We start from the raw sequence: 56,022 nt of genomic DNA on the forward strand, positions 1-56,022 counted from the left end.
GGGGTGGTTCTGCGCAGTCGGCGCGAGCCTGTGACCTGCACTTTCAGGATGAAAAAGGCTCACTCTTTGTCTGAGCTGGAAGCAACCCTGCGACGTCTTGTTGATTCGTCGTCCGTGGCAGTGACTTCAGGAGACCGCCTCGCTGGAAAGGTCGGAGCGGCGATCACCCGGGACGACGAGCGCCATAAGGAAAAGCAACAGGAACCGCCGCGCCGGAAACCACGACTCGCCCCTCTTCCTCAGATGAAGAGGGCATCCGTCGGTGTGGCTCCTCTGAGCGTTTTCCATGCTCTGGGAAGGGCGATCTCTCTGGACAGGCAGGGATCGGCCCGAGGACTCGCCGAGCACTGGGGCTGCCTGAAGTACGCGCTGGCACTGGACGGGAGCCAGAAGCAGGACCACATGACACTGTCAGCGGAGGGGCGGTCCACCCAGCGCCAGCACAAGACAGTCCAGGCCCACGAACTCGGCATCGGTTTCGGGGTCGCGGCTGTCGAGCACATCCTTCGGGAGCGCTATCGAGACCACCGTGTCTCCATCGTCCCCGCGGAAGTCGCCCTGCGTGCAGGATGGCCGCTGACGGGCCTGCGGTACCGTCCTCGTTTCTTCGCCGAGGTGTGGCGGCCGGGGGAGCGGGCCAAGGTCTTCCCCGTCGTCTGCAAGGGGCACCACGGTCGTCAGAGTTCTTCGTATCCGCAACTGGCCTCCGCTTCGGCCCACGTGGAGGCGGTGCACATCGGCCCGTGGAACGAGACCCCAGCCCTGGTTCTGAGCACGGAACTGAGCATGAAGGGGTCGATCGTCGTACACGCGCTTGCCGCAGGCGGCGATGGGGGAGTCCTTCCGGCAGGGGAGGAGGAGTTGAACTCCTCGTCGCGTGACCTCTCCATGCCCCCTCAGATCACCAAACCTGCCGAGGGCGGTGCCCGCGAGGAAGGTCTGCCCGGCTTTCACGTGCTCCCTCAGCACACCGGGTGGTTCCGGACGGTCCTGGCCCGTACGGACGCCGCCGGACTGGTGGCTTTCACCGGTGACAGCAGTGCCACCGCGCCCCACCTCACCAAGCATCAGGGGCGTGAGTACTACACGCGGCAGTCGCATGCCGCCATCAGTAGTGTCCGAAACATAGAACACACGCTTCTCGATATCCCTTGTGTGGGAACCGAACACGTGTTCCGCCTCAACGGTGAACGCGTCGAGGCCTTCTCCGGACTCGCCGAAGACCTGTTCAACGCCCTTGCACAGGGCCGCGTGGACAAGTACCGGCGCGAAGTCGATGCCCAGTACGCGCGCCATCCCTATGCGCGGTGGGACCGGTCCTGGGAGGGTGCGGTCTCTGTGCGGCCAGACGGGTCCGTGCTGGCGATTCGCCGCCTCAAACCCTAGAGACGCTGTCGGAGAGACAGGAAAACCTGTTGAGGGGCTCTGGCGGAGCAGCGCGGGTCTGGCAGGACGGGATCGCCCTGCAGGGAAGTCTGAGCGCCTTCCGCTCGGGCATTTCAGGGTGAGCAGGTGTGCCGGTGCCACTCAGTCGGCCTTGACCACCCCACCCGCTGCATGACACAGATCTCCACCAAGGCCCCTGCCCGCCACGTGGAAGACGAGAGCGCCCTTGGTGGGGTGGAGGTGGGGTTGAAAGAGGGGCGCCCGTGGGCGCCCCTCAGTGACCGTTCCCGTTGTCTGATGGCCGGGACTCGCGTCCTGGCCGGGGTTTTCGTGTTGCTGAGCGACCTTCCCTGACTTCCAGCGGCTTGGTGCAGCTTGACTGGGGGTCAAGGGGTCGTGGGTTCAAATCCCGCCGTCCCGACAGAGAAGCAGCAGTTCGGCGAGGGGCTCACCTGATGGTGGGCCTCTTTCCGCGTTCCAGGTGGGGGCGGACGGGGGCCGCCCCTGGAGCAGGCCGTGGCTCCGTCACAGAGCGCGGACCGTGAGCACCAGCGGGGTTCGGACGCCGTGCTGCGCGCCGGCCTCGGCCAGGAACGCGGTCAGCCATCCCAGAGCGTCCAAGGACCACTCGGCGAGGGTTCCGTGGACGGTCGCGCGGTGGCGGCCGGGGCCGTTCCACAGGTGGTCGGCGATGCCGGGGACGAGCCCCGCGGCCGCGTCGGCGTCCCCTAGCGCGGGTGCGGTGTCGCACGAGAAGACGCGCTGCTCGAACGTGCGCATCCACGACAGCATCCGGGGCGCCGCGTCGACGATGGAGGGGGCCTGCCCGCCGTCCAGGGTGACCTGGATCCGTCGGGCCAGGTGCGGGTCGGTGCCGGCGAGCCAGTCGGCGTCCTGGAGCAGGCTCAGCACGGCCGGTGCGGCGGTGCGCCCCGCCGCGGCACGGATCGGCGCGGGCACGAGGATCTGCAGTGCGTGCAGGTCCAGGGTGCCGATCCGTGCCGCGACGTCGCCGATGCAGGACAGGAACGGCTGGGTCGGCAACGGCCGGTCGGCCGCCGACCCGGTCAGCGACACCTGGAACCAGAGCCTGCGTGTCAGCGGACCTGGGGTGTTCGCCTCGTCATCCTGGCCGGCGTCGTTCATGCCCCACAGACCGCCGTGGGCGTCGGGCGCGGCATCGGTGAGCCACGCCATCGCCGAGGACCGGGCGAAGAACAGGCTGTAGGCATCGGAGGAAGCGGTGCCCGGATCGCGCCGGGGGTGCACCGCGAGTTCTCCGTGGAGTGCCGCCAGCATCGTGTCCCCGCCCATGCCCGGTACCTCCTTCGGATTCCCTCAGTGCTCGCAGTCGGTGCCGCGGGTGTTGGTGAGTATGCCCGGACGTCGATCACCCCGGCCGGGCCCGCGCCGGCTCCGCGGCGTCGCGTGGGGACGACTTGTTTAATCTACGTCGTAAAGGCAGTCGGGCATGAAGAATCCGGAAGATGGTAGGAGGCCACCGGCAGCCAGACCCGCATGGCGGTCGGTCCGCGCTCGGCCCACTGGTGGTACGGGGAGAGCGTGAACCCGGCGGCGATGGCGCCGCCGTCCCCCGCCTCGGCCCGCCCGCCGTACGGCCAGGTTCCCCCGCGGTCCGTCCCGGCGCCGGCCAGACCGCGGACCAGGACGCGGCCGTCCCGCTCCACGGGCGGCACGGAGGTGTCGACCAGGACACCGTCGAGGTCGACGCCCGTGGGCAGGTCGACCGACTCCGCGCAGTACACGAGTGGGCCCCGCTCCACGGCCACGCAGCCGCGGACGGCGTCGATCCGGGGATCGGGCCAGGTGAAGCGCGGTTCCATCGGAAGGCGGAGGCGGATCTCCTCGCCCGCGGCGAACTCCCGGTCGACGACCGCGAGCCCGGGTTCCACCCGGCGGTGCCTTCCGCCCTCCTCCAGCACCGCGTCCCCGGCCCACGACGGCACCCGCATCCGCAGGACCGCCACTCCCGGCGGCGGGTCCGTGACGCGGACGGTGACGAGTCCGTCGTACGGGTACCCGGTCTCGACCTCCACGCCGAGGACCCGGCCCCCGCCCAGATCCGCGGTGATCCGCGCGGTGGCGTACTGCAGCAGGGTCAGTCCACCCTCCCCGACACCGGCGGCGTAGGCGTGCCACGTGGCGAGGGTGCGGGCGATGTTCGTGGGGCAGCACGACACGTCGAACCACGGTGCCCGGACGCCGCTCTCCGCGCGCGGGCTGACGGCGCCGGGGTCCGGCGCACCCGCCGCCGCGACACGCTGGTGCAGGGGGTTGGCGTAGAAGAACGCCCGGCCGTCGGCGCTCGGCGCGGCCGCCACCACGTTGAAGAACGTCCGCTCGATCAGATCGGCGTAGCGCACGTCGCCGGTGGCCAGGTACAGCCGCCACGACACCATGACCGAGGCGATCCCGGCGCAGCTCTCGCAGTAGGCGCGGTCCGGGGGCAGTTCCCAGTCCTCGCCGAAGCCCTCGTCCTGGTGGCGCGAGCCCATGCCTCCGGTGACGTGGGTGCGCCGGGCCACCGTGTGCTCCCACTGGCCCTCGACGGCCGCCAGGAGTTCCCGGTCGTCGTACTCGGCCGCCACGTCCACGGCCGCCGCCGAGAGGTAGAGGGCGCGGACGGCGTGGCCGCGCCAGGCGTGCGCGGAGCGGACCGGCACGTCGTCCTGGAAGTAGGGGCTGCCCAGGGGGACCCGGTCCCCGCGCAGGGTGCCGTGTCCGCGCCGTTCGAGGAAGATCCGGGCCTGTTCGACGTAGCGCTCCTCGCCGAGCGCGCGGCCCAGCTCCACCAGCGCGGCCTCGATCTCCGGGTGTCCGCACAGGCCCTGTACCCCGTCGGCGCCGAAGGTGTCGCAGACGTGGTCGGCGGCCCGCCGGGCGATCTCCACCAGAGCGTCCGGTCCCGTGGTGCGCAGTCTGGCCACCGCCGCCTGCAGCAGGTGCCCGGTGCAGTACAGCTCGTGCCCCGTTTCGAGGTCGCCGTACCTGGGCGGCCGGCCCGCGTGCCCGTAGCAGGTGTTGAGGTAGCCGTCGTCGTCCTGGGCGCGGCCGACGCGGTCGGTGAGCCGGCGCACGGCCTCGTCCACCTCGGGACGGCCGGTCCTGCCGTACTCCCAGCACAGGGCTTCGAGGAGTTTGTAGACCTCGGAGTCGGAGAAGCACCAGCCGGGCCGGTCCGGGCCCGTCGTGCCCTCGGCGACACGGTCGAAGTTGGCCAGCCAGCCCAGCCGCTCCATCCACTCCTCGCAGTGCCGGAGCGTCGCGGAGGCGTTGGTCTCCTGCCTCCTTCCCCAGAACCCGGGCCCCAGGGTGATCTCGCCGAGGCCGAGCGGGCGGAGCCGGCCACGGGACGGGACGACCGGGCGCCCGCCCGTGGGATCGCTCGGGGCGGCTGCCTCGTGGTCGGTCACACGTGCTCCTCGTGGTCGTGCGGTCGGCCCGGAGGTCCGGTGCCTTCGGCGTGACGGTGTCCGGTGGCGCCGCCCTCCTGCGCGGCGAGCGGCGCCTGGTCGGCCGGGACGGTCCTCACGGCCGTCCCAGAGGACCGCTGGCGAACTCGGTGAGGGTGATGTTGTCGATCACCGGGGCGTACGGGGACCGCAGCAGGAAGTCCGGCCAGGTGTGCGAGGCGTAGGTCCCGCCGTCGAGGCCGGGCCGCTCCTCGGCGGAGAACGTGATGGTGTTCGCCCCCCTCGCCAGTTCCACCGGTACGGTCAGAACCCGGAAGTCGTTCTCGTGGAACGACGGCGGGAACAGGACGGTCCCGGGCTCCGCGCCGTTGACCGAGACGTCGGCGTGCCGTGCGACCGGGTTGGGGTTGTAGTGCGTCGTCGGCGACGTCTCCGGGTTGGAGTACCGGATGCGCATGGCGTGGGTGCCGGCCCCGCGGGCCTGGACGTCGAAGGTGAGCGTGTTCGTGTTCCCCGGTTCGCCGCCGATGCCGGTGACCGCGGTCCCGGTACTGGCCAGGGAGAGCTCCGCGGCCTCCGCGGTGCCGTCGGTCCGGGCCTCCTCGGCCTGGTAGGTCTTTGACGCCAGGTGCCCGCTGGTCGGGGTGATGTCGATGCGGTCGACCAGCAGGGCGGGCCCCGTGCCGGTGAGGGTGACCTTGTTGATCCCGCCGGAGAGGGAGACCGCCACCGAGGTCGGACCGGGTCCGACGCGCAGGATGGCGCGCCCGTTGACGGCGAGGTCGGCCCGGCCGCCCCCGAGGGTGCGCACGTCGATGGTGGCCTCGGCGTCATCGGCCGAGTAGGCCCAGAAGGTCACGGTGTCGTCGGAGCCGAGCTCCACCGCGCCCGCCCCGGACGTGCCGCTCCACCGGAGCCGCGGGTCCCGGTAGACCGGCGTGGCGCCGTCCAGCTGAGCCAGTTCGGCCTGGTAGACGGCGGTGGCCGCGTCCGGGGCGGGCAGGGCCAGGGTGATGCGGTCGATGATCGCGTCGCCCCGGGTGGCACCGGATCCGTCGAGGCTGCGCGCGGCGAGGCTGATGACGTTCTCGCCCGCCTCCAGTTCGACGGTGGTCCCGGTCCGGTCCCAGACCACCCACTTGTACGCGAGCGGCAGGAGGAGCTCCTGCTCGGCCGCGCCGTTGACCCGGAGGAAGACGTTGGTGGGACCCTGCTCCCGGACGAGGTCGTGGGTGTGGAGCGAGTTGGCGAAGACGCTCAGGTCGTAGGCGCCCGCCTCGGGCACGTCGACGGTGAAGTCGAGGACGCCGTCCGACCCGGTCCGCAGTCCGCCGACGTCGTATCCGCCGGAGGTGTGGGACTTCGAGACGTCCGACGGCGACCCCTCCGGGCCGTTGCGGCTGTAGCCGCTGCCGGTGTACTCGGCGTCCTCAGCCTCGAACGAGCCGGTCCACAGGTTCGGCGGGGTCTCCGCGGGAGTGCCGTCGCCGGCCGGGGTGAGGACGACCTCGTACGCCGACGCCTCCCTGAGCTCGGGGAGGGGACCGCCGAAGTCGAGGGCGACGGAGCCGTCCCGGACCGGGAGGACCTGTTCGGTGACGAGTTCGGGCGGGCCCGAGTCGCCGAGCTGCCCGGTCCAGGGGATCTCCCGCACCCACGCGTGGACCTCGGTGCCGAGGACCTCCTCCGGGACGTTCTCGAACTCGATCCGCGCCGCCCCGCCGGCGCCGCCGAACAGCGCGCGGACCCGGGCCTGCTCCTCGTCGAGCGCGGCGAGGCCCTGGAGCGTGTAGTCCGTCCCGGGGGAGGGCGGGGTCACCTCGACGGTGTGCCCCGTCATCCTGCTGTAGGAGTTGTACAGCCACCACTGGCCGTTGGCCCGGTTGGCCTCGACGGAGGAGTCGGAGAGGTTGCCGTTGATGTTCCAGAAGGCGATCATCGCGTCGACCTTCGACTCCTCGATCGCCGACATCCACTGGACCATCTGGCCGGGCACGGAGGTGTGGTAGTTGAACGCGTACTCGTTGATGTTGACCGGAAGGACGGTCCCCTCGTACTCCGTGCCGGAGAAGGCCTCCTCCTCCCACCGGCGGTAGCGCGCGACGGAGGTCCGGACCTGCGCGGGGTGGCTGAGCTCGTGCCAGGTGATGACGTCCGGGACCGTGCCGGCCTTCGCGGTGTGTTCGAGGAAGCCCCTGACCTGGGGGTGGAGGATGCTCGTGTTCGGTCCGGAGATCCGGACACCGCCCAGCCCCTCCCTGATCACCGCGTGTGCCCGGTCCCAGGCGCGGAAGTAGCCGGCGGGGTCGTCGAGCCAGCTGGTGCCGTCGTAGCTCCACTCGCCGGTGCCGAACATGTTCCCCTCGGGCTCGTTGAACGGCTCGATGACGATGTTGTCCAGGTACTCGGGGGCCAGCCGCCGGATCTGGTCGAGCTGGCTCCGGAGCACGCCCATGTAGTGCGAGAGCCGCTCTTCGGGGGTCTCGCCCGGCCACTGGTAGGGGAAGCCGCGGTAGTGGTCCGTGGTGCGGACGTAGACGTCGCCGCCCGTCGCGTCGGCCAGCGGTCCGACGACCTCCAGGGCGTCCGAGCCGGGGTGCTGGGCACCGTCCTGGCCCTTGGTGGCCACGGTGCGCACCCCCATGCCCTCGATGATGTTGGCGGTCGGCAGCCCGGGGCCGTAGAGGCCGTAGAGCGAGCCGGCGGCGCCCCCGTGGAAGGCCCCGGTGTCGGTGCCCAGGTCGATGGAGAGCCATCCGCCCCGGGGCGTGGTGGCCGACGCGGTCACGGGCCGCTCCCCGCCCGTGACGGCTGCTGCCGGGACCGTGCTGTCGGACGGGCGTCCTGGCCTCGGTGGCGGCATCCTCGCTGCTCCTGACTCATCGCTTGCGGTGGGTCCCGTGTCCTCGCCCGGCAGGCGTGCGGGGACGCGTCCCTCCTCGCCCACGTCGTGGGCGTCGAACCGGTCCGGCGGACGGCCTGTCGGACCCCTCGCCGTCCCGGTCGTGTGCCCGGTGCGCGGAGTCCGTGTCCGTGGCGCTCAGTGTTAGCGCTCACATAACGTCGGTCAACCCCGGTTCGGCGACTCTTTACTCATCTGCGACCTTCGGGGGCGGGCGAGTCGGGCCGGGGCGAGGGCATCGAGCCGCCGACCGCCGGGCCCCTGCGTGCCCCGGGCGGCCCCGCCCGGCCACCGGGCACAGGGGCGTGCGGCGTGGCGCGGGACCGGGACCCGCGGGACGGCGGGCCCCGACAGGTACGGGCCGCCCTACTCGGCTTCGCCGTGCGGGGAGCCGGGGGTGCCGGGCTCACCCGTGTCGTCGGCCGTGCCGGTGGCGCTGCCGGCCAGCCACTCGTCCCAGGAGCGCTGCCAGTAGCCCCATCCGTTGTCGACCTCGAGTTCGCGGTCGGTCCCGGTGACGATCAGCGGGTCGCCCATGTAGGAGTTCTCGTAGAACCACTTGGCGTCGGCGGTGGACAGGTTGGGGCAGCCGTGGCTGAGGTTGGCCTCGCCGAGTTGGTCGTTCCACGGGGCGGCGTGGGTGAACTCGCCGCTGTCGGAGAAGCGGACGGCGTACTGGACGTCGAGCTTGTAGCCCTCGGGGCTGTCGACCGGGACGCCCACGGTGGAGGAGTCCATGACCAGGTCCTCGTACTTCTCCATGGTGAGGTGGGTGCCGCTGGTGGTGGTGTACCTCCTGACGTCGGCGCGGCCGATGCTGGTGGGGAAGTCCTTGACCTGCTGTCCGTCGCGTTCGACGGTCATGCGTTTGGTGTCGCTGTCGATGGTGCTGATCTGGGACCGGCCGACGGTGAAGTCGAGCTGGTGGTTCTCGATGCCGTAGACGCCGTCGCTCGCCTGGACGCCGGCCAGGCGCAGGTTCACGGTGACGTCCTGGTGGGGCTGCCAGTACTCCTGGGGGCGGAAGACCACCGTCTGGTCGCCGAACCAGTTCCAGGCCCCCTGCACCGGCTGCTCGGAGACCACCTCCATCGCCGACTCCACGCGCGCCTTGTTCTGTACGGGCAGGTCGAAATCGACGATGACGGGCATGCCCACGCCGACGGTCTGGCCGCTGACGGGAAGGTTCGAACGCAGTTCCAGGCGCCGGCCCGGGGTCGCGGCGAGCGTGGAGAACGCGCTGGTGAACTCGGCCTCCTCGCCGTCGGCGGACTCGGCGGTGGCGGTCACCGTGACATCGGCGCCGGGGGTCAGCGTCCAGTCACTGGTCCACGCGGTCCCGTCGCCGTTGAGGGAGCCGGTCATCTCGTCGGCACCGGAGCCCTCCTGTCCGGCCGTCGCGACCCGCACGTCGATGAGGGTGCCTCCCTCGGCCTCGACGGTGATCGGCAGGTCGGGCCGTACGTCGGTCGCGCCGTCCTCGGGGGAGATCCGGACGGTGACCGGATCGACGGTGTCCTGGGTGTCCTGCGGTTCCTCGCCGCCCGAGGTGTCGGGTCGTGGGGTTGAGCACGCGGTCGCGCCCAGCACGCTCAGGGCGAGCAGACCGAGTGCGAGGCGTCTGTTCGGGGTGGCAGGGGTGGTTTCCGTCATCGTGGATGCTCCGTGTGGGGTTCGGGGCCGCTGCTTCGCGGGGACAGGGACGCCCGGGAGGACGTGGAGGGGCGGGGAGGGCCGGTGGCGGTGCCGCTCGGTCCGGTCGAAGGTCGGGACCGTGGCCGGGGCCCGGTGCGGACAGGAGGCCGTGGTGCGGCGGCTGCGTGCGGAGAACGGGAGGGTGCCCGGGCCGGTCAGATCCGCTGTACGCAGAGGGACAGGAGCAGCCGCGCCCCGCTCCAGGGAACGGCGTCGGCGGCCGGGTGCCGCCACGGGAGCGCGAGTGGAGGGGGCACCCGCGCCAGGGGCGTGCCGGCGCCGAGGCCCAGCAGCACGGCCTCCGCGGTCGCGGAGGTGCGCTGTTCGGCGCCGGCGCTCGGATCCGTCCGACACAGATGGTGCTCTTGCGCGGTGCCGTCGGCAAGGGGAGCGCCGGCTGCCGTCGCCGGTCCGGTGACGGCGGCCCTGTCGGCCTCCGCCACCGCGGCGGTGTCCATCGCGTCCGCGGCGCAGAAGAAGCGGGCGACGAACAGCAGCGGCAGCAGCACGGCCCACGTTCCGAGCCGCCAGAGCTGCCTCGGGATCATCGCCAACACGGCACGAACCCTACCCAAGGAGTCCGGGGACGAACGTCGTCAGGCCGCGCCGCCGTACCGCCGAAGCGTCCTCACGGGGGGTGGAAGCGGTGGGGCGCCGGAGGGCGGGTCCTCTTGCGCCGGGCGGTCACGCGGGATCGGGGACGCGCCCGCCCCAGCTCCCCTCGCCCCGCGTGAGCAGCGCCGTCACCAGGACGCCGAACACGAAGGGGCCGAGGAAGACCGCCGCCATCAGGAGTCCCCGGTCGCCCTCGACGGTGAACAGGTGCCCGTTCAGCAGGCTCTGCGCCGCGGTCTGGAAGGCCAGGTGGAATCCCACGCAGGCCCACACGTCGCGCGTGATCAGCCGGATGCAGCCCAGGACCACGCCCATGCCGAGGAAGAGCGGGAGCCGCTCGGGCACCACGCCCCACCCGGCGTCGGGGATCCACAGTGCCAGGCCGAACACGGTGAAGAGCACGGCCTGGGAGAGCACCGCGAGCCATCCCGGCATGACGGTGTGGAGGTTGCGTTGAAGGTAGCCGCGGAAGACCAGCTCCTCCGGGACGGCCTCGAACAAGAGCACCAGGACCACCAGCGCGGCCATGGTCGCCGCGGTCTCGGCCGGAGGCCGGTTCGCGACGATCCCCACCCACCCCGGAGCCAGGGCCACGGCGAGCCCCAGCAGGCCCGGAACCAGCCAGGACGCCGCACCCACCAGGAACGGCGCCCATCCCCGGCGCGGACCGGTGAGAAGGAGCCCGCTCCAGGGGCGCCGGTCCAGGTGGCGGCGGGCCAGCCACACCATGGGCACGGCCAGCACGAAGACGGTCAGGGCGTTCATCCAGTGCCGGAGGCCGGCCTGGGGCCCCTCGGGGAGGAGGGAGCCGGTCCACGCCATCACCTCCCAGACCAGGAGGGTCGCCGCCATGACGAGGGTGATCCGCAGGAGGAGGTGGGGCCTGCGTCCTTCCGCGGGGGGCGTTTCACTCGGAGGGTTCATGCTCCCAGCCTCCCCGGAGCGCCTCCGTGCCTCCATCGGGTACCTCCCTGGCTTTTCCCGGACTCCCGGACCCGGCGCCGTCCGCGGTCGGCCCGGGCGCCCGGTGACGGGCCCCGACCGGGCCGGTGGTCAGTCGCCGCTCTCCTGCGGACGGGGACGCACCACGGCCACCGGCACCCGGGCGTGGTGCAGCACCGACTGGCTGACCGAGCCCAGCAGCAGCCCGGCGAAGCCGCCGCGCCCCCGCGATCCCACGACGAGGAGGTCGGCGCCCTCGTCCCTGGACAGCAGGGCGTGGGCCGCCTGGTCCTCCACCACCGCGAAGCTCACGGGCACGTCTCCGGTGTGCTCGCCGCGCGCCTCCTCCACCACGGCGCGGACGTACCTGTCGGCGTGCACGGCGAGGTCCTCGCGGTCGGCGGCCTCCCTGGCCGCCCACTCCAGGGCCGCCCGACTCGCCGGCGAGCCGTCCACGCCCACGACGACGCCCGTCGTGTCGCGGTGCGCCGGTGCGTCTCCGCCGTCGCGGGTGCCGTCGGTGTCGTTCATGGCCTGATCCTTAGGGCTGTAGGTGTCTGGGACTGAGGTTCCGGCCTTCCGGGAAAGCATAGGGAGTGTCAACGCCGCCGTTCCCGTGTCGCAGGGCCCTTGGTCCCGAACCCCGGCGCCGCGAAGGGGGCCTTCTCCCCGGCTTCGGGCGACACCCCGGTTCCACGCGAGTGCCTTGCGTGACAACGCGTGAAGCGGGGCACGATGACCTGAGGAAACGACGAAGGGTCGAAGGAGGGGCGATGGGGCGGGAACGCGGTACGGGCGGTGGCGACATCGGGCGTCGCGCCGCCCGGCGCCGATCCGAACTGGGGATGAGTCGGGCCGAGGTGGCCGAGCGCGCCGGGATGGACCCCGGCTACGTGGAGTACCTGGAGGAGCAGCCGGCGCGTTTCAGCCAGGAGTCGCTGTACCACCTGGCGCACGCGTTGCGCACCTCTCCGGAACATCTGCTGGGGGCCGACACCGACACACCGCCCGGCAGCGCCTCCACCGCCGTACCCGACCCGGAGATACGGACGCTGACCGCCGAGGAGTGCCGGGCGCTCCTCGGCCCCGGCGGGGTGGGCCGCGTCGCCTTCGCCGACACCGCCGACACCGCGCCCGTCGTCCTGCCGGTCAACTACGTCCTCAGCGACGACGCGATGGTCTTCCGTACCGTGGCCGACGGCGTCATCGACCGCCACGTGCCCGGTCCGATGGCCTTCGAGGTCGACCGGCTCGACGGCGCCATGAGCGAGGGCTGGAGCGTGCTCGTGGCCGGGCGCGCCCGCCGTGTCGGCGGCGGGGCCGAGCTGGCCGCCCTGCGCGAGCACCACTTCCCGCGCCCGTGGGCGGGCGGTGAGCGTGAGGCCTGGGTCCGCGTCGAACCGGAGCGGATCACCGGGCGCCGCGTCGGCGGGCGCGGTGGGCGTGCGGACGGTGGGCCGGGGCGCCGGTACTGAGCGGATCCCGAACGCCCCACCGGTCCGCGCCGTCCGCACGGGTGCGTCCGCGCCTACTCGACTCCGCCCTCGACCGCCGCGCGGCCGGCCTCGGTCAGGCCGTCGAAGTACACGATCGTGTCCCTGCCGATGTTCTCCACCGCCCCGTCCCCGCCGGAGTACGAGACGCCGGCGAGGTAGCCCTTGCCGTCCACATGGCTCAGGACCGTCTGCACCGTGCTCATGGACCAGCCGGTCTCCCGGGCGAGGTCTCCCACGTTGACCGGAAGATCCCCCTTGCTGGACTTGACGTGCTGCGCGGCCCGGAGGAGTTCTTGTGCGTCGTCTCGGAAAGTCATACCGCTCATCCTCCCGTGTCGCGAAGGTGCGGGCCCCACCGGGACCCACGGCAGCGACACCGTCACCGCGGGTTTGCCGGTCCTCACCGGGGATAGGGGAGTCCCGCCACAAGGCGCACGAAGCCGACCTACGGGAGAAGGCCATGACCCATCTGCTGCGCGGCGCGATGGCCGGGGCCGCCGGGACCACGGCACTCAACACGGTCACCTACCTGGACATGGCGCTGCGGGCCAGACCCGCCAGCACGACTCCGGAGACGACCGTCCAGAGGATGGAGGAGCTGACCGGGGCGCGTCTGTCCGGGGCCGGGCGCGACTCCGAGGAGGACGCCAACCGGCGCTCGGGTATCGGCCCCCTGCTCGGGATCACCACGGGGGTGGTGGCGGGAGCGCTCTACGGCGCCGCGCGCTCCCGCTGGCCGCGGCTGCCGGTCTCCCTGCTCGCGGTCGGAGCCGGCGTCGCGGCCAACGTGGGCAGCACCGCGCCGATGGCCGCGCTCGGGGTCACCGACCCCCGCGAGTGGTCGGCCGCGTCGTGGATCTCCGACCTCGTGCCGCACCTGGCCTTCGGGGTGGTCACCGCGCTGGCCTACGAGTCGTTCGACGACGCGTCCTGAGAGCCGTCCGCGACCGTCCCCGGGGCCGTACGGTGTCCGTGTGGCCCCGCCGGGGCGGCGGGTGACGGTTCCGACGGGACCGGCCGCTCCCGACGGCGAGGGCCGCAGTCACCGCCCGCGCGGCGCACGAAAAAGCCGCCCCCCGCCTCGGGAAGGCGGGGGGCGGCCGGTGTCAAGGCAGGCGTGTCAGCCTCGCCGTGGCACGCACGGGCACCTTAGATGCCGCGGACCTGCTCGGCCTGCGGGCCCTTGGGGCCCTGCGTGACGTCGAACTCCACGCGCTGGTTCTCTTCCAGGTTGCGGAAGCCGCTGCCGTCGATGTTGCTGTAGTGGACGAAGACGTCCGGGCCGCCCTCATCCTGGCTGATGAAGCCGAAGCCCTTGTCGCCGTTGAACCACTTGACGGTTCCCTGAGCCATGTCTGTCTCCTGACAGTTGATGGGTACGAATCCGAGGTTCGAATCCGTGATCGCACTCGAAGTAGCGGCGCGCCCCACCAATCATGGCCGGACAACCGCCCGCGTCGACTCCCGCGAGCGTCAAACACAAGGTCAAACACCTACACAGAAAACTACGATCACTCAGTACAACAACACTCCCCGCCATGTATTCCGCCCCAGGAGCCCCAGTTCAAAAAAATCTGCGGCCGCCCCGGATCCCCGTGTCAGGGCAGGCGGAGACGGATGCGGGAGGTGCCGGCCGGGGCCGAGGCGAGGGTGCCGTCGTCCGTCGCGGCGACCTCCGTCGCGGGGTCCGCGGGTTCGGCGCCGTGCACACCGACCAGGAGGACCCTCCAACCGTGGGCGGGGGCGGCGTCGGCCTCCACGGTGATCCCGTCCCCGGAGCGCACGGTACGGAAGACCGCGGCGGCCGAGCCGTCGGCGGCCGGTACGACGGTGGGGGAGCCGGGCGGCGGGGCCGGGTCCCCGGCGCCGTACACGTGCAGGGTCAGCCCGTCCGTGTAGTCGTAGTCGGGCCGGTCGGACACCGCGCCGACGGGCAGGACGGCGTGGGGCCGCACCAGCAGGGGCAGGGAGTCGAACCCGTGGACCTCGCGGCGCCAGGCCGGCCCCCGCACGGTCTCGCCCGTGAGCAGGTGGGTCCACACGCCCTCGGGGACGTAGTACTCCACGGAGCCGTCCGGGCTCAGGACGGGGGCCACCAGGAGGTCATCGCCCAGCATGTACTGCGTGTCGAGGTGGTGGCAGGTCGGGTCGTCGGGGAACTCCAGCAGCATCGCGCGCATCACGGGCACGCCCCGCTGGTGGGCCTGCACGGCCGCGCCGAACAGGTAGGGCATGAGCCTGCACTTCAGCCGGGTGAACGTGCGGGCCACCCCGGTCGCCTCGTCGTCGAAGTCCCACGGCACCCGGTAGGAGCGGCTGCCGTGCAGCCTGCTGTGCGAGGAGAGCAGGCCGAACGCGAGCCACCGCTTGAACAGCGCGGGGTCGGGGGTGCCCTCGAAGCCGCCGATGTCGTGGCTCCAGAAGCCGAACCCCGACAGTCCCAGGGACAGCCCGCCGCGCAGGCTCTCCGCCATGGCCTCGAACGTCGAGGCGCAGTCGCCGCCCCAGTGCACCGGGAAGCCCTGGCCGCCCGCCGTGGCCGAGCGGGCGAAGAGGACGGCCTCTCCCTCCCCCCGCTCACGGAGCAGCAGGTCGAACACCGTCGCGTTGTAGAGCTGGGTGTAGTAGTTGTGCATGCCCTGCGGGTCGGAGCCGTCCGACCACACGACGTCGGTCGGGACCCGCTCGCCGAAGTCGGTCTTGAAGCAGTCCACGCCCATGTCCAGGAGGGGTTTGAGCTTGTCGGCGTACCACGCGCGGGCCTCCGGGGACGTGAAGTCCACCAGCGCCATCCCCGCCTGCCACATGTCCCACTGCCACACGGTCCCGTCCGGCCGCCGGACCAGGTGCCCCAGTCGGGCGCCCTCCTCGAACAGCGCCGACCGCTGGGCGATGTAGGGGTTGATCCAGACACAGGTCCGCAGCCCGCGGGCCTTGAGCCGGGAGAGCATGCCGACGGGGTCGGGGAAGACGTCCGGGTCCCACTCGAAGTCGCACCAGTGGAACTCGCGCATCCAGAAGCAGTCGAAGTGGAACACGCTGAGCGGCACGTCCCGGCTCACCATGCCGTCGATGAAGCGGTTCACCGTGTCCTCGTCGTAGGAGGTGGTGAACGACGTGGACAGCCACAGCCCGAACGACCACTGCGGAGGTAGCGCGGGACGGCCGGTGAGCGCGGTGTACCTGTCCAGGATCTCCTTGGGGCTCGCCCCGTGGACGACGTAGTACGTCAGGGCGTGGTCCTCGACGCTGAACTGCACGCGGCCCACCGACTCCGAGCCGACCTCGAAGGAGACCGGGCCGGAGTGCGCCACGAACACCCCGTAGCCGCGGTTGGTCAGGTAGAACGGCACGTTCTTGTAGGCCTGCTCACTGCTCGTGCCTCCGTCGGCCTGCCAGATGTCCACGGTCTGGCCGTTGCGCACGAACGGGGTGAAGCGCTCGCCCATGCCGTACACGAGCTCGCGGATCCCCAGCGACAGCTGCCCGAGCATGTGGTGGGCGCCGTCCGCGTCCTCGACGAAGCCGGTCCCCCGGGCGTCGACGCTGGTCAGCGTGGTGTCGCCGGCGCGGAACTCCATCCGCCAGGGGCCCTCGGTGCTCGCCCGCAGCGACAGCGCCCCGCTGGTCAGCTCGACGGCGGAGCCGTCCCGGCTCACCAGGGGAGCGGCGCCGGGGTCGCCGTGCACGTCGAACACCGGCGCGCGCCGGACCGACCCCGCCAGGTGCGTGGTCCGGACGCCGATCACGTCGGGGGCGGGCGACCAGCAGTCGACCGTGACCAGCGGTGTGTTGAGCGTGTCCCCGCGGTGCCGTATCGGGCGCACGGGGGCGTAGAGGGTGAACCGGTCGTCGTGTACTCGGACGTCGCGCGTCTCGCGCGCGTAGTGCGCGCGGACGCCCTCCCTCATCTGCCAGAAGCCGTCGGTGAACTTCATGGGTGGCTCTTCCCTCTCGTCTTCGTCTCGGTCCGCCGGTGGTGCGGGTGGTGGGTCACTTGATCGATCCGCCGGAGATTCCGGCCGCCACGTACTTCTGCGCGACGACCAGGAGTACCGCCGCGGGGATCGAGGAGAGGACGGCCACGGCCATGACGGCGCCCCAGTCGCCGACGTGCGCGCCGATGTACTCGTAGATGCCGAGCGTCACCGGCTTCACCGCGTCGGTCGTGTTCAGCGTCAGCGCGAAGAGGAAGTCCGACCACGCGAACAGGAAGGTGAACAGGCCGCCGGTGATCAGCGCGTTGCGGCTCATCGGCAGCACGACCGAGACCAGGACGCGCAGCCGTCCGCCGCCGTCGAGCATCCCGGCCTCGAGCACCTCCTCGGGGATGGACACCATGAACGCGCGCAGCAGGACGATCGTGAAGGGAAGGCCCAGGGACGCGTCGGCCAGGATCAGCCCGAGGTAGGAGTTGACCAGTTCCAGCTCGACGTAGGCGTTGTACAGCGCGTTCGCCACGACGATGCCCGGGACCATCTGGGTGATCAGCGTGCCGAACACGACCGTGTCCGCGCCGCGCAGCCGGAACCGCGCCAGGGCGTAGGCGGCCGGGGCGGCGACGGTCAGGCAGACCGCGACCGCGCCGAGCGCCACCAGGATCGAGGTGAGCAGGTTGCCCGCCTGCGACTCCCAGGCCCGCTGGAAGTTGCCGAGGTCGAGCGTGCTCGGGAACCAGCGCAGCTCGGCCATCGCGGCGCCCGGCTGCAGCGCCGTGTTGACCATCCAGTACAGCGGGAACAGCAGGACGGCCAGGACGAGGAGCCCGAACACGGTGCTCGCGGCCTCGCTCCGTGCCCTGCGCGTCATGAGCGGTCGCCGGGGCCGCGGGGCGGCGGTTCTGGCCAGGGCGCTCATCGGGCGGCACCTCCTCGGTTGGCGCGCAGGTAGATCACCGCGAACACCATGCTGATGACGATCAGGACGTTTCCGACGACGGCGCCCTGGCCGAAGTCGAGCTGGAGGAACGACAGCTGGTAGGTGAGGGTGCCCAGCGTCTCCGTGGAGTGCGCCGGCCCGCCGTTGGTGAGCGCCAGGATCAGGTCCAGGATCTTCACGGTCGACATGAAGCCCAGCACCAGCACCACGGTCACGACGGGCCGCAGCATGGGCAGGGTCACGCCGAAGAAGGTCCGGACGGGGCCGGCTCCGTCCAGGACGGCCGCCTCGCGCAGTTCCGCGGGGATCTCCTGGAGCCCGCCGTAGAGGATCACCATGTTGAAGGGGATGCCGATCCAGATGTTGACCAGCACGACCGACAGCAGCGCGTGGTCGGGACTGCTCAGCCAGGGAACGGCCGACGACGTGAGGTGCAGTGCCTGGAGCGACTCGTTCAGGACACCGGTCTCCTGGTCGAGGACCCGGCGCCAGACGGTGCCGGCCACGACCATGGGGATCAGCCACGGCAGCAGGAGCAGGGACCGCATGATCCCCGAGAGCGGGAACCGGCGGCTGAAGAAGACCGCGAGCGCCATGCCGATGCCGAACTGGCCCGCCAGCGATCCCAGCGTGAACACGAGGGTGTGCCACAGGGACGCGCCGAACAGCTCGTTGGCGAAGACGGCCCGCCAGTTCTCCAGGCCGTTGAACGGCGCCTTCCCCGTGAAGTACGTGGAGAACGTGTAGTCCTGGAAGCTCATCACCACGTTGCGGATCAGCGGGTATCCGAAGAACAGCAGCATGTACAGCAGCGCGGGGGCGATGAACAGCCACTTGGTGAGGTTGCCGCGCCGTCGCCGCGCGGTCGCCGTCATCGTCACGACCGGCCCTCCAGTTCCGCCTCGACGCGGGCCTGTGCCCTCTCCATCGCCTCCCGGGGGCTCGCCTCGCCCGTGAGCGCCGCCTGCAGCGCGGTGCCGATGGCCTGGGAGTAGGTGTTCCACTCGGTGCCGGCGTGCTCGGTCCTGCTGCGCGCCGTGCGGACCTGGTCCACGAACGGCGCCAGCTCCGGGACCTCCTCGCGGTACCGTTCGGCCGCCTCGGGGTCGACGGGCACGTTGCTGCCCTTGGTCGACCAGTCCAGCTGTGCCTCCGCCGTGGTCAGGCAGGCCACGAGTTCGGCGGCGACACGCTCGCGGCCGGGGTTCTCGGCGTTGACCGGCACGGTGAAGGTCGTCCCGCCGATCGGCGCGACCGAGGTGTCCCCGGCCTCGGGGACGGGGATCTCCGCCACGGCCCAGTCGAGCTCGGGGTGCTCCCGCAGGACCGGCAGCTGCCAGGGGCCGTTCACCATCATGGCCGTGTTGCCCGCGATGAACTGGTCGTTGACGTCGGCCTGCGTCCAGTTGACCACCGAGGGGGAGACCGACCCCTCCTCGACCAGGGAGGCGACGTACTCCAGCGCCTCCACCGACTCCTGCGAGGCGAGCTCCCTCTCGTCACCGCCGTTGGACCACAGCCACGGCAGGAACTGGTAGACGCCGTCCTCGGTGGACAGGGCGCTGACCGCGAGACCGTAGCGCCCGCCCCCGGTCAGCTCGGCGGCGGCGGTCCGCAGCTCCTCCCAGGTCCGCGGCGGCTCGACGCCCGCCTCCGCGAGGAGGGCCGTGTTGTAGAAGAGGCCGAGGGAGTTCACCGACCGGGCCGCGCCGTAGTACACGCCCTCGTAGCCGCCGATGGAGAGAGCGCCCTCGGAGAGGCCCTCCGTGGACAGGCCGAGGTCCTCCAGCGGGACCAGGCCGCCGGCGGACGCGAACTGCGGCAGGTCCGAGCCGTCGACGGAGAGGACGTCGGGCAGGGAGTCCGAGGAGGCCATCCTCAGGGCCTTGGGGACGAGCTGGTCGGCGGGCACGCTGATCTGGCGCACCTCCACCCCCGCCTGGGCCCCGCAGGAGTCCATGGCCTCCTGGTCCCAGGTGTGGTACGGCTCGTCGGTGCTGGAGTTCATGATCGTGTACACGTCCGGGTCGCGCTCGGCCGCGCAGCCGGTGCCCGCGAGGGCGAGCGCCAGGGCGCAGGCGGCCGCGGACACCGGTCGGGGCGGACGGTGGGGGTGTTCGTGCATCGGGGCCTCTTCGGCGGGGATGGGGGCGCAGCGGCCGCGTCGCGGTGCGTGCGGGCGTTGGGAGGCTGTCGCCGTGGGGGTCTCGCGGTGGGTCGGTTCGACGGGTGGTGGGCGCCTTCCCGGCTCAGGCCGGGGGCGCGACCGTGCCTCCTCGGGTGATCTGGGGCGGGATGAGTTCACTGCGCCCGCCGGGGGCGATGGGTCCTCCCTCCGCGGCCGCGACGGCCAGCCGGGCCACGGCGGAGGACATCCGCTCCACGGGCAGTTCGATCCGGGTCACGTCGAGCCCGCCGAGGTCCTCGGGGAAGCTGCCGATGGCCACCAGGGAGACGTCTCCCGGCACCTCGATCCCGCGTTCCCCGAGGTGGTGCAGGATGCCGGGCACGGCGGCCGGATGCTGGACGGCGAGCGCGGTGGGCGCGTCGCCGGAGTCGAACAGCGCGCCCAGCCGCCGGTGCAGCTCGGCGGGGTCCTCGGAGGAGGGCAGGGTGTGCACGGGGACGCCGAGTTCGGCGGCGGCGCGCTCGGCCCCGCGCAGGCCGCGTACGGAGTAGCTGCGGCCCGAGGCGATGTCCTTCCCGACCGTGGACAGGAAGCACAGCCTGCGGTGCCCGGCGTCGTGGAGCAGGCGCAGCGACGCGGCCGCGGCCTCCTCCCAGTCGAGGTCGGCCCAGGGGGCGGCGTCCTCGTCGGCGGGCCGGCCCAGGACCACCACGGGGAACCCCAGCGCGTCCATCGCGCCGATGCGGGGGTCCTCCATCTCGACGCCCATGATCACCGCGGCGTCGGCGAGCCTGCCGCGTGCCGCGCGTTCCAGTCCGTGCGCTCCGGCGTCGTCGTCGCGGACGGTCAGGAGCAGCAGGTCATAGCCCAGGTTTCCGGCGGCGAGGCTCAGCCCGTGCATGAAGCGCCCGCCGACCGGCAGGTAGCCGGACGAGGACAGTGGCAGGGCCAACGCGATCACGCGGGTGCGGGTGCTGCGCAGGGAGCGGGCTCCCGCGTTGGGGTGGTAGCCCAGCTCGTCGATCGCCGCGCGCACCGCCGTCCGGGTCCGCTCGGAGACCTTGCGCGATCCGCTGAGCACGTAGGAGACCGTGCTCGGCGCCACCCCGGCCGTCGCGGCGACGTCCTTGATGGTCACCATCGCGTGTCCTCCTCCTGCGGTGTCGAAGCGCTTCGACAAACCGGCGTGCACATCCGTCGAATCGATTCGACGGATGTGCACGCCATGCTAGGAAACACTCGCCCCTGTGACAACCCCCACGCCGGAACGGAGGGTTCGGCCACCACCGGCGGGACGGAGGCGGCCGGGGCCCGCACGCCCGAGGACCAGAGCCGGGCGGCCCGTCCGGTCCGCACCATGGCGGTGCCCGCGGCGTACCACAGCGCGGTCCCGCGGCCCTCGGGGGAAGGCGCGCGGACCAGCGCGCGGCGCGGCCGCCTCCGGGGAGCAGCGCCCGTCCGGTGGCCGGGGCCAGCCGTCCGGGTCAGCGGGGCGGGACGTCCTCGGGAAGCAGGGCGGTGAAGTCCTCCCTGGTGGCGTTCCGGACGCCGTTGACCAGGCGGCCCGCCTGCCGGGTGATCATCCGCTCCAGCACCTGGCGCGCGTAGCGGGCGTTGCCGAAGTTCGCGTCGCGCGCCACCCCCGCGAAGTGCTCCCGCAGGGCCGCCGTGGTCGGCTCGCCGCAGGTGTACCCCGAATCCGCCGCCATCCGCTCGACGATGGTGACCAGCTCGTCGTCGCTGTAGTCCGGGAACTCCACCTGGTGGTTGAACCGCGAGGCCAGGCCCGGGTTGGAGTCGAGGAAGCGCTGCATCTCGTGGGTGTATCCGGCGACGATGACCACCGCCTCGTCGCGGTGGTCCTCCATGAGTTTGACCAGGGTGTCGATGGCCTCCTGGCCGAAGTCGTTGCCCGACCCGCGCGGCGCGAGCGTGTAGGCCTCGTCGACGAACAGCACGCCGCCCCTGGCGCGCTCGAACACCTCGGCGGTCAGCTGGGCGGTGTGCCCGACGTAGCGCCCCACCAGGTCCGATCGGGCCGCCTCCACCACGTGGTCGCCGCGCAGCACCCCGAGCGCGTGCAGGAGCTTCCCGTACAGGCGGGCCACGGTCGTCTTACCGGTGCCGGGGGGACCGGCGAACACCAGGTGATGGCTCATCGGCGCCACCGGGAGCCCCATGGCGCGCCGCTGCTGCGACATCAGCAGCAGGTTGGCCAGGTCGTTGACGGTCTCCTTGACGCTCGCCAGGCCCACCATGGCGTCCAGCTCCTCGCGCAGGGCCGCGATCCCGTCGGCCGTGCCGCCGAGCTCCTCCTCAGCCGCCTGCCCGAGGTCCTCGGGCAGCAGGAGGGTGAGCGAGTCCGGGGTGTCGGGGATCGTCCCGCCCAGCCGGAACGCCTGGCGGTCGATCATCTCCTCGAACACCTTGCGGGCCTCACGGCCGTTGCCGAACGCCGGGCCCTTGGGTATCCGCTCGAAGTAGGAGAGCAGTGCCTCCTCGGTCTCGTCCGCCATCCGGTAGCTGTGCGAGCCGCACATCCTGCGCACGATCTCCGCCAGTTCCTCCGGCGCGTAGTTGGCGAACTCGATGGTCCGGCTGAACCGGGAGGCGAGACCGGGGTTGGTGTCCAGGAAGCGCTGCATCTCGTCGGTGTAACCGGCGACGATCACCACGACCTCGTCGCGGTGGTCCTCCATGAGTTTGACCAGGGTGTCGATGGCCTCCCGGCCGAAGTCGGGGCCGCTGCCGCCCTCGCCGCCGCTCGCTAGCGTGTAGGCCTCGTCGACGAACAGCACGCCGCCCTTGGCGCGCTCGAACACCTCGGTGGTCTTGATCGCCGTGCCGCCCACGTACTGCGAGACCAGGTCGGCGCGGGCCACCTCCACCACGTGCCCGTAGCGCAGCACGTCCAGTTCGGCGAGGATCTGCCCGTACAGCCGTGCCACGGTGGTCTTGCCGGTACCGGGCGCGCCGCCGAAGACCAGGTGGCGGCTCATGGGCGGTGTGGGCAGGCCCATCTCCGCCCTGCGCCGGGCCATCTGGTTGCGGGTGACGAGCGTCCTGACCTCGTGCTTGACCCCGGCCAGGCCCACCAGCGCGTCCAGCTCCAGCAGGGGGCCGACCTCCTCGACGTCCTCGTCCCCCTCCTCGGAGACGGAGACCTCCGGCATCGGGACGGGTGCACCCGCCAGGTCGCCGAACGCGTCGGGGGCCCCGTTGCCGCGGCTGAGCAGCTCCGCCGTGCGCATGCTCTCGCTGGCGACGGTCTGGCGCAGCCCGGAGCGGCCGTTGGAGCGCACCGAGCAGTCCTCCACCACCACGTCCTCGGCGGAGTGCACGAGGATGCCGTCGGCGCCGTTGCCGAACACCTCGCACCGCCGCAGCGTGGCGCTCGCCCTCGCCGCCACCAGCACGCCGTTGCGGCGGCCGTTGTACACCCGGGTACGCAGCACCGTCGCCCGGCCCCCGGCGCGCACGGCGACACCGTCGCCCGTGCACTCCGACACGTCGCAGTCGCGCACGTCGGCGGACGCGCCCGAGCCGACCGAGATCCCGGCGTCGCGACCCCCGGAGATCTGCACACCTGCCAGCAGGGGCGCCCCGCCCTCCTCCACGGACACGGCGCTCTTGCCGCTGCGGTCCAGCGTCACGTCCTCCAGGCGTCCGCGTCCGCCCTTGCCGAACACCACGCCCTGTCCCCGGGTGCTGTTGATCGCCGTCCCGCGCAGGAAGGGGGCGCACTCCTCGATCACCACACCGGGACCGGTGGTGTCGCTGATCAGTCCGCGGTCGAACTCCACGACGCTGTCGCCGCCCAGGTTCAGCCCCTGGCCGCCGCGCACGACCAGGCCGAGGAAGGTGGTGGAGGCGCGCTCCCCGGCGTACACGGCGTCGCCGCCCGACTCCGCCACCTCGCAGTCGGTGAAGGTGCCGCGCGCACGTCCCGTCAGGTGGACGGCCACGTCCTTGGAACGCACCACGCGCACCCGCGCCACCTGCGGGTCGGACCCGTTGTGCACGACGACACCGCGCCCGCCCACGTCCTCGAACACGCAGTCCTCCACGACCGGACGGGAACGGCTGGACACCGACAGCCCGTCGCCCTCGGTGTCGTGTACGCGCGCGCCCGACAGCGAGGTGGCCGCGCCCTCCTCCAGGGCCACCGCGGGCTTCTTGGTCCCCGAGATCTCGCAGTCCCGGACCGTGCCCCCGGCCTGTCCGCTGGCGAACACACCGTTGCCCCCGGCGTCCCGCAGTACGCAGGAGCGGAGCGTGGGACGCGCCTGTTCGCCGATCACCACGGCGCTGGTCCCGACCTCCTCGACCACGCAGTCCTCGATGACGCTCGGCCCCGAGGAGGTGATCACCACGCCCGCCCCCGCGGAGCAGGTGACGCGACTGTCGCGCATGGCGAGTGCGCCGCCGCCCCGCACCGACACCGCGGTCCAGGACGCCCCCTCCACCTCGCAGTCGGCCATCTCCAACTGCCCGACGGGGATGTCCACGGCCGGGTAGTCGGCGTGGCGTCCGCGCAGGACCAGGCCGGAGAGCTTGACCGCCTCGGCGGCCGAGACCACGGCGCTGCCGGTACCGGTGGTGATCTCCACGCTGCCGAGGCCGTCGCGGGCCATCAGGGTGACCACGTCGCGCAGTACGAGGCTCTCCTCGTAGCGGCCGGGGGCGATGGTGATGAGGGCGCCGCTGCCGGCGGCCTCGACCGCCTCGGTGATCGTCGCGTGCCCGTCCTGCGCGTCGGCGTCGACGGTGAGGAGCTGCCTGGTCATCGGTGTCTTCCTAAGTCGGGGGAGGGTCGGTGGCGGGGCGGCGCGGGACCGCCCCGCCGGTGGTGGTCAGGAACAGGACGCGCGCACGGCCGATGCGGCCACGTGCGCGCTGGTGTGCTCCTGGTCCGCGAGGGCGTCGGCCCCCGCGTTGGTGAGCTGGACGGTGAACTCCTCCGTGGGGGAGGTGAACCCGGTCACCTGGACCCAGCCGCCCCGGATCTGTGCCTGGTCGAACCCGAAGACCGCCACGGCCGACCCCTCGGCCGCGGGGCCGGAGAAGATCTGGTAGCGGGCCTCCCCGGGGGAGACCCACAGCGGGCTCTCGTCGTCGGGCACGTGGACGTAGAGCTCGCACACGACCCCCGCCTCCCCGGGGGTGAACGTCCACGCGGCGTACTGGCCGTTGCCCCGCTCCGGGTCGCCCGAGACGGGAAGGGCCTCGTAACCGCCGTCGCAGCCCTCCTGCGCGTATCCGCCGGGCCGGGTGGCCCAGCTGGAGGTGCCCTCCGCGCTGTCCCAGCGCCCCGCGTTCGTGTAGGAGGCGCCGGGGGAGGCCTGGCAACCGGGTCCTGCGACGGCGAGGAAGGGCTCGGCCTCGGAGGCTCCCGTCGTCGCGACCGCGTCCTCCAGGACGGAGCCGCCTCCCTCGGAGGGGGGTTGCGGGTCCGCTCCGTGCTGGCCCTCGGCCATCCGGGGCTCGGCGGCCTGGCCTTCGGAGGAGGTGCCCGAGGCGCCTTCGGCGCCCTCGGCGCCCGTGGCGGCCGTACCGCCGGAGCCGTCCCCCGCGGTGTCGGCCAGAGTGGCGTCCTGCTCCTGGCCCGCCGTGCCACCGCCCTCCTGGTTCGCTCCGGTCCCCTCCTCTCCGTCGCCCCCCGATCCGGCGGCCTCAGCGTCCGCGGCGGGCGCGTTCGCGCCGTTCCCGTCCGCCGACGCCTCGGCGGCGGTTCCGTCCCCGCCGGAGGGCACGTCGGCTTCACCGCCTCCGTCCCCGGCAGCGGCCCCGTCCCCGGCACCGTCAGCGGAGGTTCCTTCCCCGATGCCCTCTCCGGACACCGCGGCCTCGGCACCGGGCTCCTCGGCGGCGGGATCCTCGGCGGCGGACTCGCCCGTGGGCGCCGGCGCCGCCTCGGAGCCCTCCTGCGCGGCGGGGGCGGCCTCCACCGGGTTCTCCCCGCCCGTGCCGCCGGTGCCCGGGTCGGGCATCGTCGGGGTCGTGGACCCGTCCCCGACCACCTCGGGGATGTAGCCGGTCTCCTGGGGCGCGGAGCCCTGCTGGGGTGCGGTGCCCGCGTCCGCCTGTGCCGCGGCGACCCCGGACTCACCGCCGCCCGAGGCGTCCGCCTCGGCGGTGCCGGGAGCCTGGCCGCCGACACCGCCCGCACCCGAGGCGAGCGGGGTCGACTCCAGGGTCACCCCGGGCACCCCCGCCGTCATGGCGAAGGGAGCGGCGACCATCAGCAGGCCCGCGATGGCGGCGCCCGCCAGGACGGGTTTGCCCGGGCGGTCCAGGGCCTCCTCCTGGCCCCGCGGTGCGGAGGACTCGCTCAGGGCGCCCGTGATCCGGGGAACGGCCGCGGCCTCCTTCGCGCCCTCGGCGGTCCCGGGAGGGGGAGCGGGCGGGTCGTGTACCGGAGAGCCCGCGGGTTCGCTGGAGGCAGCGCCACCCACTCCACCGGAGAGCACCGACTGGAACTCGGACGCCGGTGTGGGGCGGTCGTCGGCCGCGTCGCGCGCCTGCGCGTTCTCAGACATCGGGACTCCTTCTCGGGAGGACCGCACGGCCGCGGGAGCGGCCGTGCGGAGAGGTGGGGATAGGGGTCACCGGCGTCCTCCGCCGCCGGGGCGGGACCCGTTCGCCGGGTCGATGCCCGAGGCGATGTCCTCGTTCACGCCCTCCGCGCGTCCGTAGTTCCCGCCCATCTGCACGGTGTAGTCCGCCAGGTCCTTCTGGGCGGTGACCAGGAAGTCGATGTACTCGCTGATGGAGGTCCTGAGGACCCCCAGGGACTTGTCCATGTCGTTGGCGAACTCGTCGCCGCTGCCCCAGATGTCGCCCAGTGAGTCCAGCTCGTTGTCCAGCCACTGCCGGAGTTCGTAGGTGTACTCGGCGGTGTCGTGGATCTTCCAGCCGTCCCTGGCCAGGCCCTCGGGGTCGGCGAAGAGGCCGCCGTCGCGGTCCGTCATGGTCGTCTCCTGCTCCTCAGCCGTGGGTGTCGTGGGGGTGCCTACTGCCTCGGGTCGTCGGAGGGGATGCCCAGCCGGTCGAGCAGCTTGAGCGGGTCGAGGTCGCCGTTCATGACCTCCTCCGCGCCGGCCACCTCAGGGAGGAAGGGGCCGTAGGCCTCCGAGACGCGCTCGGCCATCTGGCTCCGCGCCTTGTTGACCACCTCCGTGATGGCGGCGGCCAGCTCGGTGGGGGCCATGTCCCGGTAGGCCTGGGTGTGGAACTTCAGCTCAACCAGTTCCCCCGTCGCGTCCACCTTCGCGCCCACCAGCCTGTTCTTGGCCATGACCTCTTCGGTTGCCGACTCCAGGCTTGCGTTTGCGTCCGCCAGCCGGCCCATCGTCCTGTGAAGCTGTGCCAGTTCCTCTTCCATCTGGCGTTGCATCGGCGAACTCATGCCGGGGTGTTCCCTTCTTGTTCTGACCGGGGACGGGACGTCCCAGTGCGGATCTTTGCCCGTCGGCCGCGGTGCCCCAGACCTTCTCGTCCTCGGAGAGCCAGGTGGAGCGCTGCCGGTCGCGGTTGTTGTCCCCCGCGCCGCTGCCCATACCGCCGCCCATCATGGGCGGCATCATCGGCATACCGCCCATACCGCTCGCTCCGGAGCCCGCTCCGGGCTGGCCGCCCAGTGCTCCCACGCCGCCGACACCGCCGCCCGCGGCGCCCTGTCCGCCGGGAGCACCGGAGGCGCCTCCCGCCGGGTACTGGGCGCCGTCAGGGGTGGTGAAGAGCGAGGAGCGGTCAGAGCTGCCCGGGGCGTCGCCGAGGCCGTCGCCGGAGTAGGGGCCGGGGCTGAGGCCTCCGTAGTTGAGTCCCACGTCGTCGGGTGACTGCAGCGGCGGCAGCGTGTCGGGGATCGGCCCGTCCGGGATGTCGAATCCGCCCGTCACCGGTGCGCCGGTCTCGGGGTCGATCGGGTAGGGCTGCCCGGTGATCGGGTCGATGACGTAGGGCTCACCGGTGACCGGGTTGATCGGTACCTCGGTGTCCGGTCCGAAGCCGGGGCCGTTGAGGCCCAGGTCCGGTGGCGGCAGCGGCGGCTGCAATCCGTATCCGTAGTCGTCCGAGGTGCCGGGGCCGTTGAGGCCCAGGTCGGGCGTGGGCCGCGCACCGTACCCGTAGTCGGTCGGCAGCCCGGTCTGCGGATCGATGCCGACCGGTTCCCCGGTGACGGGGTCGATGGGCAGGGCTTGGCCGGTGGAGGGGTCGTAGTTGATCGGCAGTTCGGTGACGGGGTTGAAGGGGAGTCCGGTCTCGGGGTCGATGGGGAAGGGTTGGCCGGTTTCGGGGTTGATGGGGAGGCCCGTCGCCGGGTCGCGCTCCAGTGAACCGTTGTAGCCCCCCGGGCCGCCACGACCGCTTCCCGGCCCGTTGAGGCCGAGGTTGGGCGGGGGCGGCGGTGGCATGAGGGGGCCGTTCATGCCGGGGGCGGGGCCGTTGTTGGCGCCCTGGTCGAAGCCGGGTCCGTTGAGGCCGAGGTTGGGCGGGGCCGGGGGAGGCGTGAGGGGGCCGTTCATGCCGGGGGCGGGGCCGTTGTTGGCGCCCTGGTCGAAGCCGGGTCCGTTGAGGCCGAGGTTGGGCGGGGCCGGGGGAGGCGTGAGGGGGCCGTTCATGCCGGGGGCGGGGCCGTCGACAACTTCGGGGCTTCCATTGCCCGTGGGTCCGTTGAGGCCGAGGTCCGGCGGGGGAGGCGGGGGCGTCAGGACCTCGTTGAGGTCGGGCCCTCCGTCGCCGAGGCCGTCACCGGTTCCGGGGCCGTTGTATCCCAGGTGCGGCGGCGGCGGTGGCGGCGGCGGTGGAAATTCGAAGTTCTCGAAGGGGTTGTCGAACTCGAAGTTCTCGAAGGGATTGTCGAATTCGAAGTCGCCGAAGGGATTGTTGTTGGGACCGTTGCTCCCCACGCTGCCGGGGGTCTCCGTCGGGAGCGGCCGGGGAGGACGGATGGACTGCAGCGCCGTGTGGATATCGGAGTAATCGTTGACCATCTGTGTGTACAGCGTGTTCGCCGCGTCGTAGACGGTCTTGTAGTGGTCCCGGAACATCTTGTAGAGGGTGTTGTTGACGTTGCTGTCGGTGATGTCGTCACCGACGATGCCGCGTACTTCCCCCTGGGGCGTCCCGTCGTCGCCGGTTCCGGCGGCAACGATCCGGATGTCGAACTGATCGCGTGCTTCGACGAACCTCTCCGTCCCCGCAGCGGTGTTGAAATACCACTTGTCGAGTACGTCCTTGATGGTACCCCCGTACGTGTTGATGGCATTATTGGCGCTTTGGGAGAGTTTATACGTGTTGGTCTTCAGATCCGGCCTGATCTTTTCCAACTCCTTTTTGAAGTCGGGGATCTTGTCGTGGATCTGGGTCAGACGGTACGCGAGGTCCTTGAGGCGGTACTGGTATGCCGACGCGGCCGAACCCGTCATGGGCCCGTCCGGGGTGTCGATCTCCTTCCACAGTTTGTTCAGGCTGCCGCCCTCGTCCCCTCCGATGTAGGGGGTCAGCGCCTTGTACAGGCCGTCCAGTCTGTCGATGGTGTCCTGGAGCCGCTTGAGGTCCCAGTGGTCGGACACCATCTTGTACGTCTCGTAGTCGGCCATGGACGACAGGTTGAGCAGCTGCTGGCGGAACTTGTTCTGCTGGCTGTTGGCGTCCTCCCACAGGTGGTCCTGCATGTCGTAGCCGGCGTAGTCGATGCCGTAGGTCTCGTAGGAGTAGGAATAACCCCCATAGCCGGACATGTATGCGGTGTAGTAGTCCTTGTAACTCCACCAGCGGTCCGTGTCGCCCCATTCGAAACCGATGAAGGGCTTGGTGTCCTCGTGGAAGTGGTAGCGGCCGCCGTCCACCCACCGAGGTTCGGTCACCTTGCTGATGGGTTCCATGGGACCGTAGTCTTCTCCGCCGTTGTTGGCGAAGATGTTCATGATCTCGTGCAGCTGTTTTTCAGGAACTTCTTCGGGCATACTGACCTCCCCCGGTGTATCGAGCTTCAGGCTTAGGACTCGCTGTTTTCCTCGTCTTCGTCCTCGTTGTTGCCGTTGCCGTTGGCGTAGCCGTTGCCATAACCGCCCGAGCTGGACGTGCCACCCGTGCCCGAGCCGATCAGGTTGTGGATCTCCTGGGCCGTGAGGCTCTGCTCGTCCTCGAGGTCGACGAAGGCGATGAGGTTCTCCGAGAGCCTGTCCTCGATCTCGGTCAGCTCCAGCTGCAGGTCACTGAGGAACTGGTAGATGTTTCCCATCGAGGTGTCGATCTTCCCCGCGAGCCTTCCGGCTATCGGAAGCCCCTCGGGGTTGCCGAGCCGGTGGTAGCCGCTTCCCTTGCTTCCGCCAACCCCCTCGTACACCGAGAACTCCGTGAGCTGGGCATCGACCTCTTCGCGGAGGGGGGTCACGATCTTCTCGCGGAAATCCCTGATCCTGTCGAGATCGATCTTGGTGCCCTCATCACCCTTGCCGTTCCCGACCCGCCCGTTGTCGTTCCCGTTGTCTTCGCCCTGACCGTTGCCGTTCCCCCCGTCCTCCTCTTCCTCGTCCTCCCGGGTTTCCTCGTCCCCGTCTTCCTCTTCTTCGTTCTCTTCGTCCTCGTCGTCGCCCTGAGCCTCGGTCCGGGCCCTGCTCGTGCCCTCGTCCTCTGGGGTGCCCGTTTCGGAGTCGTCGTCGGGGGCGCCGGAGGAGGTCACCGCGGGCTGGTCGGTCACTTCGGTGGGTTCGGTGCGGAGTTCGTCCGAGGTCGCTTCGGTGGGTTCGCCGGGGGTGTCGCTTGGTTCTTCGGCGGTACCGAGAGTCGGTTCGGTGCGGAGTTCGTCCGGGACCGCTGCGATGGGCTCGGCGGGGGTGTCGCTCGGTTCCTCGACGGGGGGTTCTATGAGTTCGGTCGGTTCGGGGGTCGACGTGTCCCCGGCCTGGGTGTCGCTCGGTTCCTGCACGGGGGGCTCGGTCACCTGGACCGGTTCCCCGGGCACCTGCTCCTCGTCGGAGGCGCCCTGCTCCTCCTGGGGAGCGCCTCCCCTCACCGGAGGCGGGGTGGTGCCCACAGGAACGCCGTGTGCTCCGCCACCGACCGGGTCGGGTCCGCCGGAGCGGTCGGGGTGGTGGTTCTCCCCGTGGTCGGAGGAGCCCTCCTCACCGGGTGTGCTCTCGACCTCGGTGTCCCCGCCGCCGGTCCTGCCACCTCCGGCCTGCTCCTCGTCGCCGGACTGGCCGTCCTGGTCGGTCCTTCCGCCGCCGTCCTCGCGGTCCTGGCCTGACTCCTCGTCGCCGTCCTCGCCGTCCCCGTCCTTCTCGGAGACGGTGATCAGGCCGGTCTCGGGGTCGACCTCCACGTTCCCGTCACCGGGGTCGAAGGAGACCTCGCCGGTCTCGGGGTCCAGGGTGAGCCGCAGGTCGCCGATCTCGATCGTGGTGGGGAGGGCCTCGTCGCCGTCGCCCGGGCCGGTCGTCTCGATCCCGACGGTGCCCTCGGACGGATCGATGGTCAGGCTCAGGTGCCCGGCCTCGACCGTGACCGGCGCCGCCTCGGGGTCGAGGGGCACGTCCCTGTCACCGGGTTCGATGCTGATCGTGCCGGTGCCGGGATCCAGGACGAACCTGAGCTCGCCCGCCTCGACGGTGGTGACGCCCGTGTCGGGGTCGAGGGTCACGACCGGCGCCCCGTCGATCTCGGAGGCGGTCTCGAAGGCGGGGTCGTCGGCGTCGGCGGAGATGGGCTCCACACCGGAGACGGGTTCCGTGACCTCGGTGACCTGGGGGGTCGACGGCTCCAGCAGTTCCCCGAACTCGGGGTCGTCGGCGTCGGCGGAGATGGGCTCCACACCGGAGACCGGTTCCATGGCCTCGGTGACCTGGGGGGTCGACGGCTCCAGCAGCTCCCCGGGCTCGACCGCCGTGGTCGCCGGCGGCTCCGCGAGCACGGCGGGCTCCGTCGGCACGGTCTCGGGGAGGGTCGTCTCGCCTTCGAGTAGGGCCGTCTCCTCGGAGGGCACCCCGGCGGAGACGTTCTGTCGTTCGAGGAGCGTGGTCGGCTCCCCCCGGGCCTGCTGTTCGAGGAGCGTGGCCGGCTCCCCCCGGACCGCCGGGTCGGGTGTTTCGCCCCGGTGGACCTCCTGGCCGGAGATGTCCCCGGACTCGGGGGAGGCCACCGCGACGGTGTGCCGTGCCTCGCCGTCGAACAGGAGCGAGGAGGCGCTGTCCCCGTCCCGCCGCGCGCCGAGGAGCATGACACCGTCGTCGCCGACGGTCACCTCGGAGTCGCCCGGGTCGAGCACCGCCTCCTGGGTGGCGGTGTCCACCTCGACCGAGGAGGCTCCGTGCCGGAGAAGGAGCAGCCCGCTGGCCAGGTCCACACTGACCGGTGCGGACTCCGACCGGTTCGTGTCGGTGCCCTGCTCCTGGAGGGTGGTGTCCTCCTCGGGGTCGGTCGGGTCCGGCTCCTCTCCGGAGAGGGCAGCACGGAAGTCGAAGAGGGGGGGCTCCACGTCAGGACCTCCTCACCGCCCGCAGGGCGGTCGTTCGTCTGGATCGTCGGGGGTGGGGCGGGGCGGGCGCGCCGAGGGGAGTGGTGGGTCGCGCCCGCCCCTGGGAGGGGAGGCGGACTACAGCAGGGCCTGCCAGTTCATGGCCTCGCGCCCGTCGGTGGAGGCGTAGTTGTTGCGGATCTCGTTCAGGGCCGCCTCGGCCTTGCCCAGCAGGAGCTGCATGTCGGCGACGTTGGCCCGCCAGGACGCGACCTTGCGGTCGTACTCCGCGGCCATGGCACCGTCGAGGTCCGCCTTGACCACCTGCATCTGGGAGTCGAGCGACTCGATCTGGTCCTGCACGGCCTTCGTCTGGGTGCGCAGCTCGCTGGTGGCCTCGTCGACGTAGGCGTAGCTGACGTCGAAACCGTTGATGGTCATGGACTCGCCTTCCGGAGAGGGGCTTGTGGGGGTGGGGAACGGCTGCTCGGCCTCAGCCGGGCTGGTTCGGGTTCAGCTCGCTCATCCACCGCGAACCGGTGATGATGGCCGCGTCCTCGGTGGCGTGCATGGCGTGGACGGTGCCGCCGAAGGTGTCGATCATCCGGTTCATGTCGTTGGTGATGAGCCGCAGCTCATCCAGCCAGCCGGTGATCGCCTCGCTGTACTTGTTGGAGGCCGCGCCCTGCCAGGACATGCGCAGCCTGTCGCGCGTGCTGTCCACGTTGGTGTAGATGGTGTCGCAGTTGCCGTGGGCCTCGGTCATCGCGTCCTGGGCGATGCGCTCGGCCTCGTCTGTGGTCCTTGTCCTCTGGTTCACAGGGTCTCCTCTGTTCGTTCCATCAGGGGCAACCGGCGTCCTCGGCGGTGTGCGGGGGCGCCAGGGGGAGGGCGGCCGCCTCCGGGTCGAGCACCGGCCCGGAGGGAAGCAGCCTCAGGAGGGAGGTCGGGACCGGAACGGCCTGGCCGGTCTGGTAGCCGAGCGCGGCCAGGGCGGCGTCGTCGAGCACCGGGTACTTCGCCGCGCTGTCGGTGACGAGGTAGTGGGTGGTGGAGGCTCCTCCGCCGCCCACGGGCTGGGCCGCGGCGACGGCTCCCCGGCCGGAGGCGATGCCGACCAGGTCGGGGGTCGGGCATCCCGGGACGATCCCGGGCTGCTCCTGCACCGGCCACGCCTCCACCCCGGCGGGGTCGTCCATGGTCAGCGACAGCGAGCCGTCGGGGTCCAGTCGCAGGCACGGAACGCTCGAACCGGTTCCGACCAGGGTCGGAGGGGACGCCGGGTGCCGGTCCTCCCGCGGACCGGAGCCCTCGGCCAGCCGGGCGTGCGCCTCTCCCGCGGGCAGGGGCAGCGCCTCGGGAGGACTGTCGGGGTAGGCGGCGCCGGAGACGTCGGGGTCGGCGAGCAGCAGCAGCGCCTGCGTCGTGGTGAGCGGCACCAGGCCGTCCCGGGTGAGCAGGTAGTGCTGGACGTCCTGCTCGGCGGCGGACACGGCGAACACCTGTCCCACGCGCCGGGGCTCGCCCGCCGACGCGCCCGCGTCCTCGCCGGCGCCCGGGACCTCCGGCGCGGTCAGGTCCGGGCCCGTGGGCACGGTGTTGAGGAACGCGGAGGTGACGGGCAGGGCGTCGCTGGTCCCGTAGCCGAGGGCCTGAACCGCGCCGCCCTCCTCGTCCAGGCGCAGGCGGGTGCCGTTCCACAGCAGGTGCGGGGCGCCGTCCGGACCGGAGACCAGGACCGCCTGCTCCGCGGAGGGTGAGACGGGCGCGGGGGCGTCGCCGACCACCAGGGCCGTGCGGCCGCGCTCCCCCTCCGCGTCCTCGGGCAGCAGCGCGCACACCCGCCAGACCGACTCCTCCAGTCCCGCTTCCGTGGGCAGGGCGTCGGGCGCGCCGGCGATGCCCACGGGTCCGCCCACGGGGACGCCCTCCAGGGACCTGGCCGAGACCAGGCTCACGGCGGCGTCGGCGCCCTGGATCAGGCGGGCCGAGGCGTTGTTGTCCACGGGGCGCAGCACCCCGGAGGAGTAGAGGTAGGAGGCCCCGGTGCCGCGGTCCACGATCAGCCGCCCCTCCTGGCGCCAGCTGGTCGCGCTCCCGGGGAAGATGAGGCCGAACACGAGGAAGCCGATGCACAGCACCGCGGCGATCGCGACGCCGATGTAGGTGCCGGTGCGGGTGCGGCGCATGGGGGCGTCGACCGCGTCGGGGTCGCCCTCCAGCATGGCCGTGCCCAGCCGGCCCACGGTGAAGTTGTGGGCCATCACCCTGTCGCGACGTGACTGCATGTCAGCCGCCGATTCCGCGCAGGAGCGAGAACACGCCGAAACCGGCCAGGACCAGGGGCACGATGGCCACCGTCAGCAGCGACTGGATGATCTCGGCGGCCCGGCCCCAGTGGGGCAGGGGGCGCGTTCCCGGCAGGTTCCACGACACCACCGCCAGGATCGCGGAGGCGGCGAACAGGCCCGCCATCGCGAGTGTTCGGGGCAGGGGCTCGGCCGTCCACACCAGGGTCAGCACCAGCGCCGTCAGTCCGATCCAGGGCGGTGCGACCACGAACGACCGCTGCCAGGCCCCGGCCAGCCCGCGTGACTGGAGCAGCATCACCAGCGACACCACCACGCACAGCGTGACCGGCACCCACCCGGGGGAGGCGGCGAGCACGACCAGGCAGGCCGCCAGGACGGCGCCGGTGGACGCGTACAGGGCGGTCTGGAACCGGTCGGCCAGCGCGGCGCGGTCCAGGACCCCGCGCGCCGGGTAGGGCTCGATGCCCTCCTGGAGCTGATCGGGGTTGGAGGGCAGCGGCGGCAGCTTCAGGCCGGAGAGGCGGAAGGCCAGCTGGGGGGCGAACGTGCCCAGGAGCAGCGCGATGAGAGCCACCATCCCCGCCACGGCCGGGGCCACGGCGCCGGGGACGAACATCAGGGCCAGCGCGCCCAGCGCGCACAGCACCTCGGCGGTGAACAGGCCGGCGAAGAAGGGCACGGAGCCCGCCACCACCGCCAGTCCGAGCACGCTGGCCCCCGCAGCGGTCACGGCACCCGTGAGCACGCGCGCTCCGGTCAGGACGGTTCCGGGGTCGCCGGAGGGCACGGACGCCCCGGCCACCGCCATGTACAGGGTGGCCGCCGCGGCCAGGCCGGTGGCGGCGGTCAGGTCGCCCATGGCGCGCGAGGCCGCCCAGGCCGACAGCAGCATGAGGATCGCGGAGCACGCGGCGGACACCGCGGTCAGGAGTCCGGTGCCGCCGCTGACCAGGACGGCCAGGCCGGTGAACAGCACGACCAGGCCCAGCGCCTGGAGCAGGACGCGCGTGGACTCGGGGCGCCACCTGTCGGAGCGCTCGCCCATGCCGGTCGCGACGCCGTCGGTCAGGTCGTCGAAGTGCACCGGCGGCAGCTGGTCGCGGCGGGGGCGCAGGTAGAGGGTCTCGCCGTGGCAGAGTCCCAGGGAGCGGAGGGTCTCGTCCTCCTCCAGGGGTTCGTCGCCCAGTTGCTGGAGGACCCATCCGTCGTGCTCCAGGCCGCTCTCGTCCAGGTCCTCGCCGTTGTCGCCCTCGGCGTAGAGCACGAGGGTGGGAAGGATCTCGGAGAGGGGGACCTCGGTGGGCGCCGCGATCTCGAAGGAGCGCCCGGGGGCGCGGATCAGCAGTCGGCACAGGTCCGGGGAGGCGACATCGTTCATCCGGTGGGGCCCATCATGAGGCGGGGTCGTGACAGGAGCGGAAGTGACGGTAACACTCCGACGGCCCATTTTGGAGGTGTGTTGTTTTAAATTTTGGTATCTGTCACTTTGATTGGCAATAGTAGTGTTCTGCTTCCGGCGTCCGGGTCTGGATACCGGTTGCGGTCCGGGTTTCCGGACCGCTCCCCGTTGTTGCCTGCAAGGGAGGCCCCCGCCCCGTGAGTACGATCCTCGTCCGCCGCCCTCCGCGGCGTCCCGGGCCGGACCTGCCCTCAGGCGAGGTCAGCCTCCAGGAGCCCCCGGAGCTGCCCGAGGCGCAGGCCAACGTTTCGGCGGTGTTCACCTACCTGCCGATGGCCATGACCTCGATGGCGATGGTCCTGCTGTTCATCCGTCCCGGCGCGACGGGAGGGGGAGGCAGCTCCGTCATGCCCTACCTGGCGGGCGGGATGATGCTCGTGGGCGCCGTGGTCATGCTCGGCGGCCAGTACCTGCGCACCATGCTGGAACGCCGCCGCCAGCTCAACGACGACCGCCGCGACTACCTGCGCTACCTCAAGCAGATGCGCACCCGCCTGCGGGGAGTGGTCACCGAGCAGCGCGACGCGATGCTGTGGCGGGCGCCCCACCCGGACGCCCTGTGGTCGATCGTGCGCACCTCCCGGCTGTGGGAGCGGCGGGGCACAGACGACGACTTCGCCGAGGCGCGCATGGCCGTGGGCGAGCAGGCACTGTCCATGGCCATCTCCCCGGTCTCCTCCAAGCCGGTGGAGGACCTCGAACCCCTCAGCGCCCACGCGCTGCGCCGCTTCATCCGCGCCTACGGAACCGTCGAGGACCAGCCGGTCCAGATCTACCTGCGCGGATACTCCCGCATCACCATGCGCGGCGACCTGGACGCCGGCCGCGGCCTCGTCCGCGCCCTCCTCGGCCAGCTCACCGTCTTCCACGCCCACGACGAGCTGCGCGTCGCCGTGTGCGCCTCCGCCGAGTCCCTGCCCCTGTGGTCGTGGGCCAAGTGGCTGCCCCACAGCCAGCACCCCACCGCGCGCGACGGCGCGGGCCAGGCCCGGCTGCTGTGCACGGACGCGATGGAGCTCGAACAGCTCGTCGCGGACCTGGCCGACCGCCCCCGCTTCGACCCCACCGCCGCCCCCAGCCGCGAGGAGCCCTTCACCGTCATCGTCGTGGACGGCGGGCGCATCCCCCCGGGGTCGCGCATGCTGGGCGGAGGCTACCGCAACGCCGTCGTCATCGACGTCGCCGACCCGATGCCCCCCGAGGACGACCCCTACACCCTGGCCCTGCGGGTGGAGTCCGAGCGCCTGGTGATGCTCTCGCGCGACCACAGCGGCCGCGACACCGAGGAGGTGCTGGGCAGGCCCGACTCCCTGAGCCTTCCCCGCGCCACCTCCCTGGCCCGCCTGCTCTCGCCCTACCGGATCGGCATGGTCGTCGAGGTCACCGAGCCGCTCACCACCGACTTCGAGCTGACCACGCTCCTGGGCATCTCCGACCTGCACCGGCACGACTCCGAGCGCATGTGGAGCGAGCTGCACGAGAAGGACCGGCTGCGCGTGCCCATCGGCATGAACGCGGACGGAGCGCCGCTGGAGCTGGACCTCAAGGAATCGGCGCTGGGCGGCATGGGCCCGCACGGCATGCTCATCGGCGCCACCGGCTCGGGCAAGAGCGAGCTGCTGCGCACCCTGGTGCTCGGCCTGGCCCTGACCCACTCCTCCGAGACCCTCAACTTCGTGCTCGTCGACTTCAAGGGCGGCGCCACCTTCATCGGCCTCGACAAGCTGCGGCACACCTCCGCGCTCATCACCAACCTGGCGGACGAGGCCATCCTGGTGGACCGCATGCAGGACGCCCTGCACGGCGAGCTGGTCCGCCGCCAGGAGCAGCTGCGGGCCGCGGGCAACTTCAGTTCGGCCCTGGAGTACGAGAGGGCCCGCGAGACCAACCCGGACATGGAGCCGATGCCCACGCTGTTCGTGGTCGTCGACGAGTTCAGCGAGCTGCTCGCCGCCCACCGCGACTTCATGGACCTGTTCGTGATGATCGGGCGCCTGGGCCGCAGCCTCGGCGTCCACCTCCTGCTGGCCTCCCAGCGCCTGGACGAGGGTCGCATGCACCAGCTGGAGGGCCATCTGTCCTACCGGATCGCGCTGCGCACCTTCTCCGCCATCGAGAGCCGCGGTGTGCTCGGCGTCCCCGACGCCCACCAGCTCCCCTCCTCCCCCGGCAACGGCTACCTCAAGACCGACACCGAGACCCTCACCCGCTTCAAGGCCGCCTACGTCTCCGGTCCCTACCGGGTCAAGCGCCGTGCCGCCCGCAGGAACACGGTCGGCGGCGAGGTGGTGCTCTTCTCCGACACCCCCGTGGCCGCGAACGCCCCCGAACCCGAGCGGCCCGAGGCCCAGGAGGAGGAGAGCGGCGAGTCCCTCCTCGCGACGGCGCTGGCGCGGATGGACGGCCTCGGTCCGGCGGCCCGCGAGGTGTGGCTGCCCCCGCTGGAGGTGCCGCCGCTCGTGGACGAGCTGCTCGCCATGGTCGACATCCGCCTGCCCGCGGGCGGTCTGGCCTGGCGGAACAAGGGGACCACCCTGCGCGTGCCGCTGGGGATCATCGACCGGCCCTTCGAGCACAAGCGCCTGCCGCTGGTCGCCGACCTGACCGGGGCCGGCGGACACGTCGGCATCGCCGGCGGCCCCCAGAGCGGCAAGAGCACCATGCTGGCCACGCTCATCCTCACCCTGGCGGTGTGCAACACCCCCGCCCAGGTCCAGTTCTACGGGATCGACTGCGGCGGCGGCGTGCTGACCTCGCTCAAGGACCTGCCGCATGTGGGCAGCGTCGTCACGCGTACCGACGAGCGGCGCATCACCCGCACCGTCATGGAGATGAACGAGCTGCTCACCCGGCGCGAGACGTTCTTCGCCGAGCACGGCATCGACTCCATGGGCACCTACCGCAGGCGCCGCGCCGCCGGGGAGTTCGCCGACGAGCCCTACGGCGACGTCTTCTTCGTCATCGACGGCTGGGGCACCATCCGCCAGGACTACGCGGACCTGGTCGGGCCCATCGTCCAACTCGTGCAGCGCGGCCTCAACTACGGACTGCACATCGTGGTCGCCTCCCCGCGCTGGGCCGATTTCCACACCGGTGTCCGAGACCTGATGGGCACCCGCTTCGAACTGAGGATGGGCGACCCCGTCGACTCCATGGTCCACATGCGCGCGGCGCAGACCGTGCCCCGCGTGCCCGGGCGCGGCATCACCGACACCAAGCACCACCTCCTCACCGGCCTGCCCCGTGCCGACGGCAACGCCGACTCGGTCTCGCTGTCCGCGGGCATGACCGAGCTCATCGACCGCGTGCGCGCGGCCTGGACCGGACCGCCCGCCCCGCCGGTGCGCACGCTGCCCCCGCTGCTGCGCGCCAACGAGCTGCCCGGCTCCAGGCTCACCAAGGCGGGCGGCCTGAAGGTGCCCCTGGGCCTGGAGAGCCGTCGGATGCAGCCGTTCTGGCACGACTTCGGCGTCACACCGCACCTGCTCGTGGTCGGCGACACCGAGACCGGCAAGACGACCCTGCTGCGCCACATCACCAACGCGATCCGCAGCCACTACGGTCCGACCACCGCCCGGGTCGTCCTCGCCGACCAGCGCCGCCAGCTCTACGACGCCGTACCCAAGGAGATGCAGCTGGGCTACGCGGTGTCGGGCGAGAACGTCAAGGAGATGATGGCCGCCGCCGCGCAGGCCATGAAGGCGCGCCTGCCCGGACCCGACATCACCCCCGACCGCATCCGCAAGCGCGACTGGTGGACCGGCCCCGAGCTGTTCATCGTCATCGACGACTTCGAGATGGTCTCCGGCAGCGGGCCCAACCCGCTGGCCCCGCTCCTGCCGATGCTCAGCCAGGGCGCGGAGATCGGCATGCACGTGGTGCTCGTGCACGCCGCGGGCGGTTTCAGCCGGGCCTCCTCCGACCCCGTCATCCGGTCGCTCATCGACTCCAACACGCCCAGCATCATGCTGTCCGCCCCGCCCTCCGAGGGCATGCTGTTCGGCAACATCCGGGCGCGGACGATGCCTCCGGGCCGCGCCCTGTGGATCTCGCGCCGCGATCCGGTGGAGGTGCAGCTGGCCATCGCCGAGGACGCCGAGGACTGAGCCCCCGCGGCGGGACGCGGAAAGGGGCCCGGGGCACACCATGTGGTGCGCATCGGGCCCCTTCCGCGCGTCAGCGCACCGGTTCGCCGGGGGCGGCCGGACGCCAGCCGCGCGCGCGTCCGCGCTTGACCACCGCCCCGCCCAGGCCGCACAGCACGATGAGCAGGAGCGCGGCGGACACGACGGCCGCCGTGGGCGGCGCGTCCACCGAACCCTCGGGAGAGGGGTCGGGGACGAACCCCTCGCCCGCCACCCCGGCGGGGGTGCCGCCCGGGGCGATGGCCAACGCCGCCAGCGGGTCGACCCGGCCGTGTCCCGACAGCGGGTCCGCGTCCCCCCGCGGGGAGGCGTAGGCCGTGGTGGTCAGCCGCTCGCGCACCTGCTCGGCGCTCAGGTCCGGCTCCCGCGCCATGAGCAGGGCCGCGGCCCCCGCCACGAACGCCGCGGCCACGCCGTCGCCCGCGGTGGCCACGTGGCCACCGCCCGGGCCGGTCCCCACCACCCGGTCGCCCGGCGCGGTCAGGTCCACGCGGGCCAGGTCGCCGCTGGGCAGGACCAGCGGGCCCTGGGCCACGGGCACGCCCTCCACGTCGTGCGCGGCCACGCTCAGCACCGCCGCGTGCTGGGCGGGGTGGCCCGGCATCGGCCCCCGCGACGTGGGGACCGTCGCCGGGGCCACGACCAGCGCGTCGGCCTCCTCGGCGGCGGCCACCGCGGACTCCAGGGCCGCGGACCCCTCCCACGCGCCCGTGCCCACCAGGACCACGCGGGCCCCGGAGTCCACCGCGCCTCCGATCCCGGCGGCGACCTCCTGCGAGGTGGCCAGACCGGTCCGGGGATCCCCCGTCGCCACGGCCGTCACCGACGCGCCCGGTGCCACCCCGAGCAGGCCGCTGCCCTCCACCCGGCGGGCGGCGACCACGCCTGCCAGCGACGTGCCGAACCCGAGGCAGTCGGTGGACTGCCCGCCCTCCACGGCGCCGGCCAGCGCGGGGGCGCCGCCGTCCACCTCCGGGACCAGCAGCGCCACGCCCGCCCCCTCGCCGGTGCTCAGTTCGTGGGCACGCGACAGGCCGAGGAAGTGGTGGGTCCAGGGGGTCTGCTCCACGACGTCCCCGCCGGCGGCCACACACGGCTGGCTGTCGCCCTTGAAGGGGTGGACCTGCGTGAGCGAGACGGGGTCCTGGGGCGTCTCGGCCGCCGCCGGAGCCGCCGGGAGGGGGGCGAGGAGTCCCAGGGCCAGCGCCGCGGCGGCGGTGCGGCGGCGCCTGGAGCGGGCCGTCCCCGGATCGTTGTGTGCGGTCACCTGCTGTGTGCTCCAGACTGTCTGGGGGTCCTCGGGGTGCTCCGCGTCCGGTGGGGCGACCCGGGCGGGGCGCGGGGGTGCGTCCTCCCGCGCGGAGGCCGTGCGCGGGGGGAGGGGCACGGGGGAGGTCCCGTTCCTACGCCGGCCTCCCCGCGATGCGCCGTTTCCGGGACCTGTTCACAGCCGTCCCGTCGGGGCCCTTCCGCGCTGGACGGGACTGTGGTCGTCGCCGCGAGAGGGGCCGCTGTCCGTGCGGGCGGGGCCTCGGGTGGGAGGGCCGACTGCGGTAGCGTACTCGGTTTCCCGTGTACGTTCCATGAGCGTCCGGTGACGGGCCCGCGTCGTTTCCCGGTTCATCGCTGTCGGGGCGCCGCTGGTGACCACGTCGGTCACGGCCCGCGCCACGTGCTTGCCCAGGTAACGATCACTCCGCTGATCCGGGGTTTTTGCGCTGGTTGGCCTTGAAGCGCGCTTTCTTCTGCCGATTCCCGCACGTGTTCATGTCACACCATTTGCGGGTGCGGCTCTGGCTGGTGTCGAAGAAGGCGGCTTGGCAGGTCGGTGATGCGCACAAGGCCAGTCTTCCGTCCCGTTCGCCCGCGATGACGCTGATCGCGTCGGCTGCGATCACGCTGAGGGCGTCTTCCACGCGGGAAGCCGAGCTGAGCCGCCATCGCCGCTCGCCCCCGGACGTCAGGACCGCCGCGGCCCGCCCCTGAGCGCTGCGGTCATTGATGACGTGGACGGCAGAGGCGGGGAGGGCGTGCCGCAACGCGGCCGCCGTCGCGGCGGCGTGGATCGACTCCCTCAGCTCCCGGGCGAGGTCGAGCTGGGCGGTGGTGCAGGAGTCCACGGCGAGGCCGTTCACCGCCAGCCAGTCGACGAGCCGGTGCGGCGTGGGGATGCGCTCCACGGCGTTGCCACGCCGCTCCGTCAGGGTCGCCGTGAAGCTGGTCGCCAGCACGTTGCCGAGGCGGAAGTCAGGGAACTCGGCATCACCACGGTCCTCGGCGGCAGGTTCCCGGCGCACGTCCTCGGCATCCACACGACGTTCGCGAAGGCCCCGCCCGGGCTGACGGCGGTCGAGCGTAGGTGGACCGAGGAAACCCGCGATTTCCGGCGCCACCGCGCGGCGTACGCCAAGCAGCAGGCGACCCGGCCGCAGACCATCGGCTGCTCGCTCGTCGACTCACCGGTCGGGCTTCTCGCCTGGCTCCTCGACAAGTTCGCCGAGTGGTCGGACACCGAGGACAGCCCGTTCGAGACGATTTCCAGAGACCGCGTTCTCGACAACGTCACCCTGTACTGGCTGACGCGGACCGGCGCGTCGTCGGCCCGCATCTACTACGAGAGCCACAACTCGCTGGACCCCGAACTCCGGGTCGACGTCCCGTCGGCGATCAGTGTCTATCCCCGCGACATCGAGAAGTATCCGCGCCCCTGGGCGCAGGAGCGGTACCGGCAGATCGTCCGATGGAGGGAGCCCGAAACCGGGGGGCACTTTCCGTCGCTGGAGGTTCCCGGGTATTTCGTCAAGGACCTGCGAGAGGGCCTCGCGGCGGTGCTGGCCGCTCATCGGTGAACGCGGCCTGGCGAAGACGGCGTGGAGCATGTCGGGGTCTTCCGGACGCTGGACCCCGGCGCCCGCCCGCAGGCGCCCCCGACCGCCCCCTCGACTGCGAAGAGCCCGTTTCCCTCCGGAGCAGGGGCTCCGCGGAAGGAGGGACGAGGGCTCCGCGGGTCGCCGCGACGGGTGCGGTGGCCCTCAGAGCCAGGGGGCGGGGTACTCCGCGCCGGTTTCGGGGTCGCGGGCCAGGCGTGTGGGGGGCCTGCGCTCTTCGCGGGTGATGTTTCCGGACTGGTCGAATTCGCGGGTGATGACGCGGTTGCCCAGGGCGTCGTGGACGATCTCACGCAGGAGCCGTCCTTGTTCGTCCCACTGGTGCCAGGGGCCGATGGGGCCGTGGGGGTGCTGGGTGATGCCCTGGATGACGAGTTTGCCGCTGGGCGCCCAGGTCAGAGTGGGGCCGTCCTCGACGCCCTCGACGAAGGTGTGCATCTGGGCCCGGCCCCGGCGGTCGCGGGTGACGGCTTCCCCGGTGTAGGGCGTGCCCTTCAGCAGAACCCGGCGGCCGAGCCCCTCCACGTCCGCGACGGTGAGGGCGCCGAGACCGACCGCGGGCAGGAAGCCCCCGTGTTCGGGGGGCCGCATGTCCGGGGCCAGCCTGATCCTCCGCCAGGGCAGGAACACCTTCTCCCCGGTGGCGGGGTCGAACCCGCCGAACTGGGCTTCGTGGCGTTCTTCGCTGACGAGGCGGCCCGAGGCGTCCCACCGCCGGGAGAGGCGGTGGTTGCCGGAGACGTCGTTGATGTACTCGAACACCAGGCGGCCCTGGGCGTCCCAGTGGTGGGAGGGGCCGACGGGCAGTCCTCCGGTGGCGAGGTTGCCCAGGGAGACGAGCTGGCCTCGGCCGTTCCAGGAGAGGTCGGGGCCGCTCGCGACGCCGTTGACGAAGGTGCGGGCCGTCACCTCGGTCTCGTCCGCCTCCACCACCTGTCCGGTGAAGCCTCTGCCGTGGAGTACGGCTGCGGTCTCCTCCAGGTGGTCGAGGTCCTCGTCGTCAGCTCTGCGCATCGGGGAATCCGTCGTTGTAGTTTCTGGACCATTCCGGGTGGCCCGGGGGGTGTGAGTTCTTTCCGGAGCGGGGCGCGCGTGCTCCCCTGGTGATCTGGGTGCAGTTCGCGCAGCACGGGCAGATCGAACCGTCGTCCTTGAGGGTGAACCAGGTGTCGAGTTGGAAATCGCTGATCTCCGCGTCGTCGCGTTCCCAGAGGAGTGTGTTGAGCGCCTTGATCTCCGCGTGTCGGGTGGGGAAGTCGTTGTGGGGGTAGGAGCTGGTTCTTTGGGTGCTTTGGCCGTTTCTGTCGGTCACCATCATGGGTTCGCCGGTGAGGGGATCGTACATGGGGTATCCCCTCTCGCTGTACATGGCGTCGATGCGCTCTTTCAGCTTGGGGTGTAGTTGGTCTTCGGGGATGACGGAGAACCTGGCTCTTCCGTTGAGTCCTTCCGCTACGGTTCCGGTGACGCGGTCCACGACGATCGCGTTCACCGCGCCGTTGACTGCCCCCAGGTCGTTCTTGGCGAGGATGACCTCGGTGAGGGGGTTCGCGTCCGGATCCGAGGGGGGCTTTACGTCGGGTCTGCGGAAGGTCCTCGAATCAACTTTGACGGGGATCTTTTCTTTGAAGATATTTTTGATCTCCGTTGCGCGCATGGTGAGCAGGTCGTTCTGGAATCCTTGTAGTGGCTTTCCGTCGACCGTGATTATTTTGCCGTTGTTGTCCTTTCCTGTGCGGTTGTCGGGGATGGTGCCGAGGATTCTTCCGTCGGTGAGGTCGCTCGGGAACCAGGGGTCTCCTTCGGGTTCGCCTTCCAGTCCGAGGATCTCGGTGGCTGGTCTGTTGTCTTTTTCCTGGGTTTCCTGGGTGTTGTCTTGGTTGGTGTTCTCGGCTCCGGCGGACACGTCCGTGTGCCGGTCCTGCCCGGTGGTGTCGGGAACGCCTTCCTGGGACGCGGAGTCGGGTTGCGGCCGTGCGGAGGAGTGACTGCCGTCCCCCTCCGGGGCGGGGCCTCCGCTGCTGCCTTCGGAGCCGTCCCTGTCCTCGGACCGGTTGCCGGACCGGTCGCTGGCTTGGTTACCGCCACCGCTGCCGGACCGGTCACCGCCACCGCCGCTGCCTCCGGACTGGTTGCCGCTGGAGCCTTCGCCGCCTCCGATGCCGTCCTCGTCGCCGTCCTCGTCGCCGTCCTTCTTCCGGCCGTTCCCGTCGGGGGCGTCCTCGGAACCGTCCCCGGTCGTGTCCTCTTCCTTCGCTGTCTGCCCGTCCTCGTCCTCGGGCTGCTTCCGGGGCGGGTCGGACTCGGTCGCCTTGGGCGCTGTCCGGGGGCTCGCGGTTTCCCGGACCCGGTCGCCGTCGACGGCCGGAGCGGGTCCGGCCGCCGTCTCCTCGCCGGAGGAGGTGCGCGTGGTGCCCTGCGCGGAGTCGCCGTCTGCGTTGTCCGCGGGGCCGTTCAGCGCCTGGTCGAAGAACGCGAACAGGTCGGAGTCCGGGTCGGAGGGTTGCTCCGGGAGCGGGTGCTCCTTCTGCTGGGGGATGTCCCCGCGGTCCTGGGGCGGGGTGTGGGAGCCCCCGTCGCCCTCGGCCCGGGAAGGCGGCCGGGGCTGCGCGCCGGAGGTCTGCTGGGGGACCGGCCGGGGCGGTTGCGCGGTCGCCTCACCCCGCGGTCGTCCGGCGGGGGCGGGGGTCACCTCGGCCGGGACGGGGGAGCGCTGTGCCTCCTGCGCGGGGCCGGTCTCCGGTCGGGGGGCGGGCTGGTCTGCGGGGGTGTGGTGCGTTTCCGTCTGGCTGGGGGCGTGCTGTTCCGTGTGGTCGCCGAGCGGGCCGGTGTCGCGCTGGGAAGGTCTGTTCCCGTCCGGCCCGGACGTGTCCGGCAGCGACCACTTGGCCCTCCAGTCCCTCCGTAGCCGGGCCTCCTCCTCCGGTGTCCGCGGCTTCGGCCAGTTGGTTCTCCAGTCCTGGAAGGCCTGGAGCAGGTTGTCCCACTCTCGTCGGTTCGAGTTCGTGGAGGGGCCGGACAGGTCGTCGGCCCGCGGTTGGCGGGGGGCGGGCTGGTCTTCGGAGTCGCGGTGCGTCTCCGGCCGGTCGGAGGAGCTCTGCCGGCCGTGGTCGCCCGTCGGGCCGGTGCCGGACGGGGACGGTTCGTCGTCTGCGGACGGTGCCGGCTGTGGCCGCTGGTTCTGACTCCCCACGGGCCGGTCCTGCTCCCGCGGCGTGCTCGGGGCCGTGGAAGGACCGGGCAGGCCGTCGGTCCACGGGGCCTGGGAGGAGAGCTGTCCTGTCTGGGCGTCGAGCCAGGCGGTGTCGTGGGGGCCGCCCAGATCCATCTCGTACCGGACCCCTTCGGGCAGGGGCGGGCCCACGGCCAGTGCCCGTTCCCCGAGCGACCGCACCAGCTGTCGGCGTTCTTCCCCGCTGAGCGATGACGCTTCCGGGTGGTGCCTGTCGAGCCAGCGGGGGCGCGGTGCCTCCTCCTGGTCGCCGCCGTCGTACAGGCTCTCCGTACCGTCCGTCGCGTGTCCGTCGTCGGGGTCGGCGGCGCGCTCCGGGGCGGGGGCGCGGTGTGTCTCCGGCTGGGCGGAGGGCTGTCGTCCTCCGTGGTCGCCGGTCGGTTCCGCGTCGGGCAGGGCCTGCCCGGCCTCGCCCGAGAAGGACGGGTCCGTCGACACCAGCCGCTGCGACCGGAGCCGCATGTCCCTGAGGTGCTCCGAGGTGATCGAGGAGGTCTCCGAGGAGGTCTCCTGGTCCGGTCGCAAGCCCGTGCCGTGGTCGTGGGCGGTCTCCGGCCGGGTGGTGGAGCCCTGCCCTCCGCGGTCGGAGAACGAGTCCCCCTCCCTCCACTGCGGCGGGGTCAGCGGACGCCCGAGGTCCAGGTCCTCGAAGAACCGGTCCCACTCCTCCGGCGTCCTCGTGGACGGACCGGACTCGGACAGGCCGCCGGTCTCCGGCTCGGGGGCGGGGCCGCTTTTGGTCCGGGGCCCGGGCGCGGGCGGTGCGTCGTTCTGCTCGGCCTCCTTCGGCCGGAGGTTGAGGTCCGAACCGAACTGGTCGAGGAGGCCGGGTCCGGTGCTGCGCCGCCCGGTGCCCTGCTCGGGCCGCTGGTCGCCCTGCTCGGGCTGTCGGTCGCCCCGCTCGGGTCGCCGGTCGTTCCGCTCGGGCAGCTCGATGGCCTCGGGATCGGCGGCGGGGTCCTGGGTGTTCCCCTGCGGCGGGGGCGGCGGCTCCTCCTGGATGGTGTCGAGGGAGGGTGCGCTCTGCGTGCGCGGGCGGGGGAGGGAGGTGGGGGCGGCCAGCCCGTCGCGCAGCTCCCTGAGCGCCCTCTCCCAGTTGCGCTCCGCCGTGTTGAACTTCTCCAGCCGGTCCCGGTAGACGGCCTCCAGGTCGTCGTAGCGCCGCCGGACCCGCGGGTCGTCGGGGGAGGCGATCCGGTCGGCCGCCGCCCCGTCCAGCGGCAGGCGGGCGTCGAGGTAGGCCTTCTCGGCGTCGCCGAGCGCCTTCTGGGCAGCGCTGAACCGCTCGGTCAGGGGGGCGATCCGGGTGGTGTTGTCGGGGGTGAGGACGCCCAGCTTCACCGCGTCGCCGTGGGAGAGCCAGACGGTCACCTTGGCGGAGGTCTCACCCCGCTGCCACCGGGCGGGGCGGGAGGGCTCGGGGGCGGGGGCGCTCCGGTCGCCGAACACGCCGCGCACCTTGGCCGCGGTGTACCTGCCCGCGGCCGCGGTCTTGTCCCCGACGTAGCGCGCCGAGCGCTTGTACCAGGGACCGCGCAGCTCGGATCTGGCGCCGACGGCCCAGGTGGTGTCGATCTCCACCAGGTAGGCGGGCCCGGTGCGGACGCGGTCGGAGTGGGGAGGCTCCTTCGGCTTGCTCCCCCGCGCGGTGTCGCCCCCGGACGTGGACGACCCCGTGGTGTTGGCCGAACCGTAGAGGGTGGCCGTCGTCGGCGGCCCCGTCCCGGTGCGTCCCGAGGGACGCGCGTCGAACCCCATGGTCGTCGTGGACGAGTCGTTGTGGAAGGGGGAGAAGGTCCTGCCCGACTCCGAGGAGTCGGTCAGGCGCGCGCTCGGGTTGTAGTCGATGACGCGCGCCGTCTCCGGCCGGGGCACGGCGCGCACCCCCCACGTGGTCCGGCCCATCTCGATCAGCTCGGTGCCCCCCTCGGTGTTGGCCTCGGGGAAGAGGGCCTTGAGGGCGATCCCGTTGAGGGACTGGTCGATGGCGTTGTTCCGGGAGTTCAGCCCCAGCTTGTCCGCCGCGTACCCGGCCGCCTGCCTGACGGACTCCGGGGTGTAGCGCCCGTCGCGGACGGAGTCGTCGGGCGGAGTCCAGCCCAGCGACTTGGCCACGACGACGTGCGCGAGGTCGCGGACGCCCCTGCCGTTGTTCTCGACGGCCGTGGGCAGGACCACGGCGTCCCTGAAGTCGCCCCGGGAGTCGGGATCCCTGGTCCGCGACCAGTTGCGCATCATGTCGGCCAGCGAGGCGTGGTGGTCGTTGGAGGGGTTCTCCGGCGAGGTCCGGTTCCCCGTCCGGCGCCCGTCGCCGGTCGGCCCGGCGGTGTCGTTCCCGCCGGTGGTGCCCCCTTCCCCCGGAAGGTCGAGGTAGGAGGTCGGGTAGAGCGCCTCCACCCGGCCCGAGTCGCCCGTACCGGTGAAGTCGCGCCGCCCGCCCGAGCCCGGCGTCTCCCGCGTCAGGGAGTTGGCGAACCCCTGCTTGTCGGATATGTGCAGGTCGATCGTCAGCCGCGTGTCCGAGGACACCCGCGCGTAAGGCGTCTCCATGGTCAGCTGGACGGAGCGCTTGTCCGTGTTCCGGGCGATTCCGCCGTTGCCGTGCGCGTTCGCCGCGGAGGCGTCGCCGTACAGGCCCATCAGGTAGGGGCGGCTCGACGGGCTGGCGCCCCCGGGCTGGTCGCCCCCCGACTGGGGCAGCGGTGTCGGGAGAGAGCCCTGTGCTCCCGCCGACGCGGAGCCCTCCTCGCCCTGCTGGAGCCTGTCCCCGTTCTCCCAGCCCTGCCGCTGCCGGTACTCCGTCTTGCCGCCCAGGTACTTGACCTCCGTGTCGCCCCTGTCGAGCCGCAGGTTCACGGTGGCGTCCAGGGAGAGCGGCGCGGTCGTCGGGGCGTTGAGGTCGCCGATCGAGTGGTCGATGGGGCGGACCTTCACCGGTACCGGCGTTCCGGTGTTGGGGTTGAGCCCCGTGTGGGAGTTGAGGGTGTGCAGGATGGTCTCCCGGCTGTCCCTGGTCAGCTCCCATCCCTGCGAGGCCAGGTCGTCGGCGAGGCTCTGGAGGGCCTCGCCGGGGTCGGCCGGCCGGATCATCCTGCCGGAGTCCTCGAAGCCCGGGCGCGGCCGCACGGACGCGGGCCGGTCGGGCTCGGGCTGGGGGACGCGGACCGGCCCGCTCTCGGTCTCCTCGACCCGGTCCTCGACCAGGCCCGCCTGGTGGGCGTCGCGGATGTGGACCAGCCCGGTGACCAGGTCGCGGACGTCGGCCTGCCAGCCCCGGTAGCGCGCGGCGCGGGGGATCGTCGGCCCGATGCTCCAGTTCTTGACGAACTCCATCGCCTGGGTCACGCGCCCCGAGGCGGAGAACGCGTACGACATCGGGATCTTGGGGTGGAACTCGACCGTCTCGGAGAACTTCGAGGTGGGTTTGGTGTTGGTGTAGCGGTCGAACAGGCTCTTTCCCGCGGAGGGGCCGAGCTGGATCAGGGGAGCGCTCGCGGAGTTGGGCGCGGGGGCGGTGCCGTCGGCGGGCTGCCCGGCCGGCTGGACGGGGTTGGTGTTGAACCGGCCCCCGCCGGTGGCCAGGACGGACAGGTCGGTCCTCTCCCCCGTCCTGGTGAACACCTCCAGGGTGTTCCTGTCCTTCCAGACGATCGCGCCGTCGGACTGCTCGAAGCGGTCGACCGAGTCGATGTCGAACCGGGTGGCCGTCGTCGCGCGGACGTGGTGCGGGGAGAGCAGGCCTCCGCTCATCTCCGTACGCGTGCGGGCGCCGCCGGAGGACTGCAGCGCCGGGTTCCCCGCGAGGTTCTCCGGGGAGAGGGCGTTGGCGTAGAACTGCCTGCTGCCCTGGCCCCGGACCAGGAAGTGCCGCAGCTTGCGCTCGAACCCGAACCTTCCGGGGGTGCGCTGGACGCCGTCGCCCCTCTCCCACGGCGGAACGGAGGAGAAGTTCTCGTAGGAGGCGTCGAGCAGGCTGCCCACCCGGTTGCCGTCGCCGGTGGTGAACCGGGTGTTGACGTGCTCGACGGTGGGTCCCAGGTCGCGGATCAGCTCGGCCCGGCGCTGCTGGGGGGTGCGGATGTCGGGGACGTTGCCGTGGTCGCTTCGCGGCTGCCCCCGGTCCTGTCCGGTGGTGTCCGTGTTCGTGTCCGGAGCCGGGGCGGTCTCCGTGTCCTGCTGGTCGGTGGTGTTGTCGTCGGTGCCCGTGGTCTCCGTCGTCGGCGGGGTCGGGACGTCACCGGTCCGGGTGCCGGTGTTCTGCTGCCCCGTGTTGTTCCCCGCGCTGTCCTGCTGTCCGGTGCCGGGGGTGCCGGTGTCCCGCTGCCCGGTGCCGTTCCCCGTGGTGTTCGCCGGCTGCGGGGCGGGGTTGACGGGCGGTGCGCCGTCGCCCCGCCGTCCGCCCGGAGGCTGCTGGTCCCCTCCACCGCCGAACCACCTCCTGACCGTCCCGGTCACGTCGCGCCGCTTGCGCACGCTGCCCGGGTCCGGTGCCGTGTGGCCGTCGATCATCTCCTTGGCCTGCTCGACGGGTATCGGCCGGATCCGCGTGGCCCGCGGGGCGGTGTCGCCCCGGCCGCCGCGCTCTCCGCCCGTGACGGCCTTGGCCGTGTCCATCGTGGCCAGCGCTTCGACCGGCGCGTCGAGCAGGTCGTGCCCGCGGTCGGCCAGCGGCCTGTCACCGCCTAGGACCATGCCGAGGTCGTCGTTCTCGTAGAGCTTCGCGGAGAACCGAGCCGTGGAGTTCCAGACGCTGGAGTCCTCCGCGTACTGGACGACCTCCTCGCTCTGGGTCTTGACGCCCAGGCCCCGGCCGTCCCCCTTGGTCCTGTTCAGCTGGACGGAGACCGAGAACACGCCTCCGTCGCTCGGGTTCTCGGCCGCGTCGATGGTGTCGGTCCGGCGGATGTAGGCGCCGGTGGTGAGCCGGGCCGTCTTGCGCCTCTGCGAGCCGTCTCCGGTGGTGCGCTCGGACGCGCCCGCGTACTCGCCTCCGGTGCCCCTCTTGGTCTCTCCCGCGTGCCTGAGGGCGGAGAAGTCCGCGGTGACGCGGACCGCCACGAACGGGGGGCGCAGCATGTCCTTGCCCGGCTTGAACAGCGCGCTGGGGTCGAACCTCCCCGTGTCGATGAGGTGGATGGGCTGGCCGTGCAGCGTCAGGTCGTCCGTGCCGCTCTTGAACGCGGAGGCGGAGATCGCGTCCATGACCCGGTGGGTGTTGAAGACGGCGGCGTCGTGGTCGCGCCGGAAGGGGCGGTGCTCGCGCGTGGAACCGGTGAAGGGGCCCGTGGTCTCGTGGCCGGGCCGCCGCGCGAAGTTCTTCGGGTCGCGCGCCAGCTCGGGCAGGACCAGGCCCGGCCGCTTGGCGGCCAGGCCGGCCAGCACCTCGTGGGCGATCTGCTGGTAGATGCTGCGCTGCTGCCCGTCGACCTCGCGGTACTGGTTGCCGTCGGGCCAGGTGAAGTCGCGGGGCACGGCTCCGTGGAAGGTGACCGGCCGCTCCTCGGCCAGGTTCGGACGAGGGGGCCGCGGGACCTCGGACCGCTCGTCCTGGGAGCGCTGCTCCCCGTCCTGCCCGTCCCCCTGCCGCTGGTCCTGTTCCCCGCTCCGGGTGCCCCCGTTTTCCTGGTTCCCGTCCTGCCCGTTGCCGGGCTGTTCCCCTGCGGGCTGTTCAGCCGCGGGTCGTTCGCTCCCGTCCTGTTCGCCCGCGGGCCGCTGGTCCCCGGACCGCTGGTCGCCGTTGGTGTCGGGAGCGGCCTCGGGGGTGTCCACCGCCGGAGGCGCCGGCGCCGTGCCGTCCCCTTCCGTCCGGACGGGGGCGGGGGGCGCGGGCACCTTGTCCGAGGGCTCGTCCCCGTTCAGGATGCGGGCCTCCTGGACGGTGAGGATCTCGACGGTGTCGCCCTGGAAGCGGTACACGGTGGGCTCGCCGTCGAAGTGCACGTAGTAGTTGCGCTGGACGTCGTAGGCGGACGACGGGGTCTTGCCGTAGTTGATGCGGTTGGCCGATCCCGACGACGACCGTGAGCCCTCCTCGGTCGCCCGGCCCCGCACACCGCCCTCCAGCGCTATCGCGTCGACGCGGACCTTGCGGGAGCCGCCCGGTACCCCGGCGTCGACGCTCACGCCCCCGCCCAGGCTCCCGCCGAGGACGTCGTGGTGGCGGAGCGTGGTCCCGCTCTCGCGTTCGGACTTGTTGCCCTTGATGTACTTCGCGGGCTGGATGGTGTGGGGCTTGGCGTCGTAGGAGGTGGGCACCGACTGGACGCTCACCAGGCGGGGTGTGCCCGAGGGATCGGTGACGGTGAAGACCGCCGGCCCCGAGGTCATCTTCGGCAGGTTGTTGCGGACGGACCTCTCCGAGAGAACCTCCCCGACCTGGTCGCGGAAGGCGTCCAGCCTCTGCTGCCTGCGCTTCTCGACGAACGCGGGCGTCATCTTGTCCACCACGGGCTGCCACCACCCGCGGTCCTGCTCGGGGGACCAGAGGTGGTCGGCGACCCAGTCGGAGAGGGGCTTGTCGGAGGATCCGTCGCTCAGGCGGATGTCGCCCACCCACACGGGGTGCCCCTTGTCCGCGTGGGGGCCCGCGGGCCTGGCGTCGTCGTCCCGGCCGCGCTGGTGGTCCTCGGTCGCGAAGGGGTCGCGCAGGCGGATCGACTCCGGACCGGCGTTGGCCACGACCTTGCCCGGAAGGACCAGGAGCACCCCGTTGGGGGACTCGGCCCGGGCGTTCACGCCCCGGTTCGCCGGAGCGTCGCCGGGGGCGGGTCCGTCCGCGGGTGCGTTGTCGCGGGCCGGTCCGTTCCCCGGGGCGGGAACGGGGGTCAGGTCGAAGGACATGCTCAGGTCGGCGGCGTAGACCTCGGGCTTGCCCTTGATCTCGTAGCTGGTGTAGCCGTCGTGGATGCTGGCCGTCGTCTCACCGGTCTGGCGCTGGCGCGTTCCGCCCGAGAAGCTGATGGTGAAACGGGGGCCGATGTCGCTTCCGCCCACCGTGCCGAGGAGCAGGGGGGAGACCTGGAAGCCCAGCCCGACGAGCTTGTTGCCGCCGTGGCTGCCGCCGCCCTCGGCCGGGTTGGACTCCCCGGCCTCGTCCACCAGCTTCAGCTCGGTGGAGGCCGATCCCTGTTCCGGCTGTGTGGGCGCGTGGCGGAAGCCCTCGCGGGAGGGGTTGAGCCGCAGGTCCGCCCGCCATGTGGAGCCGTCCGCCCCGGTGACCGTGGTGGAGAACCCCTCCGGCCGGAAGAACGCGCTCATCTGCCTGCGCGCCTGCGCGTCGATCTGCTCCCTGACGGCGTCTCGCGCCGCGGCGTCGACGCGTCCGGCGTTACCGGAGAGGGTGTCGTCCACGAACGAACGCAGGTGCTCGGCGTGGATCATGCTGGAGTTCACCAGGCTGGACGTCAGCAGGTAGCCGATGTCGTAGGGGGCGCCCGTCCGGTCCGGCGTCACGGAGCCCGGGTAGTTCCCGTCCGGGGCCTCCTCCTGTTGTTGCTGCTGTTGCGTATCACCGTCGCTGTTGTCGGTGGTGCTGTCGGCGGTGGTGTTGTCGTTGGTGTTCTGCGGCGGCAGGGGTGGCGGGGGCGCCTGTTGCGTGTCCGCGTCGCTGTTGTCGGTTGTGGTGGTGTTTTCGGTGTTGTTCTGCGGAGGCAGGGGCGGCGGTGGGGGCATGTGTTGCGGGGGTGGCGGGGGTGCCTGCTGCGTGCCCGTGCCCGTGCCCGTGCCGGTGTCACCGGTGTCGGCCGACGGTACCGGCGACTCCGGTACCGCGCTGTCGGTGTCGGTCGGAACGGGTGCGGCGGGCGGTGGGAGCGGCGGCGTCTCCTGGTCCCGCGAGAGGTCGTCCGCGCCCGGGGCGGGGCGCTTCTCGGAGGTGCCGCTGTTCGTGCCGCGGGTGTCGGAGCTGTTCTGGTGCGGTCGCCCGCTTCCCTCCCTCTCCGGTGTCGGAGCGGGGGCCGGGTTCTGGGTGCCTCCGGTCGAGGCCACCGGTGCCGGGGCGGGGAGGGGGTTCTGCTGTCCGGGTGTCCATACGGATCCAGGGGGCGGAGGGGCGTAGGCCGGCTCGGGGCCCGGGTCCTCCTGTTGCTCCTGTTCCGGGTTTTCCCGGTCGGGCGGGGTGGTGTCCTTCGGTTGCTGCTGGGGTGAGGGCTGGTGCTCCGGGGAGTCCTGTTGTTCGGTGCCGTGCGGTGGGAGCGGTGCGGGCGTCTCCTGGTCCGTGCCGTTCACCGCCGTGTTCTGGGCGGTCTGCTCCGTGTCGACCTGCTCCGTGTCGGCCGTGTGACCGTTCCGGTCGTCGCCTCCCTGCTGCGAACGGTCGGCGTCGTCCGGGGTCACGTGGGTCTGCGCGCTCTCGGTGGACGGGGGCCGCTCCACGGTCGGCGCATCACCGTTGCCGGAACCCAGGGGCTGCTCCTGGGGGTTGTCGGTACCGGCCGGGGTGGAGGGGGCGGACCGGTCCTCCTGCTCCTGCCCGTTCCCGGGGGAGGCGGGCGCGGTCCCCGGCTGAGCGGTTCCCGGCTGAGCGGGCCCCGTCTGCGCGGTCGGTGGCGCGGTGGTCTCCGTGCCCGGAGGAGGTGTTCCCTGGGCCGGGGGAAACCGTCCCGCCTCGGGGTTCGCGGGAACGATCTCGTTGAGGAAGTAGACCGTCAGCGGGTCGTTCGTCAGGCCGGGCGGGACCGGGCCCGGAAGGAAGGGGTTGGATCCGAAACCGTGCGGAGAGGACTTCGGGTCCGGGGAACCGTACGGGGCGAACGGGTCCTTGTCGGCTCCGGGGGTCTTGAGGGGGTCGGAGAACGGGGTACGCGTGTCCTCGTCGTCGTGCACGCGTACGGTGTCGTCCGAGGGCCAGCCGAGGTCGTCGGGATCGCCGAATTCGGAGCCGCTGTCGCTCTCGGTGTCGCTGACCAGGTCGGGAACGTCGTCGATGTCGGAGTGGTCGTCACGGTCACCGGCGTCGTCCGAGACGAAGACGGGGGCGCCGTCGCGCCCGGAGCCTCGGTCCTGCCGGTCTGCCCCGCTCCGGTCCTGCCCGTCGGATCCGCCCTGGTCCTGCCGGTCGAAGCCGCCTTCGGGAAAGCCGTTCCCGTTCCCATCACCGGGAACTCCGGACCCCCTCTCGGTGGAGGAATCGCTCTCGGTTCGGGGTGGTGGGGGTGGGGTGGTGTTGGGTTTGTCCTTGTTCTGGAAGAGGTCGGTGGTGGCCAGGGTGGTGTCGGTGGCGCCTTGTTGGATGCCTGCTTGGCTGGCGCCTGCGGTGGCGGACCAGATGGAGGCTTCCCAGCCGCGTCCGTCGGCGAGGCTGCCCAGGCCTTCGCCGAGGTAGCCCTCGGTGGCTCCGCTGCCGATGCTGCCGCCGGTTTGTTGGGCGTAGGCGCTGGTGGTGGAGAAGTAGTCGGCGAGGGGTTTTTGGAGGGTGGCGGGGACGTTGGCGAGGTGGTCGCGCGTGTGCGGGGGCAGGCGGTCGCCGATGGTGTCGCGTAGGTGTTGTCCGAGGTCGGGGCGTCCCCAGTGGGTGGCCAGGGTGTTGGCGTAGTCGCGTCCGAGGTCGCGTGCTGCGGTTTGGCCGAGGTGGTCGCCGAAGTGGCGGGCGAAGAGGTCGGCGAAGTCGTTGCGTGCGTTGGTGGCTTTGGTGGTGTTGTCGAAGGCGCCCGCGCCGGTGGGGCTGGCGGGGTTGTAGGGGGTGAGGAGTTCGTCGTTGTGGCGTCCGAAGAGGGAGGCCAGGTCCTTGTTCAGGGACGGGGTCGGCGGGTGGGGGGAGGGTTCGTTCTTGGGTACGGGCGTGCCCGGGTCCCGGTCGGGGTTTCCTGCCGGTGGTGTGTCGTCGGGCTTGCCGTCCGGCGGGGGCGTGTCGGTGCCGTGGTCGGGCCCGCTTCCCGGGGGTGGTGTGTCGGTGTCGGGTCTGCTGCTCGGCGGAGGGGTCTCCCTGACCGGTGGTGGGGGTCCGTCGGGTCCGCCTCCGGGCGGGGGGCCGTTCGGGGTGTCGCGGAGGGGTGGGCCGTCGGGGCCGGGGGGAGGAGTGCGGGTCAGGGGTGGTGGGTCGGGGAGGTG

General features: G+C 72.0%; 33 protein-coding genes and 1 tRNA gene. 6 read left to right on the forward strand and 28 right to left on the reverse strand.

Going from position 1 to position 56,022, the window contains the following annotated elements; all coding sequences use genetic code 11:
* Positions 1–1,386 (forward strand): hypothetical protein (locus tag A6A08_RS12855; RefSeq protein WP_206780073.1); only part of this gene is annotated, 1,386 nt, incomplete at its 5' end.
* A 361-nt stretch (positions 1,387–1,747) separates the two neighbouring features.
* Positions 1,748–1,807, forward strand: a tRNA-Leu gene (locus tag A6A08_RS27955).
* Positions 1,808–1,911: 104 nt separating this feature from the next.
* Here the strand turns inward: A6A08_RS27955 and A6A08_RS12865 are convergent.
* From A6A08_RS12865 to A6A08_RS12895, 7 genes are all read right to left on the reverse strand, one after another.
* Complete coding sequence (locus A6A08_RS12865) at positions 1,912–2,700, reverse strand: hypothetical protein (RefSeq protein ID WP_083609094.1); 789 nt, start codon at positions 2,698–2,700, stop codon at positions 1,912–1,914.
* A gap of 134 nt (positions 2,701–2,834) precedes the next feature.
* Positions 2,835–4,820, reverse strand: coding sequence for a glycoside hydrolase family 127 protein (locus tag A6A08_RS12870; RefSeq protein ID WP_073702831.1), 1,986 nt, complete (start codon positions 4,818–4,820; stop codon positions 2,835–2,837).
* A 115-nt stretch (positions 4,821–4,935) separates the two neighbouring features.
* The gene (locus tag A6A08_RS12875; RefSeq protein WP_143181751.1) at positions 4,936–7,608 is read right to left on the reverse strand and encodes a cellulosome protein; all 2,673 of its coding nucleotides are present in this window, start codon (positions 7,606–7,608) and stop codon (positions 4,936–4,938) included.
* A 480-nt stretch (positions 7,609–8,088) separates the two neighbouring features.
* A complete protein-coding gene (locus A6A08_RS12880) occupies positions 8,089–9,375 on the reverse strand; it encodes an Ig-like domain-containing protein (protein ID WP_073702833.1) in 1,287 nt (428 codons plus the stop codon).
* A gap of 197 nt (positions 9,376–9,572) precedes the next feature.
* Positions 9,573–9,974, reverse strand: a complete 402-nt coding sequence (locus tag A6A08_RS12885; RefSeq protein ID WP_143181752.1) for a hypothetical protein — start codon at positions 9,972–9,974, stop codon at positions 9,573–9,575.
* Positions 9,975–10,101: 127 nt separating this feature from the next.
* Positions 10,102–10,956, reverse strand: a complete 855-nt coding sequence (locus A6A08_RS12890; protein WP_073702835.1) for a CPBP family intramembrane glutamic endopeptidase — start codon at positions 10,954–10,956, stop codon at positions 10,102–10,104.
* A gap of 129 nt (positions 10,957–11,085) precedes the next feature.
* Complete coding sequence (locus tag A6A08_RS12895) at positions 11,086–11,505, reverse strand: universal stress protein (protein WP_338013126.1); 420 nt, start codon at positions 11,503–11,505, stop codon at positions 11,086–11,088.
* Between the two features lie 242 nt (positions 11,506–11,747).
* Here A6A08_RS12895 and A6A08_RS12900 point away from each other — a divergent pair, with 242 nt between their 5' ends.
* Positions 11,748–12,449: a pyridoxamine 5'-phosphate oxidase family protein gene (locus A6A08_RS12900; RefSeq protein WP_073702836.1), complete on the forward strand. Its 702-nt coding sequence runs from the start codon at positions 11,748–11,750 to the stop codon at positions 12,447–12,449.
* 53 nt (positions 12,450–12,502) lie between these two features.
* On the opposite strand, the gene A6A08_RS12905 is transcribed toward A6A08_RS12900, so the two are convergent.
* Positions 12,503–12,787, reverse strand: a complete 285-nt coding sequence (locus A6A08_RS12905) for a hypothetical protein (RefSeq protein ID WP_073702837.1) — start codon at positions 12,785–12,787, stop codon at positions 12,503–12,505.
* Positions 12,788–12,930: 143 nt separating this feature from the next.
* Between A6A08_RS12905 and A6A08_RS12910 the strand changes: the two genes are divergently transcribed.
* A complete protein-coding gene (locus A6A08_RS12910) occupies positions 12,931–13,404 on the forward strand; it encodes a hypothetical protein (protein WP_073702838.1) in 474 nt (157 codons plus the stop codon).
* Positions 13,405–13,619: 215 nt separating this feature from the next.
* Here A6A08_RS12910 and A6A08_RS12915 read toward each other — a convergent pair whose 3' ends face one another.
* From A6A08_RS12915 to eccD, 16 genes are all read right to left on the reverse strand, one after another.
* Entirely contained in the window at positions 13,620–13,823 is a 204-nt protein-coding gene (locus A6A08_RS12915; RefSeq protein ID WP_073702839.1) for a cold-shock protein, read from the reverse strand.
* 245 nt (positions 13,824–14,068) lie between these two features.
* A complete protein-coding gene (yicI, locus tag A6A08_RS12920; protein WP_073702840.1) occupies positions 14,069–16,408 on the reverse strand; it encodes an alpha-xylosidase in 2,340 nt (779 codons plus the stop codon).
* A 55-nt stretch (positions 16,409–16,463) separates the two neighbouring features.
* Positions 16,464–17,327, reverse strand: coding sequence for a carbohydrate ABC transporter permease (locus A6A08_RS12925; protein WP_073702841.1), 864 nt, complete (start codon positions 17,325–17,327; stop codon positions 16,464–16,466).
* Positions 17,324–18,223 (reverse strand): carbohydrate ABC transporter permease, encoded by a 900-nt coding sequence (locus A6A08_RS12930; RefSeq protein ID WP_073702842.1) that lies wholly within the window; start codon positions 18,221–18,223, stop codon positions 17,324–17,326. The genes A6A08_RS12925 and A6A08_RS12930 overlap by 4 nt, the downstream gene beginning before the upstream one ends.
* Positions 18,224–18,225: 2 nt before the next feature.
* Positions 18,226–19,473 carry a sugar ABC transporter substrate-binding protein gene (locus A6A08_RS12935; protein ID WP_073702843.1) on the reverse strand — a complete coding sequence of 416 codons (1,248 nt, stop codon included), beginning with the start codon at positions 19,471–19,473 and terminating at the stop codon, positions 18,226–18,228.
* 124 nt (positions 19,474–19,597) lie between these two features.
* Positions 19,598–20,617 (reverse strand): LacI family DNA-binding transcriptional regulator, encoded by a 1,020-nt coding sequence (locus A6A08_RS12940; RefSeq protein ID WP_073702844.1) that lies wholly within the window; start codon positions 20,615–20,617, stop codon positions 19,598–19,600.
* Positions 20,618–20,960: 343 nt separating this feature from the next.
* Positions 20,961–24,263 carry a right-handed parallel beta-helix repeat-containing protein gene (locus A6A08_RS12945; RefSeq protein ID WP_073702845.1) on the reverse strand — a complete coding sequence of 1,101 codons (3,303 nt, stop codon included), beginning with the start codon at positions 24,261–24,263 and terminating at the stop codon, positions 20,961–20,963.
* 66 nt (positions 24,264–24,329) lie between these two features.
* Positions 24,330–26,015: a hypothetical protein gene (locus A6A08_RS12950; protein ID WP_073702846.1), complete on the reverse strand. Its 1,686-nt coding sequence runs from the start codon at positions 26,013–26,015 to the stop codon at positions 24,330–24,332.
* 66 nt (positions 26,016–26,081) lie between these two features.
* Entirely contained in the window at positions 26,082–26,447 is a 366-nt protein-coding gene (locus tag A6A08_RS12955) for a hypothetical protein (protein WP_073702847.1), read from the reverse strand.
* Between the two features lie 41 nt (positions 26,448–26,488).
* Entirely contained in the window at positions 26,489–26,827 is a 339-nt protein-coding gene (locus A6A08_RS12960; protein ID WP_073702848.1) for a YbaB/EbfC family nucleoid-associated protein, read from the reverse strand.
* The gene (locus A6A08_RS27960; protein ID WP_158069277.1) at positions 26,718–29,447 is read right to left on the reverse strand and encodes a hypothetical protein; all 2,730 of its coding nucleotides are present in this window, start codon (positions 29,445–29,447) and stop codon (positions 26,718–26,720) included. The genes A6A08_RS12960 and A6A08_RS27960 overlap by 110 nt, the downstream gene beginning before the upstream one ends.
* Positions 29,448–29,479: 32 nt before the next feature.
* On the reverse strand, positions 29,480–31,960 hold the full coding sequence (locus tag A6A08_RS12970) for a hypothetical protein (RefSeq protein WP_073702850.1): 2,481 nt from the start codon (positions 31,958–31,960) through the stop codon (positions 29,480–29,482).
* A 117-nt stretch (positions 31,961–32,077) separates the two neighbouring features.
* Positions 32,078–32,380, reverse strand: a complete 303-nt coding sequence (locus tag A6A08_RS12975; protein ID WP_073702851.1) for a WXG100 family type VII secretion target — start codon at positions 32,378–32,380, stop codon at positions 32,078–32,080.
* Between the two features lie 52 nt (positions 32,381–32,432).
* Positions 32,433–32,759, reverse strand: a complete 327-nt coding sequence (locus A6A08_RS12980; protein WP_199866918.1) for a WXG100 family type VII secretion target — start codon at positions 32,757–32,759, stop codon at positions 32,433–32,435.
* Between the two features lie 22 nt (positions 32,760–32,781).
* A complete protein-coding gene (gene eccB, locus A6A08_RS12985) occupies positions 32,782–34,227 on the reverse strand; it encodes a type VII secretion protein EccB (protein WP_073702852.1) in 1,446 nt (481 codons plus the stop codon).
* A 1-nt stretch (position 34,228) separates the two neighbouring features.
* Positions 34,229–35,629, reverse strand: a complete 1,401-nt coding sequence (gene eccD, locus A6A08_RS12990) for a type VII secretion integral membrane protein EccD (protein ID WP_073702853.1) — start codon at positions 35,627–35,629, stop codon at positions 34,229–34,231.
* Positions 35,630–35,847: 218 nt separating this feature from the next.
* On the opposite strand from eccD, the gene eccCa reads away from it, so the two are divergent.
* Positions 35,848–39,816 carry a type VII secretion protein EccCa gene (gene eccCa / locus A6A08_RS12995; protein WP_073702854.1) on the forward strand — a complete coding sequence of 1,323 codons (3,969 nt, stop codon included), beginning with the start codon at positions 35,848–35,850 and terminating at the stop codon, positions 39,814–39,816.
* Positions 39,817–39,886: 70 nt separating this feature from the next.
* Here the strand turns inward: eccCa and A6A08_RS13000 are convergent, their stop codons facing one another.
* Entirely contained in the window at positions 39,887–41,122 is a 1,236-nt protein-coding gene (locus tag A6A08_RS13000) for a S8 family serine peptidase (protein ID WP_073702862.1), read from the reverse strand.
* Between the two features lie 424 nt (positions 41,123–41,546).
* Complete coding sequence (locus A6A08_RS13005; protein ID WP_199866919.1) at positions 41,547–42,086, reverse strand: CGNR zinc finger domain-containing protein; 540 nt, start codon at positions 42,084–42,086, stop codon at positions 41,547–41,549.
* Here A6A08_RS13005 and A6A08_RS13010 point away from each other — a divergent pair.
* A complete protein-coding gene (locus tag A6A08_RS13010) occupies positions 42,012–42,704 on the forward strand; it encodes a hypothetical protein (RefSeq protein WP_242422515.1) in 693 nt (230 codons plus the stop codon). The genes A6A08_RS13005 and A6A08_RS13010 overlap by 75 nt on opposite strands.
* 183 nt (positions 42,705–42,887) lie before the next feature.
* On the opposite strand, the gene A6A08_RS13015 is transcribed toward A6A08_RS13010, so the two are convergent.
* Both A6A08_RS13015 and A6A08_RS27965 read right to left on the reverse strand, forming a co-directional pair.
* Positions 42,888–43,757: a hypothetical protein gene (locus A6A08_RS13015; RefSeq protein WP_073702856.1), complete on the reverse strand. Its 870-nt coding sequence runs from the start codon at positions 43,755–43,757 to the stop codon at positions 42,888–42,890.
* A partial coding sequence (locus A6A08_RS27965) for a hypothetical protein (RefSeq protein ID WP_073702857.1) occupies positions 43,744–56,022 on the reverse strand: 12,279 nt, incomplete at its 5' end. The genes A6A08_RS13015 and A6A08_RS27965, both read right to left, overlap by 14 nt.

The organism is Nocardiopsis sp. TSRI0078 (assembly GCF_001905145.1).
Classification (GTDB): domain Bacteria; phylum Actinomycetota; class Actinomycetes; order Streptosporangiales; family Streptosporangiaceae; genus Nocardiopsis.

Coding starts and splice junctions, on each gene's coding strand:
- A6A08_RS12865 (WP_083609094.1), bottom strand. CDS start 2,700: ATGGGCGGGGACACGATGCTGGCGGCACTCCACGGAGAACTCGCGGTG.
- A6A08_RS12880 (WP_073702833.1), bottom strand. CDS start 9,375: ATGACGGAAACCACCCCTGCCACCCCGAACAGACGCCTCGCACTCGGT.
- A6A08_RS12890 (WP_073702835.1), bottom strand. CDS start 10,956: ATGAACCCTCCGAGTGAAACGCCCCCCGCGGAAGGACGCAGGCCCCAC.
- A6A08_RS12895 (WP_338013126.1), bottom strand. CDS start 11,505: ATGAACGACACCGACGGCACCCGCGACGGCGGAGACGCACCGGCGCAC.
- A6A08_RS12900 (WP_073702836.1), top strand. CDS start 11,748: ATGGGGCGGGAACGCGGTACGGGCGGTGGCGACATCGGGCGTCGCGCC.
- A6A08_RS12905 (WP_073702837.1), bottom strand. CDS start 12,787: ATGACTTTCCGAGACGACGCACAAGAACTCCTCCGGGCCGCGCAGCAC.
- A6A08_RS12910 (WP_073702838.1), top strand. CDS start 12,931: ATGACCCATCTGCTGCGCGGCGCGATGGCCGGGGCCGCCGGGACCACG.
- A6A08_RS12915 (WP_073702839.1), bottom strand. CDS start 13,823: ATGGCTCAGGGAACCGTCAAGTGGTTCAACGGCGACAAGGGCTTCGGC.
- yicI (WP_073702840.1), bottom strand. CDS start 16,408: ATGAAGTTCACCGACGGCTTCTGGCAGATGAGGGAGGGCGTCCGCGCG.
- A6A08_RS12925 (WP_073702841.1), bottom strand. CDS start 17,327: ATGAGCGCCCTGGCCAGAACCGCCGCCCCGCGGCCCCGGCGACCGCTC.
- A6A08_RS12930 (WP_073702842.1), bottom strand. CDS start 18,223: ATGACGGCGACCGCGCGGCGACGGCGCGGCAACCTCACCAAGTGGCTG.
- A6A08_RS12935 (WP_073702843.1), bottom strand. CDS start 19,473: ATGCACGAACACCCCCACCGTCCGCCCCGACCGGTGTCCGCGGCCGCC.
- A6A08_RS12940 (WP_073702844.1), bottom strand. CDS start 20,617: ATGGTGACCATCAAGGACGTCGCCGCGACGGCCGGGGTGGCGCCGAGC.
- A6A08_RS12945 (WP_073702845.1), bottom strand. CDS start 24,263: ATGACCAGGCAGCTCCTCACCGTCGACGCCGACGCGCAGGACGGGCAC.
- A6A08_RS12950 (WP_073702846.1), bottom strand. CDS start 26,015: ATGTCTGAGAACGCGCAGGCGCGCGACGCGGCCGACGACCGCCCCACA.
- A6A08_RS12955 (WP_073702847.1), bottom strand. CDS start 26,447: ATGACGGACCGCGACGGCGGCCTCTTCGCCGACCCCGAGGGCCTGGCC.
- A6A08_RS12960 (WP_073702848.1), bottom strand. CDS start 26,827: ATGGGCCGGCTGGCGGACGCAAACGCAAGCCTGGAGTCGGCAACCGAA.
- A6A08_RS27960 (WP_158069277.1), bottom strand. CDS start 29,447: ATGCCCGAAGAAGTTCCTGAAAAACAGCTGCACGAGATCATGAACATC.
- A6A08_RS12975 (WP_073702851.1), bottom strand. CDS start 32,380: ATGACCATCAACGGTTTCGACGTCAGCTACGCCTACGTCGACGAGGCC.
- eccB (WP_073702852.1), bottom strand. CDS start 34,227: ATGCAGTCACGTCGCGACAGGGTGATGGCCCACAACTTCACCGTGGGC.
- eccD (WP_073702853.1), bottom strand. CDS start 35,629: ATGAACGATGTCGCCTCCCCGGACCTGTGCCGACTGCTGATCCGCGCC.
- A6A08_RS13015 (WP_073702856.1), bottom strand. CDS start 43,757: ATGCGCAGAGCTGACGACGAGGACCTCGACCACCTGGAGGAGACCGCA.